The 57,671-nt window shown below is 39.7% G+C and carries 46 protein-coding genes (1 of these 46 cut by a window edge); 18 read left to right on the top strand and 28 right to left on the bottom strand.

The features are described from left to right. From B3317_RS08895 to B3317_RS08840, 12 genes are all read left to right on the top strand, one after another. Positions 1-1,639, top strand: partial view of a gamma-glutamyl-gamma-aminobutyrate hydrolase family protein gene (locus B3317_RS08895; protein WP_291110760.1) — the 3' portion only. The gene continues 203 nt to the left of window position 1, outside the view; the window shows 1,639 of its 1,842 coding nt (coding positions 204-1,842); its start codon lies off the left edge, out of view; its stop codon occupies positions 1,637-1,639. A 127-nt stretch (positions 1,640-1,766) separates the two neighbouring features. Continuing rightward, complete coding sequence (locus B3317_RS08890) at positions 1,767-2,561, top strand: thymidylate synthase (RefSeq protein WP_291110758.1); 795 nt, start codon at positions 1,767-1,769, stop codon at positions 2,559-2,561. 67 nt (positions 2,562-2,628) lie between these two features. Continuing rightward, positions 2,629-4,359, top strand: coding sequence for an LIC_10190 family membrane protein (locus B3317_RS08885; protein ID WP_291110757.1), 1,731 nt, complete (start codon positions 2,629-2,631; stop codon positions 4,357-4,359). A gap of 190 nt (positions 4,360-4,549) precedes the next feature. Beyond that, on the top strand, positions 4,550-6,274 hold the full coding sequence (locus tag B3317_RS18245) for an LIC_10190 family membrane protein (RefSeq protein ID WP_414647481.1): 1,725 nt from the start codon (positions 4,550-4,552) through the stop codon (positions 6,272-6,274). Between the two features lie 242 nt (positions 6,275-6,516). Beyond that, positions 6,517-6,972 (top strand): 50S ribosomal protein L13, encoded by a 456-nt coding sequence (rplM, locus tag B3317_RS08875; protein ID WP_291110755.1) that lies wholly within the window; start codon positions 6,517-6,519, stop codon positions 6,970-6,972. A 6-nt stretch (positions 6,973-6,978) separates the two neighbouring features. Continuing rightward, positions 6,979-7,365 carry a 30S ribosomal protein S9 gene (gene rpsI, locus B3317_RS08870; protein WP_006801469.1) on the top strand — a complete coding sequence of 129 codons (387 nt, stop codon included), beginning with the start codon at positions 6,979-6,981 and terminating at the stop codon, positions 7,363-7,365. 190 nt (positions 7,366-7,555) lie between these two features. Further along, positions 7,556-8,410, top strand: a complete 855-nt coding sequence (gene rpsB / locus B3317_RS08865) for a 30S ribosomal protein S2 (RefSeq protein ID WP_194225583.1) — start codon at positions 7,556-7,558, stop codon at positions 8,408-8,410. 201 nt (positions 8,411-8,611) lie between these two features. Then, positions 8,612-9,436, top strand: coding sequence for a translation elongation factor Ts (tsf, locus tag B3317_RS08860; protein WP_291110751.1), 825 nt, complete (start codon positions 8,612-8,614; stop codon positions 9,434-9,436). Between the two features lie 419 nt (positions 9,437-9,855). Then, positions 9,856-10,554, top strand: a complete 699-nt coding sequence (locus tag B3317_RS08855; protein ID WP_291110749.1) for a DNA alkylation repair protein — start codon at positions 9,856-9,858, stop codon at positions 10,552-10,554. Next, positions 10,551-11,774 carry a M16 family metallopeptidase gene (locus tag B3317_RS08850; protein ID WP_291110747.1) on the top strand — a complete coding sequence of 408 codons (1,224 nt, stop codon included), beginning with the start codon at positions 10,551-10,553 and terminating at the stop codon, positions 11,772-11,774. Before B3317_RS08855 ends, B3317_RS08850 begins: the two co-directional genes overlap by 4 nt. A gap of 32 nt (positions 11,775-11,806) precedes the next feature. After that, on the top strand, positions 11,807-12,511 hold the full coding sequence (locus tag B3317_RS08845) for a porin family protein (RefSeq protein WP_291110746.1): 705 nt from the start codon (positions 11,807-11,809) through the stop codon (positions 12,509-12,511). Positions 12,512-12,654: 143 nt separating this feature from the next. Further along, entirely contained in the window at positions 12,655-12,960 is a 306-nt protein-coding gene (locus B3317_RS08840) for a hypothetical protein (protein ID WP_291110745.1), read from the top strand. Between the two features lie 58 nt (positions 12,961-13,018). Here B3317_RS08840 and B3317_RS08835 read toward each other — a convergent pair whose 3' ends face one another. The 3 genes from B3317_RS08835 to B3317_RS08825 all read right to left on the bottom strand — a co-directional run bounded on the left by B3317_RS08835 (position 13,019) and on the right by B3317_RS08825 (position 17,975). Then, the gene (locus B3317_RS08835; RefSeq protein WP_291110743.1) at positions 13,019-14,797 is read right to left on the bottom strand and encodes a L,D-transpeptidase family protein; all 1,779 of its coding nucleotides are present in this window, start codon (positions 14,795-14,797) and stop codon (positions 13,019-13,021) included. A gap of 302 nt (positions 14,798-15,099) precedes the next feature. Further along, positions 15,100-17,193, bottom strand: a complete 2,094-nt coding sequence (locus B3317_RS08830) for a M3 family metallopeptidase (RefSeq protein ID WP_291110740.1) — start codon at positions 17,191-17,193, stop codon at positions 15,100-15,102. 143 nt (positions 17,194-17,336) lie between these two features. Further along, a complete protein-coding gene (locus tag B3317_RS08825; RefSeq protein WP_291110739.1) occupies positions 17,337-17,975 on the bottom strand; it encodes a nitroreductase family protein in 639 nt (212 codons plus the stop codon). 179 nt (positions 17,976-18,154) lie between these two features. Between B3317_RS08825 and ruvA the strand changes: the two genes are divergently transcribed. The 4 genes from ruvA to B3317_RS08805 all read left to right on the top strand — a co-directional run bounded on the left by ruvA (position 18,155) and on the right by B3317_RS08805 (position 28,776). Next, the gene (ruvA, locus tag B3317_RS08820; RefSeq protein ID WP_291110737.1) at positions 18,155-18,736 is read left to right on the top strand and encodes a Holliday junction branch migration protein RuvA; all 582 of its coding nucleotides are present in this window, start codon (positions 18,155-18,157) and stop codon (positions 18,734-18,736) included. Positions 18,737-18,807: 71 nt separating this feature from the next. After that, entirely contained in the window at positions 18,808-26,301 is a 7,494-nt protein-coding gene (sprA, locus tag B3317_RS08815; RefSeq protein WP_291110736.1) for a cell surface protein SprA, read from the top strand. A gap of 158 nt (positions 26,302-26,459) precedes the next feature. After that, a complete protein-coding gene (locus B3317_RS08810; RefSeq protein ID WP_291110733.1) occupies positions 26,460-28,040 on the top strand; it encodes a sensor histidine kinase in 1,581 nt (526 codons plus the stop codon). A 22-nt stretch (positions 28,041-28,062) separates the two neighbouring features. Further along, positions 28,063-28,776 carry a response regulator transcription factor gene (locus B3317_RS08805; RefSeq protein ID WP_006801484.1) on the top strand — a complete coding sequence of 238 codons (714 nt, stop codon included), beginning with the start codon at positions 28,063-28,065 and terminating at the stop codon, positions 28,774-28,776. Between the two features lie 46 nt (positions 28,777-28,822). Here B3317_RS08805 and B3317_RS08800 read toward each other — a convergent pair whose 3' ends face one another. The 7 genes from B3317_RS08800 to B3317_RS08770 form a co-directional block, all read right to left on the bottom strand. Continuing rightward, the gene (locus B3317_RS08800; RefSeq protein ID WP_291110730.1) at positions 28,823-29,728 is read right to left on the bottom strand and encodes a DMT family transporter; all 906 of its coding nucleotides are present in this window, start codon (positions 29,726-29,728) and stop codon (positions 28,823-28,825) included. Positions 29,729-29,730: 2 nt separating this feature from the next. Further along, positions 29,731-31,104, bottom strand: coding sequence for an aminopeptidase P family protein (locus B3317_RS08795; protein WP_291110728.1), 1,374 nt, complete (start codon positions 31,102-31,104; stop codon positions 29,731-29,733). A gap of 1,033 nt (positions 31,105-32,137) precedes the next feature. Continuing rightward, positions 32,138-32,722, bottom strand: a complete 585-nt coding sequence (locus tag B3317_RS08790) for a hypothetical protein (RefSeq protein WP_291110726.1) — start codon at positions 32,720-32,722, stop codon at positions 32,138-32,140. A 65-nt stretch (positions 32,723-32,787) separates the two neighbouring features. Further along, positions 32,788-34,086 carry a phenylacetate--CoA ligase family protein gene (locus B3317_RS08785; RefSeq protein WP_291110724.1) on the bottom strand — a complete coding sequence of 433 codons (1,299 nt, stop codon included), beginning with the start codon at positions 34,084-34,086 and terminating at the stop codon, positions 32,788-32,790. Between the two features lie 95 nt (positions 34,087-34,181). Continuing rightward, on the bottom strand, positions 34,182-35,846 hold the full coding sequence (locus B3317_RS08780) for a C45 family autoproteolytic acyltransferase/hydolase (protein WP_291110723.1): 1,665 nt from the start codon (positions 35,844-35,846) through the stop codon (positions 34,182-34,184). Then, the gene (locus B3317_RS08775) at positions 35,839-37,326 is read right to left on the bottom strand and encodes a phytoene desaturase family protein (protein ID WP_291110721.1); all 1,488 of its coding nucleotides are present in this window, start codon (positions 37,324-37,326) and stop codon (positions 35,839-35,841) included. The genes B3317_RS08780 and B3317_RS08775 overlap by 8 nt, the downstream gene beginning before the upstream one ends. Then, complete coding sequence (locus B3317_RS08770; protein WP_291110719.1) at positions 37,319-41,185, bottom strand: trifunctional MMPL family transporter/lysophospholipid acyltransferase/class I SAM-dependent methyltransferase; 3,867 nt, start codon at positions 41,183-41,185, stop codon at positions 37,319-37,321. Before B3317_RS08770 ends, B3317_RS08775 begins: the two co-directional genes overlap by 8 nt. A gap of 58 nt (positions 41,186-41,243) precedes the next feature. Here B3317_RS08770 and B3317_RS08765 point away from each other — a divergent pair, with 58 nt between their 5' ends. After that, the gene (locus B3317_RS08765) at positions 41,244-41,477 is read left to right on the top strand and encodes a hypothetical protein (protein ID WP_291110717.1); all 234 of its coding nucleotides are present in this window, start codon (positions 41,244-41,246) and stop codon (positions 41,475-41,477) included. A gap of 351 nt (positions 41,478-41,828) precedes the next feature. On the opposite strand, the gene B3317_RS08760 is transcribed toward B3317_RS08765, so the two are convergent. From B3317_RS08760 to B3317_RS08675, 18 genes are all read right to left on the bottom strand, one after another. After that, positions 41,829-43,028, bottom strand: a complete 1,200-nt coding sequence (locus B3317_RS08760; protein ID WP_291110715.1) for a DUF2062 domain-containing protein — start codon at positions 43,026-43,028, stop codon at positions 41,829-41,831. After that, a complete protein-coding gene (locus B3317_RS08755) occupies positions 43,021-43,404 on the bottom strand; it encodes a hydroxymyristoyl-ACP dehydratase (RefSeq protein ID WP_291110713.1) in 384 nt (127 codons plus the stop codon). The genes B3317_RS08760 and B3317_RS08755 overlap by 8 nt, the downstream gene beginning before the upstream one ends. After that, complete coding sequence (locus B3317_RS08750) at positions 43,391-43,939, bottom strand: hypothetical protein (protein ID WP_291110711.1); 549 nt, start codon at positions 43,937-43,939, stop codon at positions 43,391-43,393. Before B3317_RS08750 ends, B3317_RS08755 begins: the two co-directional genes overlap by 14 nt. Next, on the bottom strand, positions 43,914-44,543 hold the full coding sequence (locus tag B3317_RS08745) for an outer membrane lipoprotein carrier protein LolA (protein ID WP_291110709.1): 630 nt from the start codon (positions 44,541-44,543) through the stop codon (positions 43,914-43,916). Before B3317_RS08745 ends, B3317_RS08750 begins: the two co-directional genes overlap by 26 nt. Next, positions 44,540-45,232, bottom strand: coding sequence for a polysaccharide deacetylase family protein (locus B3317_RS08740; RefSeq protein WP_291110707.1), 693 nt, complete (start codon positions 45,230-45,232; stop codon positions 44,540-44,542). Before B3317_RS08740 ends, B3317_RS08745 begins: the two co-directional genes overlap by 4 nt. Next, on the bottom strand, positions 45,226-46,176 hold the full coding sequence (locus B3317_RS08735; protein WP_291110705.1) for a beta-ketoacyl synthase chain length factor: 951 nt from the start codon (positions 46,174-46,176) through the stop codon (positions 45,226-45,228). The genes B3317_RS08740 and B3317_RS08735 overlap by 7 nt, the downstream gene beginning before the upstream one ends. A gap of 10 nt (positions 46,177-46,186) precedes the next feature. After that, positions 46,187-47,371 carry a beta-ketoacyl-[acyl-carrier-protein] synthase family protein gene (locus B3317_RS08730; protein WP_291110702.1) on the bottom strand — a complete coding sequence of 395 codons (1,185 nt, stop codon included), beginning with the start codon at positions 47,369-47,371 and terminating at the stop codon, positions 46,187-46,189. Next, complete coding sequence (locus B3317_RS08725; protein ID WP_291110700.1) at positions 47,371-47,631, bottom strand: phosphopantetheine-binding protein; 261 nt, start codon at positions 47,629-47,631, stop codon at positions 47,371-47,373. The genes B3317_RS08730 and B3317_RS08725 overlap by 1 nt, the downstream gene beginning before the upstream one ends. Then, a complete protein-coding gene (locus B3317_RS08720) occupies positions 47,619-49,355 on the bottom strand; it encodes a beta-ketoacyl synthase N-terminal-like domain-containing protein (protein WP_291110860.1) in 1,737 nt (578 codons plus the stop codon). The genes B3317_RS08725 and B3317_RS08720 overlap by 13 nt, the downstream gene beginning before the upstream one ends. Then, positions 49,343-49,786: an acyl-CoA thioesterase gene (locus B3317_RS08715; protein ID WP_044216849.1), complete on the bottom strand. Its 444-nt coding sequence runs from the start codon at positions 49,784-49,786 to the stop codon at positions 49,343-49,345. The genes B3317_RS08720 and B3317_RS08715 overlap by 13 nt, the downstream gene beginning before the upstream one ends. Then, complete coding sequence (locus B3317_RS08710; RefSeq protein ID WP_291110696.1) at positions 49,783-50,217, bottom strand: hydroxymyristoyl-ACP dehydratase; 435 nt, start codon at positions 50,215-50,217, stop codon at positions 49,783-49,785. Before B3317_RS08710 ends, B3317_RS08715 begins: the two co-directional genes overlap by 4 nt. After that, on the bottom strand, positions 50,214-51,299 hold the full coding sequence (locus B3317_RS08705; protein ID WP_291110694.1) for a class I SAM-dependent methyltransferase: 1,086 nt from the start codon (positions 51,297-51,299) through the stop codon (positions 50,214-50,216). Before B3317_RS08705 ends, B3317_RS08710 begins: the two co-directional genes overlap by 4 nt. 32 nt (positions 51,300-51,331) lie before the next feature. Further along, positions 51,332-52,219, bottom strand: coding sequence for an acyltransferase (locus B3317_RS08700; RefSeq protein WP_291110692.1), 888 nt, complete (start codon positions 52,217-52,219; stop codon positions 51,332-51,334). Beyond that, a complete protein-coding gene (locus B3317_RS08695) occupies positions 52,200-52,466 on the bottom strand; it encodes an acyl carrier protein (protein WP_006801508.1) in 267 nt (88 codons plus the stop codon). Before B3317_RS08695 ends, B3317_RS08700 begins: the two co-directional genes overlap by 20 nt. 16 nt (positions 52,467-52,482) lie before the next feature. Then, positions 52,483-53,706: a beta-ketoacyl-[acyl-carrier-protein] synthase family protein gene (locus tag B3317_RS08690; RefSeq protein WP_291110690.1), complete on the bottom strand. Its 1,224-nt coding sequence runs from the start codon at positions 53,704-53,706 to the stop codon at positions 52,483-52,485. Between the two features lie 19 nt (positions 53,707-53,725). Next, complete coding sequence (gene fabG, locus B3317_RS08685; protein WP_291110688.1) at positions 53,726-54,454, bottom strand: 3-oxoacyl-ACP reductase FabG; 729 nt, start codon at positions 54,452-54,454, stop codon at positions 53,726-53,728. Further along, on the bottom strand, positions 54,451-55,983 hold the full coding sequence (locus tag B3317_RS08680; RefSeq protein ID WP_291110686.1) for an HAL/PAL/TAL family ammonia-lyase: 1,533 nt from the start codon (positions 55,981-55,983) through the stop codon (positions 54,451-54,453). The genes fabG and B3317_RS08680 overlap by 4 nt, the downstream gene beginning before the upstream one ends. A 121-nt stretch (positions 55,984-56,104) precedes the next feature. Then, positions 56,105-56,908 (bottom strand): inositol monophosphatase family protein, encoded by an 804-nt coding sequence (locus tag B3317_RS08675; protein ID WP_291110684.1) that lies wholly within the window; start codon positions 56,906-56,908, stop codon positions 56,105-56,107. A gap of 159 nt (positions 56,909-57,067) precedes the next feature. Between B3317_RS08675 and B3317_RS08670 the strand changes: the two genes are divergently transcribed. Next, positions 57,068-57,631 carry a helix-turn-helix domain-containing protein gene (locus B3317_RS08670; protein WP_291110683.1) on the top strand — a complete coding sequence of 188 codons (564 nt, stop codon included), beginning with the start codon at positions 57,068-57,070 and terminating at the stop codon, positions 57,629-57,631. Positions 57,632-57,671: the final 40 nt, after the last annotated feature.

Below are 57,671 nucleotides of genomic sequence, written 5' to 3'. Positions count from 1 at the left end.
ATATATCAATGCCATACTAAAGGCCGGAGGTAAGCCTGTAATTATTCCTGTAATAACAGATGGCGTAATTTTGAGGGGTATTGTAAAAGACCTCGATGGGCTGGTGATGACCGGAGGAGAAGATATTAATCCTCCCTATTACAAGGAAACAGCAATCCCGGATATGAACGATATAGATTCCCTCCGTGATATCTACGATTTGGTGTTACTGAAGCTGGCTACCGACCGGAATGTTCCTATACTTGGAATTTGCCGGGGAATGCAACTGATAAATGTAGCTTTCGGTGGAACACTCTATCAGGATATCCCTACGCAGGTAAAAGATAAGAGTATCAATCATAAGCAAACAGAGCCGAGAGAACAAGGGACGCATACGATAGCTATAGAAAAAGATTCCAAACTAGCACAAGTATTAGGAGTTGATGAGTTCTCGGTGAATACGTTCCATCACCAGGCTGTAAAAGATCCTGCTCCGAATTTCCGTACGGTAGCAACTACACAGGATGGCATTGTAGAAGCTATCGAAGCATATCCCAACCGTTCAGTTTTAGGAGTGCAATGGCATCCCGAAGGACATGTTTATGGCGGGGATACGACAATGCTTCGGATATTTAAATTTATTGTGAACGAAGCCAATACTTTCCGTAAGGCAAAAGAACTGCATAAGCATATTTTGTCGGTTGATACGCATTGCGATACACCGACCGAATTCAAAAAAGCAGGGTTCGACATAGGAAGAAGGGAAGAAAATCAGGTGAATATCCCTAAAATGGAAGAGGGGATGCTGGATGCTATTTTCTTCGCTGCTTATATAGCGCAAGGGCCTCGGGATAAAGAGTCGACACAGAAAGCCGTGGATAAGATAGAAAACTATATAAAAGAAACGCATCAACAGGTAGAAAGAAACAAAGATATCTGCGGCATAGCCTATACGGCCGATGATCTTATACGCCTCAAAAATGAAGGTAAAAAGGCTGTATTTATCGGTATCGAAAACGGATATGGCATAGGCAAGGATATCTCCAATATTGCCCGTTTTCAAAAAATGGGAGTGAATTATATAACCCTTTGCCATACTAAAGATAATGATATATGCGATACGTCGAGTGATACAAAACATGAATGGAACGGCCTTAGTCCTTATGGAAAAGAGGTGGTAAAGGAAATGAACCGGCTGGGGGTTATGGTGGATATTTCGCACGTGGGAGAAAAAACATTCTGGGATGTAATAGAACTATCTACCAAACCTGTCATCGCATCGCATTCGTCTGTGCAGGCGCTGTGTTATCACGACCGCAACCTGACCGACAAGCAGATGCAGGCAATTGCAAAAAACGGAGGGGTAGTACAGATATGTCTCGTAGACCTGTTTATCAATAAAGATAAAAGCAAAGCCAGCCTGACTGATGCTATAGACCATATTGATTATGCTGTGAAAGTAGCGGGTATCGACCATGTGGGTATCGCGTCCGATTTTGATGGTGGCGGAGGGCTGATAGGATGTCAGGGTAGTAATGACATGATAAATATCACGGTGAAATTATTAGAGCGAGGTTATTCGGATAAAGATATAGAAAAGATATGGGGCGGCAATTTCCTTCGGGTAATGTCGGAAGTGCAAAAAGGTGAGAGGATATAAGCGATACAAACAGGCCTGAGTTCTGAATTTAGAAATATTACAAAAGCATAACACGAGCCATTGTTTTTTTAGAGCGAAATATATCTTACTTTTGTATAATTTTCAAAGCAAAACAAAATATCCAAATATGAAACAATATCACGATTTACTGAAACGTGTTCTGGCAGAAGGCACACATAAAAGTGACCGCACCGGGACAGGTACGATCAGTGTATTCGGACATCAGAGCCGTTACAATCTGGCAGACGGTTTCCCCGTGCTCACTACGAAGAAATTACATCTCAAATCCATCATATACGAACTACTCTGGTTTCTGGCAGGGGATACCAACGCGAAATATCTGCAGGACCACGGTGTGCGTATATGGAACGAATGGGCTGATGAAAACGGTGATCTGGGGCATATTTACGGTTATCAGTGGCGTTCCTGGCCCGATTATAACGGAGGCTTTATAGATCAGATTTCCAATGTGGTAGATACGATAAAAAACAATCCGGATTCGCGCCGTATTATCGTGAGTGCATGGAATGTGGCCGATCTGCCGAATATGAACCTTCCTCCGTGTCATGCTTTCTTCCAGTTTTATGTGGCTGACGGGAAGTTGAGTCTGCAACTGTATCAGCGCAGTGCCGACATATTTCTGGGCGTACCTTTCAATATCGCTTCATATGCCCTTTTGTTGCAGATGATGGCGCAGGTAACAGGTCTCGAAGCCGGAGATTTTGTGCATACATTAGGAGATGCGCACATATATACAAATCATCTGGAGCAGGTGAAATTACAATTGACACGCGATTTTCGCCCGCTGCCGCGTATGATAATAAACCCTGAAGTAAAAAGTATTTTCGATTTTAAATTCGAGGATTTCCGCTTGGAAGGCTATGATCCGCATCCGCATATAAAAGGGGAAGTAGCAATATAATAATTAGCAAATTTGAAAATGATTTTCTATTAATTTGCTAATTTGCTAATCAGCTAATTGAAAAATAATGCTTGCAAACTTTATAACATGGACAGTCATATTCTTTATCCTCTTTAGTTTCGGGGATATGCTGCTCGCGTTATATAATAAGATTTGCAAACGTGACGAAGAATACAACCTTGTAGATAAATTGTTGCTCGGGTTGTGTTTTCTTATTATACCCTTGTCGGTGTGGTCGTTGTGGTTGCCATCCAATCAGGTGTTTTTATTTATCGTCTTTCTGGTTTCGCTCAACTATTGGGTTATCTGTCGTAAAAGGCTCTTCTGTGTGTATGATTATATTGTAAAGTCAGCGAAGGGAGTTTTCTCGCCTTTCCAATCGGTACTTATAATTTTATTTCTCCTGTTCTCGCTCTATTTCTTTACATGGCAACAGGAAGTGTATGATTCTGCATTTTACCATTTTCAAAATATCCGGTGGAATGAAGAATATGCAGTTGTGCCGGGAGTCGCAAATCTGGACGACAGGTTCGGTTTCAACTCCAATTACTTCCTGCTAAGTGCTATTTTCTCATTCCGTTCTTTTCTGGGTGAGGCGATGTATCCGCTACAACCGCTGATAGTAACAGTAGTTGGATGCTGGGTTTGTATCGAACTGTTTATCTCCAAATACGAGGCAAAGCGCCTTATTATATTATTATCGTACATCTTACTCTTTTGGGTTTCTATTTACTTTCTCGGAAATACCTCTACGGATATATTACCTAATTTTATTGTATTTTATATCGTTGCCCGGATTGTATTATACCCTAAACTGTTGAAAACGAATTACCTGATTGGCTTTGTACTCCCGGTTTTTTTGCTTACATGTAAATTATCATTTTTCCCGATCGGACTGATAAGTATTTATTTGTTGTATAATCTTTTCAGAGAGAAGAAATATAAGGTTGTTTCGTTTGTCATTATTGCCGGGCTTTTCATATTGATTCCGTGGCTGATAAGGAATGTTGTGGTTTCCGGCTATCTTATCTATCCGTTCTATCAGATAGATTTGTTCTCTTTCGATTGGAAAGTTCCACGCGAAGTGGCTATAAGAGAAACGAATTATATATTCGATATCGGTTATTATTTTTTCAGGATTGCCCTGCGCTATCCGGGGGAGAGTGTCCGGGACCCATTGTTCATAAATATACTTACCGATGTAATATATTTACTGACCCTTTGCTCATTTATTCTCGCTCTTTATCTGATGCCAAAAAAGAGAAAAGAAATAAAGAGCCATATTTATTTACTCTATATTGTTTTCTTTGTCTCTATTGCGGTCTGGGCTTTTGGCGGGCCTGATATACGATTCGTACCCGGTGTTTTGTGTGCTGTCGTTTTTACAGGAGGGGCGCTGTTGTATAGAAATGGAAACCAAAAATTATATTTCCCGGTATTCAGTAAAATGTTAGTTTGTGCTTTTGTCCTTAGTATTGGTTTGTGGACAAGTCGCTGTTATTGGTGTTTTTATCCGCAAATTAAAGAATATGACATCCATCCGTTTTCGCATGCAATGCTTAAGCCTTATTCCATTGCCGATCAGCAAAAAGCGCGAGGTATAGATATTACAGATGAATTCTCTTCATATGCTATTAATAATGACCAAATTATATGGGTTAGCGAGGGCCTGCCTCACGATATGAAGCTTCCCGCCAGTATTACGAGCCATTATGCCAAATTTATTCCTTTGCAATGCATTGAAGCCAGAGGATATAAAATACAGGATGGATATAGAGTGAAAGGTGGCTGCAAATGATTGCTTTTTCTCCAATATTCTCATTTATTGGTATATCTGCATATTAACTCATTTGTGTATCAAAAAATTCCCCGTTTATTTTTGTTAATTCACTGAAAAAATGTAATCTTGCGAGCCGATTATTACGAAATAAAATATTTTGGACGCGTAAAGAGAAGCACTCGTCGAAAGCTTTGTAAATAAATGGCTTATGATCGCAACTATATTTTCATGGATAATAATTTTTTTTACCCTTCTTTCTTTTGGAGATATATTATTAACATTTTATAATAAAGTATGTAAACGAAAAGAGGAATATAACCTGTTAGAGAAAATGCTATTGGGCTTGTGTTTTATATCCATACCGTTATCGATATGGTCTTTGATATTACCGTCAAATCATGTTTTCTTATTTGTATGCATCATTGTGTCTACAATATACTGGCTATTCAACAAAAGACGTTTTAGGGACTTAATAAAAGATATTTACAATTCCGTAAAAGAACTAACACTATCCGGAAAACTTATTATATTACTGTTTGTTCTCATATTACTCACTGCCAACTCTTGGGAAGAGGGTTCTTTCGACTCTTTATTCTATCATCATCAGAACATCCGCTGGAACGAAGAGTTCGCTATTGTTCCCGGTTTAGCAAACCTAGACCATCGCATGGGGTTTAATTCAAATTACCTTCTCCTGAGTTCAATTTTTTCTTTCAGGTTCCTATTCGGGGAAATGATCCATTCCTTGGATTCATTATTTATATTAGCTTTTTTTTGTTGGATAGTTAATGAACTTTTCAAATCTGGTTTTCAATTTAAAAGAATACTTGTATTATTCGGATTCATCCTGTTTTATCTGCTAAGTATAAAATTAATGTTGAATACGACAACAGATTTACTACCGAATCTCATTATTTTATACTTGGTATCAAAATACATTTTCTACCCTAATCTGGAAAAGAAAGATATTCTGTTATTAACTATTGTACTTATATATATAGTTACCCTCAAACTATCATTTGCGGCTTTTGCCATATTAGCTGTATTATCCCTAGTTTATCTGGTAAGAAACAAAGAATACAAGACAATTATATTCATAGGAACTTTATGCTTTCTGATCGGAACCTTATGGCTGATAAGAAATATTATTTTAACAGGTTACTTGATATTCCCCTTAGCAGGATCAGACCTGCTTGATTTAGACTGGAAACTGCCTCTGAGTGTTGTTGTCAACGAAAAGAAGCTTATTTTATCCGAAGGTATAGCAGCATTTCTGGATAATTGGGATATTATGAAAAACGGAATACCATCATGGGACAAAAGTATTACGATTTTCATTTTTATATCCACATGTATATCATTCATTTTTTCGATTGTGCCCATTATCCGTAAGAAAATTAGTCCTATACAAATCTCGCTTTACCTAAGTTTGTTATGCGCTCTGACTATTTGGGCAATCAACGGTCCATCCTTCCGGTTTGTAAGTGGTATGATGCCCGCATTCTTTATTCTTTGTGTGGCTCTTTCTATCAATAACAATAAAGAACGCCATTCCCGCTTCACTGGTATCCTTGTTCTAAGTATATTCTTAACTTGCTGTACAATTTGGACATCATGGAGGGTCTTTGATAGATATAGAATGATTACCAACATAGAATCGGAGAAAGAAAGGAAACCGTTTGTCAAAATGTTTATAAGTCCATATTCATACTACGACTTTTACGAATCATTCACATTAGAAGATATTAATTCCCATTTTACCCCATATAAATTAAATAATGGTATCACGATTTACGTAGCGATAGCCAACTTCAGCTACGATAAACTACCTGTTGTGAAAAGTGGATACTACCATTTTGTCAATTACGAATGTATTGAAGCCAGAGGATATTCTCTCCAAGATGGTTTCAGAGTAAAAGTAGGATGTGAATAATCGAGTATTTACGAATGAATTAATTGTTAATCAAAGTATAACTTTCAAATCGGCTTTAAAAACCCTTCAATTATTTTTGTCAATTCACTGATAATTTGTAATTTTGCGAGCCGATTATTACGAAATAAAACGTAAAAATTTGATTTGCAAACGATTATCGCTTATTATATCTTAGCTCGATAAGCGGATGAAAGTATTGTGAATTGAAGAAAAAGTAATTAACCAAATTAATTTTTAAGTAAGTGGATACTTTAAGTTATAAGACCATTTCAGCGAACAAAGCAACCGTACAAAAAGAATGGGTTGTGATTGACGCTACAGGCCAGACACTTGGACGCATGGCTTCCAAAGTGGCAAAACTTCTGAGAGGGAAGTATAAACCAAGTTTTACTCCGCATGTAGATTGTGGTGATAATGTAATTATTATCAATGCAGAAAAAGTGGTGTTGACGGGTAATAAATGGAACGACCGTGTATATTTAAGATATACAGGATATCCGGGAGGACAAAGAGAAGCTACTCCTGCCGTATTGATGGAAAAAGGAGCTGACCGCTTGGTACATAAGGTAGTAAAAGGTATGTTGCCTAAGAATCGTCTTGGTGCTGCTCTTTTGAAAAACCTTTATGTATATGCAGGTACTGAGCACAACCATGAAGCTCAACAACCGAAAACAATAGATATTAACGCTCTTAAATAATAATTAATGGAAGTAGTAAATGCAATAGGAAGACGTAAAGCTGCTATAGCTCGCGTATTCGTAAGCGAAGGAACCGGAAAAATAGTGATCAACAAACGTGAACTAGACAATTACTTCCCTTCAACTATTCTTCAATATGTTGTAAAACAACCGCTAAATAAACTGGCAGTTGCTGAAAAATACGACATCAAGATCAACCTGAACGGTGGAGGATACAAAGGACAGGCAGAAGCTGCACGTCTTGGTATCGCCCGCGCTTTGGTGAAGATCAACCCAGAAGATAAGTCTGCTCTCAGAGCTGAAGGATTTATGACTCGCGACCCACGTGTTGTAGAACGTAAAAAACCGGGACAACCAAAAGCAAGAAAAAGATTTCAGTTCTCAAAACGTTAATTTGGATATTATTTTACCCAATTACGCTTTCACGGCTTCGGCCGCTTAAAAGTTACAAGTTGGTTAATATATGATGAGTCGGCCTCATCTCTTAAATTACGTTTAGTATCTAAATTGCCGGGACTTCTGAAAATGAGCTACCCGACAATTCGCTAACAGAAAAAGAAAGTAAACGATCAAAAAACTAAAAATGGCAAAATTAGAATTCGACCAATTATTAGACGCTGGTGTACACTTCGGTCACTTGAAAAGAAAGTGGAACCCGGCAATGGCTCCTTATATTTTTATGGAGCGCAATGGTATCCACATCATTGACCTATATAAAACAATAGCTAAGACCGAAGATGCTGCTGCTGCTATGAAGCAAATAGCTAAATCGGGCAAGAAAATATTGTTTGTTGCTACAAAGAAACAAGCAAAACAAGTTGTTACAGACTTGGCCCTGTCAATAAACATGCCATATGTGGTAGAGCGTTGGCCGGGTGGTATGTTGACAAACTTCCCTACAATCCGTAAGGCTGTGAAGAAGATGTCGACTATCGACAAAATGGTGAAAGACGGAACTTTCGATACTCTATCGAAAAGAGAAAGACTTCAGGTTACACGTCAACGTGCAAAACTTGAAAAGACATTAGGTTCTATTCAGGATCTTACCCGTCTTCCATCTGCACTATTCGTAGTGGACGTGATGAAAGAACACATCGCCGTAAGAGAAGCAAACCGTCTCGGAATACCTGTATTTGCAATGGTAGATACAAACTCTAATCCGGATGATATCGACTTCGTAATCCCTGCAAACGATGATGCTGCCAAATCTATCGAACTTATCCTTGGAAGCCTTTGCGATGCAATCAAAGAAGGTCTTGAGGAAAGAAAGATTGAGAAAGCAGATAGCGCAGCTGCTGAAGCTCAGGATGAAGAAGGTGCTCCAAGAAGAGAGCGCAAAGCGAAAGCCGGCGCAAAGAAACCTGTGGTTGAAAAAGAAGACCAGGAGGCTATCAATGCAGCTGTAGCAAGTAAATTTGCTAAAGGAGACGAAGAGTAAATAAAGTTTAATAGACTAAGAATTAGCCTCTAAGAGCATTCTTAGAGCCTATTTCTTGGTCTTTTCTTATTAAAAAAGTAAACGAGTAGACAAGATACATGTTCACAAGTTAATTCATATAGCGAAAAACTCGTATCTCGTACCTTGTTTACTTGTCAACTACTCGAAATAATTATAAACCAAAAATAAAAGGAGAAAAACATGGCAATTTCTATGGCAGATATCCAACACTTGCGCAAAATGACAGGTGCAGGTATGATGGATTGTAAAAATGCTTTGACTGAAGCAGAAGGAGATTTTGATAAAGCAATCGAAATAATTCGTAAAAAGGGACAGGCTTTTGCTGCAAAACGTGAAGACCGTGATGCAACGGAAGGTTGTGTGTTGGCTGCAACAAACGGCGATTTCGCTGCAATAGTAGCAGTAAACTGCGAAACTGACTTTGTGGCAATGAACGGCGATTTCGTAGGCATGACTAAGTCGATACTTGATGCTGCATTGTCTGACAAACCTGCTGATATAGATACACTAAAAGGTATTAAGGTAGGAGACCGTACAATAGCAGAACTTGTAACTGACAGAATGGGTGTTACAGGTGAAAAAATGGAACTGAACGTATATAAGCAAATCACTGCTCCTACAGTAGTGGCATATGTTCACCCGGGCAATAAGCTGGCTGCTATCGTTGGTTTTAACAAACCTAATGTTGACGAGCAGGTAGCTAAAGATATAGCTATGCAAATCGCTGCGATGAGCCCTGTTGCTCTTGTAGCAGAAGAAGTTTCGGAAGAAATTAAAGAAAGAGAACTTAAGATTGCCAGAGAAAAAGCGATTGAAGCAGGCAAACCTGAGAATCTGATCGACAGAATTGCTGAAGGTGCATTGCAGAAATTCTATAAAGAATTTACACTTCTTCAACAGGAATTTGTAAAAAATCCTAAGCAAACAATTGCCCAATATCTTGCAGAACATGATAAAGAGCTTGCTGTTACAGGTTTCCAACGTTTTACGTTGAATGCTGAATAAGCAGGTTTAAGTAGTAGATATAAAAAAAGTGCAACCGGTAACGGTTGCACTTTTTTATTGAAAGATATTTATCTATATAAGTAGATTCAATCAATTATTACCGAAAGAGTTCTTTGAAAAATTTAGTAAAAGGAAACAATGAGATACACTGAAAAATGTGTTACATCTGTTACCTTTTTTAATAGTTACGAGTTACTGCACTCTGCGGGTAGTTACAAGTAAACGAGATACAAGATAGTTGTTAACTACTCATTGTTGACTGTTGACTGAAATAACTGTAACCTTTGTTACTTTTTAGCTGGTAGTAAGTTTTAAGTAATAAGCAGTAAGTCCTTGCTCTCTGTTAATTGATAAAGATTAATTTTTCATTCTTCATTATTCATTCTTTTCTGTTACCTTTGTTACCTTTTCTATAAACAATGACTGCAAAAGATATACAAAAAGAGCTTGAATCATATTCCACACCTGAGAAGAAAGAATTTCTCCCTTACTTTTTCAAGACAGGAAAAGGACAATACGGTGAAGGTGACAGATTTATCGGGGTTGTAGTACCTGATACCCGCAAAGCAGCAAAAAAATATAAGGATATTCCATTTGCAGAAGTTACCAAATTGCTGGAAAGCGAATACCATGAATGCCGTCTTTGTGCATTATTAATTCTTGTAGAACGGTTCAAGAAGGCCAAAGGAGCGGAACGCAAAGAAATTTGTGATTATTATCTGTCGAAAACCAAATATATCAATAATTGGGATTTGGTAGATTTAAGTGCAAAAGATATAGTAGGAGAGTATCTTGTGGACAAAGACCGTTCGGTGCTTTACTGCTTGGCGGAGAGTTCTTTACTCTGGGATCAGCGTATTTCTATCCTGGCTACTTTCGCTTTTATCAGGCGTGGTGATCTGGATGATATATTTGCTTTATCTGAAAAATTACTGTGCCATAAACATGATCTGATGCATAAAGCTATTGGCTGGATGCTGCGTGAAGCCGGAAAAAAAGACAAAGATAAATTGTGTTTATTTCTCGACCGTTATCATAAGGTAATGCCACGGACGATGTTACGCTATTCTATAGAGAAATTTTTGCCGGAAGAAAGGGCACATTATATGAAGAAATGATTAACTACCATTCGCATACATTATCTAACGGTCTCCGCATCGTACATAAACCAATGGAAGGAACCGTTTCTTATTGCGGTTTTATCGTGAATACGGGAACGCGGGACGAGAAGCCGGACGAGTACGGCATGGCTCATTTTGTGGAGCATATGTTGTTTAAGGGTACAGAGCGACGCCGTTCTCATCATATTATCAATCGTATGGAGCATGTGGGAGGAGAACTGAATGCTTATACAAATAAGGAAGAGACCGTAGTTTATGCCATATTTCTGGAACAGCATTTCGATCGTGCGTTTGAACTGTTATCCGATATGACTTTCCACTCCCGGTTTCCTCAGCAGGAGATCGATAAGGAGGTTGAAGTAATTATTGATGAAATACATTCATATGAAGATAATCCTTCGGAACTGATATTTGACGAGTTTGAGAATCTGGTTTTCAAGGGATCGCAAATGGGACATAATATTCTGGGAGAGCCGGATACGCTGCTAAATTTTGATACACAGAAAGCAAGGACCTTTGTTGACAGGTTTTATGTACCGTCCAATACGGTTTTCTTTTCGTTAGGCAACACAAACTTTAAGAAAGTGGTGTACCTTGCAGAAAAGTATTTGTCTGATCTATCCGGTCCTGTATGTCCCAATGGGCGTATTGTCCCTGCCGGAATAACGCTGGAAAACAGAACTGAAAATAAAGAGACGTCACAGGTGCATGCCCTGATAGGTTGTCGTTCGTATTCGTTGTTTGATCCCAAAAGGAAAGTATTGAGCCTGTTGAACAATATATTAGGAGGGCCGGGAATGAACAGCCGCCTGAATATTTCGCTTCGTGAGAAAAAAGGGTATGTATACAGTGTTGATTCTACTGCAACGGCTTATACCGATACGGGAATCCTATCTATTTACTTTGGATGCGATAAACGTAATGCCGGCAAATGTATAGATCTGGTGCATAAAGAACTGAAGAAGATAAAGGAAGAGAAGTTAAGTACATCGCAATTGTCGATAGCCCAGAAGCAGCTGATAGGACAGATCGGTGTAATGAGCGACAATCATGAAAATATGGCGCTGTCGCTGGGGAAGAGCTTTTTTCATTACAATCATTATAATACACTTGAAGAAACATTTCGTAAGATTGAATCTATAACAGCGGAGCAGATACAGGCTGTGGCAAATGAAATTTTTGAGGAAAATAGGCTCTTTAGTTTATTATATAATTAATTCTTTTAACTTTGTGGAACGATATAAGCTTTATGAAAACAGTATCTAGAATATTTTTACTTGTCGGTTTGTTAGTTTTGGTATCTTCCGTTGCGAATGCTCAGACTATAAGAAAACGTTTGACCACGGATCTTATGTTTGGTTTCAACTTTGCTTCTATGGATATCAAAGGTGCTAACATGTACAAAGAACCTAAAGTTGGTTTCACAATCGGAACTAATGTGAATTTTAAGATATTGCATAATATTCAGATACAATCAGGCCTTTATGTAACAAAGAGGGGACTCAGGCAGCATATCCGGAGAAGTGAGTATAATATAGTCGCAGATGTTGAATATTATGGTGATACTCTTCGTAATACAGCTGCAGATTATCTGCAGGTACCCTTATGTCTTGGATATGAAGTGTATCTCACAAAACATTTTGCAGTAAATTTCAACGCCGGAGGTTATGCCGCATACGGCTTTAAAGGTAAGAATAGGGGGGAGGCTTATGCTACAACTATTAAGAATGGAGTTGTGCAAGGTACACAAATTACAATACCCTCATATGAAGAAGAAACATTTGCCTTGAGAAAGTGGAACCGATGGGATTATGGTGTCTTGGGCCGGGTCGGATTGATATATGATATATGGACTATAAACTTAACCTATGAATATGGGTTTCATAATGTTGCCGATGATGGGCGGGATTTGAAAAATCGTAATATGTCAGTGACACTGGGCTTCCGCTTTTAAAAAACTGATAGTATAGCTATACCGGAGGAACTGAGATCCGGTTCTTTCCTTGTTTTATCAGAACCTTATAATTCTGCAAATCAGAACTTTTGTCCGGCTATTTTGTTTTATATTTACAGAATAAACAATAAATAAGTTGCGGTATGGAAGATTTGGTAAAGAGGCTTCAGTATGAAGTCGGACTCACAGAGGATGAGGCTATTAAGTCTATATCTGTAGTAAAAGACTATATGGATAAAGAAGGTCTTGATATAGATTGGGAAAAATTCTTTAAGGGAAAGAGCGAAGATTTTATAGAGAAGGCGAGGGAGTTATTCACAAATGTATCAAAGCAAACTCAGAGCTATACGGATAAAATAGTGGATAAAGTAGATAGCTTTGCTGATAAAGCGAAAAAGAGTGCTCATGACCTGAGCCAGAAAGCCGCAGACTTTTTTGATGAAAAGTGAACCCTGATTTTCAATGAAATCTCGAAATGAGATTATATAAGGCAAGAGGAGAATCTATTTACTCTCCTTTTTTCTTTTCTGTGATTTGATTGGGGTTCAGAGCATCTAATATTAGCTTATCGTAATCATAAATATCATCGGCATAATACAGGGCCTCGTCGTCAGGATACATAAATACAGTATAATAATCAATGAATAAGGATATCTTATTGTCTTTATCGATATTGATAATGTCGGGTAGTTTCTTTAACTTCTGTTCTTTAAGCAGCTTTTTACCTTCATCGGATACTGGCGGCTTATTTATACTATAGTAGAACCGATCCTTATAAATATCAGTTACAGGTGATACACAGAAAAATGCAAGATCAAACGGTTTCTGTACTCTTACGCACCCATGACTAACCGCCCTGTTTTTTCTGTTGAATGCCTGTTTACTTGGTGTGTCGTGAAGATATACAGAGAATGCATTATTGAACATGAACTTCACTAAGCCAAGTGAATTACCCCCTCCCGGATCTTGTTTGATGGTATAAGAGAACTTATCAGGATTGACATCCTTCCAATTTATTGACGATACATCTACTTCTTTGCCGCCTTTATACAGTTTCATGTTATGCCGTTCAATATATGTAGGATCTTTCTTTTGCAATACCGCAACTTCTTTTTGAGCTATACTTGTTGGCACATTCCATATGGGATTTAGGTTCATATAGCTGATATCGCTCTGCAGAAGAGGTGTCTTGTTTATTACAGAGCCGACACATACTCTTGATATCAAAGGGAGACTGTCACTCTTTGTATTACTCGCAACTAACATGGCAGAAGCCACATTTACCTCTATGTGCTTGTTATGTTTTGCTTTGGTCCGTTTCCAACGATACCTTTCCATGTTTGCACGTATCTTAGCTTGGTAATACTCGAAAGGCCTGTTTAGTGCGCTGATTGTCAGTTTGCCAACTTCTGCTTCTTCCGGATATGAATTTCGTCGTCTGAAAGTATTTATTGCAGCAAGTAATTCCTTATCCAGCTTCATGAGAAGACTGTCGCTATTGATCGAATCCGGTTCATATTCCCCGGTCAGTATAAGCCTGTCTGCAATAGCTCTAATGTGCTTACTCTTATCACCTAGTTTATAAGTAGCATCACCTGATACTATCTCTTTAAATCCTGTTTCTTGCCTGTTTTTTAAAAATTTGTATTCATCTATCAATTTTAGATAGATATCTTCTGAGGGTTGTGAATTGAGTACAGCTAAAATAGGGTCCTTTTTTATTTCAGTATATAGGCTATTATAGAATAAAGAATCGGGAGTGGAGGTGACAATATCATAGTCTTTCTTGTATAGACTTTTGGGATCGACAAAGCCGTATTTCATCCCCGTAATATATTTAATCGCAGACTTTGTTGATGTTTCCTCCAAAGCGATCATTATCTTATACACAGTATCCAGATTACTAACAAACGCACCAGAGTCTATTGCATCTGTCAATATTTTTATTTTTGACGAAGAAAATAATTCGGGTGACAATCCGTGCTCTTCAGCCTGATTCAAAATATCAATGAATGTATATAATCTTTTTGTATCGAGCGTGTCATGTATCCATACGGGATTGAACTCTGTCACAGTATATATTGATTTTAGTACGGAATCATTCGTACTACGGGCTTTTAGCGATTCTTGTAATATGTTGAGATCGAACTCCGGATAATTTCTTGCAAATTTGGATTGGAGGACCTCTTTTTTGTCAGATTCGCTGACTTTTGTATGTTCTTTCTTTTTACAGCTAACTATAAAAAATGAGAATATGAGAAAAGAGAACCAAAGGAAATACTTCATGGAGTAATAATGTGTCAAGTATGTAATTCGCTCGATTATTTTGACACAAAAATAATAAAACTTTATAAAATGACAATATACAAAATCGGCTTAACAAAGCAAAGTTGTAATCAAATCTTGAAATATTTATCTATATGTAAACAATCAGTAAATAAGGGTTGTCGATCAGGAGTTCTTTGAAAAATTTATGTGATATCGTTTATAGTAAATAGTAATTAATTTTTATAAAATCCATTTAGTTGGATAAAAGTAAAAAGGCTATTCGACTGAAAGAGTAGCCTTTTTATAAAAGGTAATATTTGTTATTTTTTCACACCGTTGCGAATCAACAATGCATCCACAGACGGTTCTTGTCCCCTGAATTTGACATACAGGCCCATAGGTTCCTCTGTGTTTCCTCTTTCGAGGATATTTTTACGGAACGATTCTGCTGTTTCTTTGTTAAAAATTCCGGTTTCTTTGAATAGGGCAAAAGCATCTGCATCAAGTACTTCAGCCCATTTATAACCGTAATATCCGGCCGCGTATCCGCCCGAGAATATATGACCGAATGAAGGAGACATGGCACTGCCATCTACCAGAGGCAGGAGAGCGGTCTTAGCCATCGCTTTACGTTCAAAGCCGATCACATCGCCCGTATATGGCTGGGTAAGTGTATGCCAGGCCATATCCAGGTATCCGAACGATAATTGGCGATAGCAGAGGTAACCAGCATTATAGTTCGCTGCATCCACAAGTTTCTTTACCAGTTCGGCAGGAATTTTCTCCCCTGTTTTGTAATGTACGGCAAACTTATCCAGATATTCTTTTTCTGTCAGCCAGTTTTCCATTATCTGAGAAGGAAGTTCCACGAAGTCATGTAAGACATTAGTTCCGGATAAAGATTCGTAAGTACACTTTGTAAGCATACCGTGCAATGCGTGCCCGAATTCATGCAGGAATGTTTCCACTTCATCAAATGTAAGCAGAGCAGGGTCTGTACCCGCCGGACGGGTAAAGTTCATTACAATAAGCACCTGCGGGCGAGAATCTTTACCTTTCTCTATATATTGTCCTTTAAATTCTGTCATCCATGCACCCTGCCTTTTTCCTTCACGCGGATGGAAATCCGTATAAAGCACGGAAAGAAAGTTACCTTTTTCGTCCAATACATCAAACGCTTCTACTTCACGATGATAAACAGGAATTTTAGTATTCTTTCTGAAAGTGATGCCATACAAATCGGTAGCCAGTCCGAATACGCCTTTCTTTACATTTTCCAGTTCGAAGTATGGACGTACCAGTTCGTCACTTACACTATATTTTGCATCTTTCAGTTTTTCGGAATAGTACGACCAGTCCCAAGGCTGAAGATCGATATCCTTACCTTCCATGCCTACAGCGAAACCTTCGACCATTTTCACGTCTTCGCGGGCAGCTTTGGTATAGGCATCGAACAGGTTATCGAGCAGTTCATATACATGCTTCTTGTCCTTAGCCATTTTGTTGCGTAATACATAAGTTGCGTAATCGGAATAACCCAGCAGATTAGCTATTTCCATACGGGTTTTGGCTATCTCTCTGACATTTTCCTGATTGTCGAATTCTCCGCCTGCGGCACATTGGCTGGTGTAAGCCTTATATAGCTTCTCCCTAAGGTCGCGGCGAGAAGAATATTTCATGAATGCAATATAGCTTGGAGCCGACAGATCGAATAGCCATCCTTCCTTGTTTTTAGACTTGGCTTTGGCTTCAGCAGCATCCAAAGCTATTTTAGGAAGCCCGGCAAGATCGGCTTTGTCTGTCAGCAACATTTCAAATTTGTTATTCTCTTTCAAGGCATTTTGTCCGAAAGTCAGGGTTAATTGACTCAATTTAGAAGATAATTCCTTATAAGTATCCCTGTCTTTGCCTGTGAGTGTGGCTCCTCTGTTTTCGAATCCCTGATATGTTTTTTCCACCAGACGGATTTGTTCCGGATTAAGGTTGGATTCGAACCGTTTATCATATACGGCTTTCACTTTCTGAAACAGCCCTTCGTTCAGGTTAATTTCATTCGAGTGTGCCGAAAGCTTCGGTTGTACCCGTTGTGCTATTTGCAGCATTTCGTCATTGCTTTCTGCACTCAGCAGATTGAAGAACACTGATGTAACACGCGACAGAAGTTTTCCTGATTCATCCAGCGGTACTATTGTATTCTCAAACGTAGGGACAGCCCTGATCATTACTATCTTGTTTATCTCCGTAGTATGGTCTTTAATACCTTTCTCTATGGCAGGTTCGTAATGTTCGTTTTTTATCTTATCGAACGGGGGGGTATCGTAAGGCGTTTTATACGCCGAAAAGAACGGGTTTTGAGCTTGAATTGTTGTCATCGCTATTATTAATAATAAAATAGATAATATGAGTTTTTTCATATAAATCAGGGTTTTTAAAGTTAATAAGTAATAGATAGAATTTGATAATATATTTTCGGTACAATTTAAACTGTTACTAAACCGGTCTGTGACTTTAGCCGTGTTGTAAACTGTTGTACCTTATAGATTGTTCACAGCGCAAATTATTTCCATTGAGTAACTTCATCTACAGAGAAACGTACCGTGTCTTTACCTTCTTCGGCAGCTTTCCCTATAGATAAAAGTAATATGGGAATATATCGCTTGGAATCAAGATTTAGGGCTTCGGTCAGTTCTTTACGCATAAATCCACCTATAGGATTGGTGTCATATCCGTAATTTTTAGCGGCAAGCATCAGCTGCATTGTCACAAAGCCACAGTCGAGCAGAATGGAATTTCTTAGTCTTTCCTCTGTATAACCTGCACCATAACCGGTAATGATTTCCAGCATTTTATTTTTGTGTTCCTGTGTCATTAAGTCATATTCCACATCGCCCGACAGTATTTTATCGGCAGAGGAATAATTGTCCATGTCACCATAGATGGCTATAATGGCGGATGAGGTTTCCCATTGCAATTGGTTGAACATCATATATGGCTTTATTAACTCTTTGCCTTTTTCGCTGTCGAAAATGAAAAAACGCCATGGTTGCAGGTTGAATGACGAGGGTGCAGTCATTGCATCTTGCAGAATATCGGACATTTCCTCTTTGCTGATTTTTATCGACGGATCATATTTTCTGATTGAAGTGCGTTCTGTAAACAGATTGTTGGCCTGATTCTTAACTTTCTTTAATTGCATAGTTCTCTTTTGGGATTAATAGACTCAGACAAAGGTATAAAAACTAATCTAAAAACTTTATCTTTGCCCATTAAATAAGATATTTGCGGAGATAGAATAGTCTGAAAAAGTTCTCTTGAGGAATATACTTTTTTTAATGTTTTTTCGTTATTAATTAACCAGTGTAATATAATAGAGTTATGATTGACTATATAAAAGGTGAAATCACGGAATTAACCCCGGCCTCAGTCACCCTTGAAACCTATGGCGTAGGATATTTTATAAGTATATCGTTGAATACATATTCGAGCCTGACCGGCAGGAAAAGTGCACAACTTTTCATTTACGAAGCTATAAGAGAAGATGCTCACCAGTTATTTGGATTTTTTGATAAACAGGAACGCGAGTTGTTTATGCTGCTAATCAGTGTTTCGGGTATCGGAGCCAGTACCGGGCGTATGATATTATCTTCGATGAACACACAGGAACTTGCTAATGTTATTGCCTCGGGAAATTCAGATATGTTGAAGACAGTGAAAGGTATTGGATTAAAGACGGCTCAGCGTGTAATCGTAGACCTGAAAGATAAGATAAAAGTAAGCGGAATAGAACAGGTCGATATGTTTGCGTCGGGGCATCCGTCGGGAGAAGAAGCTGTAGCTGCATTGGTAATGCTCGGGTTTACCCAGCAGGCATCACAAAAAGTTGTGGCTAAAATATTAAAGGATAAGGCTGATAGCACAGTTGAGCAGATTATAAAGACAGCGTTGAAGATGCTCTAAGTATGTAGTGTATTTTAACTTAGCAAGGCAATAGATAGGTTTGTGACCTTATTATCGGTTATTTTTTAGAGTTGAAAAGATATATCAAATATTCATTTGTAGTTACGCTCCTCATAAGTTCTGTAAGCCTGTTTTCCGGTATCACCGGTAAAGCAGATTCCTTTTTTGCTTATGCTGAAGAACTACAATCTCAGGATACAGTACCCCGTTATCCTGTAAAGAAAACACAGATAACTACATATGAGGATTTGAGAAATAACCCTCCTGCCGATCTGAAAACACCGTCTAATATTGAGACGTCGGTAGAATATGACCCCAATACAAAACTATACATCTTTCGCACCAAAGTAGGAGATCAGGAAATATCAACACCTTTTTCGCTTACCCCTAAAGAATATATGGACTATACGCTGAAACGTTCTATGTCCGACTACTTTAAGGGAAAGAATGTGGAAACCTACAACAATAAGGACGAAAAAGATGAATTCTCATTGAAGGATATAAAGCTGGATATAGGTCCGGCCGAGAAGCTCTTTGGTGCCGGAGGGGTAAAGGTGAGAACGCAGGGATATGTAGAGGCTACGATGGGAGTCAAGCATACAAGTACGGATAATCCGACTCTATCGGAGCGCAACAGAAGTAAAACAGCCTTTGAGTTTAATGAAGATATACAGATGAATGTAACGGCATCTGTCGGCGATAAGATTAATTTTGATATGAATTATGACACAAAGGCATTATTCGATTTTGATTCTAAAAAACTAAAATTGGCATATGAGGGAAAAGAAGATGAGATAATAAAACATATCGAAGCCGGAAATGTAAGCATGGCAACGACTAACTCCCTCATCAACGGAGGAACATCTCTTTTCGGGATCAATACAGAATTACAGTTTGGCAAATTACGTGTCAATATGGTTGTATCGCAACAAGAGTCCGAATCTCAAACTACAAGTTCGAAGGGAGGTATCCAAACCAATGAGTACGAATTCAAAGCCGACCAATACGATGCCAACAGGCATTTCTTCATATCCAACTATTTCAGGGACAACTATGATAAGGCGATGTCTAAACTGCCTTTTATTCAGTCGCCTGTCAATATTACAAATATTGAAGTATGGGTGACGAACAAGAGGGGGGATTACACGCAATCCCGTAATATAGTCGCATTTGCCGATATAGGAGAACATACAAAAATCAAGAATAGTAAGTGGACTGCCGCCATAGGTAAACCGGACAATCCTGATAATGATGCAAATAATCTATACGCTACCATTAAATCGGAAAAACCCGGAGCCAGGGATATATCCCAGATCACGGGCCTGTTTAGCGGATATATAGAAAGCGGCCTCGATTATGAAAAAATAGAGAGCGCCCGGTTGCTGACTCAGGCTGAATATACTTTTAATCCTCAATTGGGTTATATATCGTTAACTTCGGCTCTGCAAGCCGATGAAGTGCTTGCAGTAGCCTATACTTATACGGCTAATGGCAAGGACTATCAGGTGGGTGAATTGGCGACTGATATTGTAGATAAATATGATCCCGGCAATCCAAAATCCGGAGCTTTGTTTATAAAGCTGATAAAGCCCGTCTCTCTTTCTCCTCGTTCCTACACTTGGGATATGATGATGAAGAACGTATATAAGGTAAGTGATAATGCTGTTCAACAAGACCATTTCAGGTTGAATATATCTTATCAGTCAGACACTATAGGCACGTATATAAATTACATTCCGGAAGGTAATATCAGGAATGAATTGCTGTTGAGAGTCATGAATCTCGACAGGCTCGATTCCCGTAACAATGAAGTAACGAATAAAGAAGGTACTAAGGGTGACGGTATCTTTGACTTCGTTGAAGGATATACCGTTAAGTCACAGAACGGACGTGTTTTCTTTCCTGTGGTCGAGCCTTTTGGCTCTCATTTGAGGCAGAAGATAGGGAACAATACCATTGCGGATAAATATGTCTATCAGGAGTTATATGATTCCACGTTGACTGTTGCCCAGCAAATAGCAGAGAAGAATAAATTCAAAATATCAGGTTCATATCGCGGGTCAGGTTCCAGTAATGCCGAGATAGACCTTAACGCCACCAATATACCTCAGGGTTCCGTGAAATTAACAGCCGCCGGAGCTACATTGGTCGAAGGTGTGGACTATATAGTCGATTATATAGCGGGAAGAGTTACGATTATCAATCAGAATTTGCTGGATTCCAATACACCGATACAGGTTTCTTCAGAGGGGAGGACATTCAATATGCAGCGAAAAACCTTATTGGGGCTTAATCTGAGTTACGATATTTCAAAAAATTTCAATATTGGCGGTACTATTATGCACTACTATGAGAAGCCGCTGACGATGAAAACACAGATTGGTGACGAGTCTGTGAAAAATACTTTGTGGGGACTGAACACATCCTACAAAACAGAATCGATGTGGCTGACAAATCTTGTAGATAAATTGCCATTTGTAGAAGCGACCCAGCCATCTCAGATTTCGTTCAATGCCGAGTTTGCCCAGATGATACCCGGACATTATCAGAGTAAAGAAGCGGGAGGATATTCTTATCTGGATGATTTCGAATCATCACAATCGCGGATAGATGTGAAAAATCCTTATGCGTGGACTTTGGCTTCAACACCTTTTGGTGCTAAAGGTAAGGATAATAAGATATTATTCGAAGAAGCTAAATTGAGTAATCAAATTGAGTACGGTATGAACCGGGCCATGCTCTCATGGTTCATGATAGACAATCTTTTTACCCGTAAAGGTTCGTCTCTGACACCGAATCATATAAAGAATGATCCGGACCAATTATCCAATCACTTTGTACGGGAAATTAATATGTATGAGATTTATCCGAATAAGGATGTTCCCTATAATGAATCAGCGACTCTCCCGGCTTTGAATCTTTCCTTCTATCCCAATGAGAGAGGCCCTTACAACCTGGATGCAACAAATATAGATTCGGATGGAAAACTGAAGAATCCTGAAGCCCGTTGGGGAGGAATTACCCGCCGGATGGATGTACGTGATTTTGAAGCGTCGAATGTAGAGTATATAGAATTCTGGCTGATGGACCCGTTTGTTTATGACCGGACAGTTAAAGGGGGAGAGTTATATATAAATCTGGGGGAAATATCGGAAGATATTCTCAAAGACGGTAAGAAATTCTTTGAAAACGGGCTTCCTGTCAATGATGATCCCGATGCTGTAGAAACCACGGTATGGGGTAAAGTGCCAAAACGTCAGTCGACTGTCTATGCTTTTGACGATAATGCCGGAAGCGATGCCCGGAGAAAGCAGGATGTGGGGCTGAACGGGTTGAGCACAGAAGAAGAATTTATATTTGGTACATATAGTAAATATTTACAGGATTATGATGCCAAACTATCGGCGGCAGCAAGAGAAAAATTAAAAGCTGATCCGTTTTCACCATTGAACGACCCTGCCGGAGATACATATCATTTCTATCGTGGTGCCGATTATGACCGCGATGAGGTAAGTATTCTCGACCGCTATAAATACTATAACAATACCGAAGGAAATTCCCCTGATACGAAACAGACTTCTGAGAGTTACTCAACGGCTGCCCGGCCTGTGCCCGATGTGGAGGATATAGATCAGGATAATACACTGAATGAGACGGAAGCCTACTTTCAGTACAGGATAGAGCTTGATCCGAAAAAAATGAATGTCGGCGAAAATTACATAGCCGATAGCCGTAAAGTGGAAGTTCCGCTTCGTAACGGCACGCCTGGAGAAGTGACGTGGTATCAGTTTAAAGTACCTGTACGCCAAGGCGAAAAAATCGGGAATATTTCAGACTTTAAGAGCATCCGCTTTATGCGTATGTTCCTGACCGGTTTTAATCAGACAACATTTCTGCGTTTTGGTACATTACAACTAGTCCGTGGCGACTGGCGTACATACGAACAAACACTAAATAAAAATAACGAGCCGTCAGGAAATGGTACTCTTGATGTTGCAACAGTAAACATAGAAGAAAATTCGGATCGTAAGCCTGTAAATTATGTACTTCCTCCGGGACTTAGCCGCGTCACCGATCCCGATCAGGCGCAGATGACAAAGGAGAATGAACAATCGTTGTCTATGCGTATACACGACCTGAGTGCAGGGGATGCGCGCGCGATTTATAAAAATACATATTACGACCTCAGACGGTATAAACGCCTGCAAATGTTTACTCATGCCGAAGAACTTATTGATGGAGAGAAATTGGTTAGGGGCGACTTCTCTATATTTATTCGTCTGGGTTCTGATTATAAGAATAACTATTATGAATACGAGATACCATTAGTAATAACGCCGGAGGGTTCAACCGACAGGAATGTAGTATGGCCTAACGAGAATATGTTCGACTTTCCGTTAGAATTATTGAAAGATGTGAAACTGCACCGTAACAGGGAAAAGCGAAAAGCAGGTTCTACAGTTTCATATACAACACTCTATTACGAGTATGACCCTGATAAGCAAAACAACAGGGTAAGTGTAATTGGTAATCCTTCCTTATCCGAGATTAATGTGATAATGGTTGGCGTAAGGAATAACAGTACGGTGGTCAAATCGGGAGAAGTGTGGATAAATGAACTTCGCCTTACCGATTTTGATGAAGAAGGCGGGTGGGCTGCACAGGGAAATCTGAATGTGGCACTATCCGATTTAGGGACAATTAATTTATCGGGCCGGAAGGAAACAGTAGGATTCGGAGCCTTAGATCAGAAATTGATGGAAAGACGTTCCGATGATTATCATACATATAGTATTGCTGCTAACATAGAATTAGGTAAGTTCTTCCCGGAGAAAGCGAAAGTAAGTCTGCCTTTATATTATTCATATTCTAATCAGACGACTACGCCTAAATATGATCCGTTCGATCAGGATGTTACGCTAAAGGAAGCTTTGAGCATAGTGGAAACTAAAGCCGAAAAAGATTCGATAAAGAGTCTGGCTCAGGAGAAAACTACAACAAAGAGTGTGAGTGTAAATAATGTCAAAGTGAATATTCAGAGTAAGACCCCGATGCCCTACGACCCGGCAAACTTTAGTTTCGGCTATTCATTTAGCCAGAGTGAGACAAAGAATCCAACCACGGTATATGATGTTAGTAAAAATTATCGGGCGACATTCAATTATACATATAGTCCGATGGTAAAGACCTGGGAACCATTCAAAAATGCTAAAAGTAAGTCCGGGGCTGCGAAGTTTGCCCGGTCTTTAGGCTTTAATTATCTGCCGTCCAATATTGCCTTTAATTCAAATATTGTAAGGTACTATACCGAAACAGCCTTACGAGATATAGAAAGTTACAGGCTTGGAGGGGAAACTGCCAGCCAGTTCTTATCATGGAGCCAGTCTTTCTTATGGGACAGAGACTTTAATATCGATTGGGATTTTACCCGCAATCTGAAATTTTCTTTTCAGTCGGGAACCAGAGCCGAAATAGAAGAACCATATCTGCAAGTGAATAAAAAACTGAACAGGGATGACTATGACACATGGAAAGATGCCGTTATCCGTAGTCTGAAAAGTCTCGGGGACCCGCTTTCGTATCGCCAGACAGTAAAAGTTACCTATCAGCTTCCGTTCAAGAATATACCGGCTATGGACTGGGTTACATCTAATGCCGGTTATACGAGTGGTTATCAGTGGGAGCGTGGAGCGAAGATAGATAGTGTGGAGATTGGTAATACCATAAGTAATACAATGACGTTGGATCTGACAAACAGATTCAGTATGACCGCACTATATAATAAATCATCGTTTTTGAAAAGAATAAACGACCGTTTTGATGCAAAGAGGAGGCCGCAATCGCCCGGCCAGCGTCAACGGGAAAAGCGTGAACCTGAAAGACGTCGGTTTACTCAGGATATAATGCTGCACAGGGATACCACTACTACGGTTACTCATGGCCTCAATACAAAGAATATACAGGTAATTGCAAGAAAAGAAGGGAAGGTATATGCAGTGAAATTTAAGAAAATAGATGAGAATACAATACTGATAAACAATAAAGATTCTACTAATATACAACTGAGCATTGAGGGCAGATACAAGGAAGCCGGAACATCGAAACTATTACAGGATATAGTAGAATATTCAGCGCGTGGACTAATGTCGGTGCGCACATTAGGATTTAATTACTCAAGGCATAATGAAACGTATATTTCAGGCTTCAAACCGGGTATAGGTGATGCATTCGGTCAGAAAGGTTCCGATTATGGAATGGTTCCCGGACTTGGTTTTGCTTTTGGTTTTGAGGGAGGTGATGACTTTATACAAAAGTCGATAGACAGGGACTGGCTTGTCGGAAATACCATGAATGTATCGCCATCAGTATTTAACACGGCCGAAACATTCGAGTTCAGAGCGCAGATAGAACCTTTTAAGGACTTCAAGATAGAGCTGAATGCCAAGCATGAGAATAATAAGCGGACAGAAGTTCAGTATACTGTTTTAGAAGATGGGACCCCGAATACATCGAGAACATTCGGCGGGAACTTCTCTATGACTACTGTGGCTTTGTCTTCAGCCCTTAAAAGCAGTAATGCCGGAAATGGCTATTATTCAGCAGCTTTCGAAAAATTCCTTGTAAACAGGTATCGTATAAAAAACAGACTGGAGGCTAAATATAGGAATACATCTTATCCCGGTGGTGGCTTTATTAGCGAAAATACTCCGGGACTTATTGGTCAGCCTTATTCACCTGCCACTGGCGAGGTTGATATCAATTCTGCAGACGTGCTTATTCCGGCATTTATATCTGCTTATACAGGGCGTAGTGCAAATAATATTGCGCTTACAGCATTTCCGTCCTTATTATCTATATTACCTAACTGGACAGTGGCGTATGACGGACTAACCAGCATTCCCCTTATAAAAGAGAAATTTAAGAATTTACGGCTGAATCACGCGTATACCTGTTACTATCAGGTGAGTAATTATAATTCTTTCTCAAATTGGGTGCAGGCAGATGACGAACTGGGATATATACGTGATATACTCAGCGGGAATCCGGTGCCATCCTCACCATACAATATATCATCGGTTGGCATATCCGAAGTGTTTAATCCTCTGTTTGGAGTTGAAGGTACACTGAATAATAATATGACTATCAATACACGTTATAATAATGCACGTACTTTAACCTTAAATATGTCATCCTATCAGATCATAGAGTCGTTACAGAAAGAATTTGTAGTCGGATTCGGATATCGCATCAATGAGTTTAACCGCCTGATAGGATTAAGTCAGAAATCGACAGGACAATTCAATAACGATTTGAATATAAAAGCTGATTTATCTCATAAAACAGTTGAAGCCTTGCTTCGTAAGATACAGGAAGATTTTACTCAGGCAACAAGTGGCACGACTATTGTAACGTTAAAAATATCGGCGGATTATGCAATGAGCAGGTCTTTGACTTTGAGGGCTTTCTATGATCGTATTCTCAACAGACCATTAATTTCATCGTCGTCATATCCGACAACAAATAGTAATTTTGGAATAAGCTTAAAATTTATTTTGCTACAATAAAAAATATTTATAAGCTTGCATAGAAAAAATATTTCCTTTATGTTTATTTTTTCAAATGTTAAACAATATCTTTGTCTTAATTGTTAAATAGTAAAATCGAGACCTATAAAATTTATTTAATTAAAGTAAGCAAGTCTTGGTAGAATAGAGAGGCTAAAATGAAAAAATCGACAATATGGATACTCGCCGGAATAATGGCATTTGCGTTCTTTGGCCTATTGTACTTACAAATAACCTACCTTAGAGAATCAATAAGGATAAGGAGTGATCAGTTTAATGAAATTATTAACAGAAGCCTTTTGCAGGTCTCTCGCAGTTTGGAACTCGATCAGACACAAAAGTATCTGAATGAGGCTTTTCTTGAGAATCAGAAAAAACAGGCGGCCGCTTATAACAGATCATTATCTTTGCAGAATCAGATGCAGGAAGAAACTGTAACGCATCAGCAAAGAGTGAAGATGACAGCTCCCGATATGGAGATAAATATGGAGTTGAATATGTCGACCACTACCCAAACTCCGAAGAGTCAGATTTTCCAGTCGCCGAGCAAAGGTGGAACGAATGCCATATCGAAAACTATATTCGGTATGCAGGATGAACAAAAAAAGAAATATCTTTACGAGAGCGATATAATGAACGAGGTGCTGAACCGTATTATAAATACGGCAAGTAGTATACCTATAGCCGAACGGGTGAATCTGAAATCGCTTGAAGTTCTTATCAGAAACGAGATAAAAGGGAATGGGATAGAGTTGCCGTTCCAGTACGAAGTGGTGGACAAAAACGACAAGCCAATATATCAGCAGCCGTTTTTTACGATGCAAAACAGAAAGGACTATTACCTGCAATCGTTGTTTCCCAACGATCCGCAGGATAAGGTTACATACCTGAAAGTATATTTCCCTGATAAGGATAAATACTTGTTTAGTGAAGTAAAATTTCTATATCCGTCAATTTTGTTTACCTTTATATTGTTGGTAACATTTATTATAATCATTTATATCACGTTCCGCCAAAAGCGTTTGTCGGAAATGAAGAGTGATTTCATGAATAATATGACACATGAACTGAAGACGCCTGTGTCAACAATCTCATTAGCAGCACAAATGCTTAAAGATGGCTCCATTACAAAGTCTCCGGAAGTTTTCAAACATATATCAGGGGTGATAAATGATGAAACCGAACGGCTAAGTTTTCAGGTAGAAAAAGTTTTGCAGATATCTCTTTTCGAGAAACAAAAGGCAACACTGAAAATGAAAGAACTGGATGCCAATGATGTGGTTGTAAGTGTAGCTAACACTTTCCAGATAAAAGTTGAAAAATTCGGAGGTAATCTGGATATCGATTTAGAAGCCACAGAATCAGCTATTGAAGCAGATAAAATGCATTTTACCAATGTGTTATTTAACTTATTGGATAATGCGGTGAAGTACAGAAGAGAGGATGTACCTCTGGAATTGATGATACGCACCTGGAATAGCAATAATAAACTATATATCTCAGTAGAAGATAATGGCATAGGTATAAAGAAAGAATTTGTAAAGAAGATATTTGAACGTTTCTATCGCGTATCTACAGGCAATCGGCACGATGTAAAAGGTTTTGGTCTGGGATTGGCATATGTGAGGAAAATAGTTGAAGATCATAAAGGAACTATAAAAGCTGAGAGTGAATTAGGTAAAGGCACTAAATTTATAATTTGTCTGCCTATAATGAAGAATAATGAACAACTCAAATAAATTGTATGTAAATAAGTAAGTTATGGAAGAAAAATTGAAATTATTTTTATGTGAAGATGATGAGAATCTTGGTATGCTGCTAAGAGAGTATCTTCAGGCAAAAGGTTACGACACTGACCTTTACATTGATGGAGAAGTTGGATACAAAGGATTTGTAAAAGAAAAGTACGATCTGTGTATTCTGGATGTGATGATGCCTAAAAAAGACGGTATCACTCTGGTAAAAGAAATCAGAGCAATCAATACAGAAATTCCGATCATATTCTTAACAGCTAAGAATATGAAGGATGATATCCTTGAAGGCTTTAAGGCCGGAGCTGACGACTATATTACAAAACCGTTCAGCATGGAAGAACTTGTTCTTCGTATCGAGGCTATCTTCCGTCGTGTAAAAGGAAAGAGGAGCAAAGAACAACAGGTTTACCAATTCGGTAATATGAACTTTGATACTCAAAAGCAAATTCTGACTATCAATGGTGAAAGTACTAAACTGACCACTAAAGAAGCAGAACTATTAGCTCTGTTGTGTGCTCATGCTAACGACATATTGGAAAGAAATCATGCCCTGAAACAAATCTGGGTTGATGATAACTATTTCAATGCCCGTAGCATGGACGTGTATATCACAAAGTTGCGTAAACTGTTGAAACCTGATCCAAGTATTGAGATTATCAATATCCACGGTAAAGGTTATAAACTGATTGCCCCGGTGAATGAAGAAGAAGGTGCTGAATAATATCAGTCCGAATATAGTGTAAAAAGCCGGTTGATTCCGGCTTTTTTTATTTAGTCAATAGCCTTTTACGTAAATACTTTGTCAGGTATTCATTGAATATGATACCAAATACAATCAGAAATAATCCCAGATATGTAGTCACGTATATTTGCTCCCCTAATATCAGATGAATCAGGAAAAGGGAAATAAACGGCGATAAATAGCACATCTGATTCACCAGAGCCGGGTTATTCGTTTTCCTGATAGCCAGCCCGAAAAAGATGAACGGTATCCCCATCTCAAAAGCACCTACATAAATGCTGGATAATATTCCGGGCACAGAATTCAGACTGACTCCTGCAAACAAAGCTCCTATCAGTAAATATAACGAGCCAAACAGGAAGCTGAGGAATAATGCAACTATTCCATCCACTTTTTTGTTCTGATTGTTTACTATCCAATAAGTTGCCCATAAAAATGCACTAAGAAAGGCAAGTAGCAATCCTGTAATAGGTAAACTCTGCCCGCTTATACCACCCGAACCTAACGATATAAGAGCTACTCCTCCGAGAGATAGTGCCATACCGATATACTTCATCTTAGGTATTGGCTGGCGGGCAATTATAGCCAGCAAAACGAGTAATACAATCGGCCAGGCATAGTTTATCGGTTGTGCTACCTGCGCTGGCAATAAGGCATACGATTTGAAAAGAACCAGATAGTATGCTACAGGATTCAATAAGCCGACCAATGCAAACCATCCCCACTGTCTGGCAGGGAGAGTTTGCAGGTCTGTCCATTTTTTCAGAATAGTCATTGCTATGCTGAATATAAGTAGCGCGGTAAAACTGGCAACCAAAAGCATCTCGAAATGAGAGAAATACTTCAGCGCCATTTTAAACATCGTAGCTACTGTAGACCAGCTTAATACGGCAATGCCGCCATAAATAAGCGCTTTATTGCTGTCCTGCATCGTTATCTTAAAGCTTCTACTTCTTCGGTAGTCAATGGTATCTTTTTACCTAATCTGCGGGAACCTGTTTCTGTAATAAGAAAGTCTTCTTCGTTACGCAATCCGCCAAAATCGCGGTATGCCTCCAGCTTGTCGTAATTGATGAATTCTTCGAATTTCTTTTCACCTTTCCATAAATCTATAAGTTCGGGAATAAAATAGATACCCGGCTCGATAGTAAGAACAAAACCAGGTTCCAGTTTCCGTCCCAAACGTAACGATTTCCGTCCGAATTGCGTACTTTTGGGCTCTCCGTTGTATCCGACCCAAACTTCACCCAGATTCTCCATATCATGTACATCCAGTCCCATCATATGTCCCAGTCCGCACTGGAAAAACATCGCATGAGCACCGGCCTGTACAGCTTCGTCCATATCGCCTTTCATCAGGCCCAGCGATTTCATCCCTTCGCATATGACCTTCGCCGAAAGTTCATATACTTCCCTGAACGGGATACCCGGCCGTAATGCTTCTACCGATGCAATATGTGAAGCTACCTGAATATCATATACATCTTTCTGGCGGGATGAGAATTTCTTTCCGGCAGGTATAGTAGACGACATATCGCCTGCATAGCCCATTTCGGTCTCCGCACCGGCATCAATGAGGAACATATCTCCTTCTTTTACCGTATTTCCGTGATAATGATTGTGTAATGTTTGCCCGTTTACTGTGGCGATAGTAGGGAAGGAGAGTCTTCCTCCGGCAGCATAGGCTACTTCTTCCAGAGCAGCCATTACCTCATATTCTTTCATCCCTACACGGACTTTCTTTATCGCGGTAATGTGCATATCGGCTGTAATATCACAGGCTTTTTCTATTTCAGCGATTTCTTCTTCCGATTTATAGATGCGTTGATTTACTACACCCTGAATAAATGGGAGAGAGGCCTCTTGTTGTGCAGGTTTAAGACCCGTCCAGTCCATTAGCCTGAGTTTATGTTCTGCTCTGTAAGTTGGCAGGTAATGCACTTTCTGTCCTTTAGTTGCCGCTTTTGACAGATAATCGCCTAGAGAAGAATAAGGCCGGGTATTAGCAACCCCGACTCTCTCGCTCTTTTCCTTTAAGGTAGGCTGTGTACCCATCCATACTATCTGGTCGATAGTAAGCTCATCTCCGAAGATAATCTCCTTATCTTCATCTATATTGATAACTGCGGCCAATCCGGCATATGGAAGCCCGAAGAAATAGAGGAATGTGGAATCCTGACGGAAAGGGTAGGTGTTATCTTCATAATTCATTCCGGACTCGTCGTTTCCGAGAAATAATAGAATACCGGAACCTATTGTTTTTTTCAATTGGTTGCGGCGGTTGATGTAGGTTTCTTTTGAAAACATAGTATTATTATTTTATATTGATATACCAACTTATCATTTTCTCACCGTGTTTTACAAGGTGTGAGTTAATAAAAACTTGACAAACTTTACACATTTTACACTATTTTTTTATTGTCATTATTTCCTGCTATTAGCCAATCGCTTTTAGCCTTTAGCAATGCGGGCTGATAAAAATTTGTAGCTCGTTGCTGCTTGCAGGGAGAAGTAACACATAATTCTTTACTTATTTACTTAAAACTTATACTTGTTAAAATCTGACAAACTTGACACTTTTTTCATGTTTTTTATTCTTATGTACTTAGGGGATAAATTTTTCTTTACCACAAGTGTACAAAAATTTACAGAAGGACACTATATAAAAACTTGACAAACTTGACACATTTTGCACTATTTTTATTCCTTTATTTTTTATCCTCTGATAAACCAGGATACTAAAAACTTATACATTAAAGTCGTCAGGACTTTTTATTTTAGTATTATTTTGTCATTGGCTCCGCTTCGCTCTGCCGAACGTTGTTTCTGAGGTACGAAGAATCTCGTTTCAGGGGATGTTTGCCTTGTCTCGCTTCAACGATTTTGACTCCGTCGATTTTCAATTCACTACCGTTCAACATGACAAAGAGAATAAAAACAGATAAAAAGAAACTTTTTTTGAAAAGTCTGGACGGCTTCATTTAAAAGTATCAAAGAACTATCAACTATCAGCTAAATATATAGATAAAGTTTTCAAATACTGATCGGCATAATACATGGAATTTATATTTTCTTCTCTTGGTTCGGCATAGGCGCTGCCTGCATTGTGTTCAAACAAAAGTTCCTACTTTTGATGTTCTCGTACATGCCGGTTCCAGCAATGATTTTATATTTATCTATACTGTGAAACAAAGTTTTACTTTTAACTATGAGCCTATGCCAAACGATTATTCTATAAACGATTTAAATCTTTCAGGACTATTGTCTGAAAGATTTAAATCGTTATTAATTAGGTTGTTATTTGAATAAACAAAAAGGCTCTGGTACGAATACAGGACTCTTATTTCAATGCAGATTCGCTGAATTTCAGTACTTCGCGTACCGAGTGAGCCCAGAAATTGCGAAGGCCGAATCCCTGCGCCTTACCATCAGATTTCCAGCTATCAATGATATTACGGGTTTTTATATCAAAAAATACGACATCGAAGTATCCTCTGTTTTTTGCCTTACTTAATCTTTCTGCTATGATGATTACCCCCGTGCCATCAGTCTCTTTTATCGAAAGGGATTTTATGATGTCTTTTATTGTGTTGTCCTCTAGCTGATATGCAGCGTCAGTAGTAAATATATTGTCCGCTTTAAGATCTGATATACGTGCTTTAACATCATCAACATAAATACCCAGAACCCTTTTTCTCAAATACTTAGCAATGTCATATTTTTTTGCTTCTGTAATGAATAGATTGTTTATATCCTGAAAAGCATATTTAAAATGTTCACCGGATTCTTTTGCACCATATACCTTCGCATGCGAAAAATCAACTCCGTAGAAATTAATAGCTTCAATGTCTTTTAAAACCTCTTTTTTTTGTGCAAAACCGCATACGCTGGCCAATAGGGCGATAAGTAAAACTAATTTTTTCATATAAATAAGATTTTATTAGTGATTTTATACCAAATGTAAGAAAAAGCCTCTTCTTATCAAAAGAATTACCGTAAATCTATAAATTTAACAGCTTTCCGGCTCATAGGCGGAGTCTGAATCTGCGCAATATATTCAGGGGATTCGAAAGTTATGTTTGGAGCAACTCTAACCTTTGATCTGAACAAGTCCTTGATTTCTTTTATAAAAGCTTCGCTCCTGTTTTCATCACAGCCTACCCGCACTAGTATTTCGTCTGTTCCCAGATCGTTGGTAAATACTTCAACTACATAGTTCTTGATATGAGGTATATTGTCCAGTATATCGAATAAGGCCGGTGGATAAAGTGTGGTTCCCTTATATTTTATCATTTGGCCTCTGCGTCCCAATACGCTGCTCAGGCGTGTGGTATTCCTGCCACAGCTGCAAGGTTCGGTATAGTGATAGCATACATCCCCTGTCTTGAAACGCAGGAGGGGCATACCTTCCACTCCCAGAGTAGTAATCGTGACTTCTCCGGACTCGCCTTCTCCGACAGGATTGTCGTTATCGTCCAGAAATTCCACTATAATCAGTTCCGGCTGTAGGTGGCCGCCGCAAAAGCCGTCGCATTCCGTGAATGATGCCTGCATTTCGGTAGAGGCATACGTGGAGTATAATTGCATGGAACTCCATTTTTCCTGGATGCGTCTACCCAAAGTATTTAGTTCGAAGTTCTCTTTGCGTAAAGATTCTCCTATGCAAAGGCATTTCTTTACAGAGCTGTTGTTATAATCGATCTTATTTTTTTCGGCAAAATCTATCAGCTTTATAAGGAATGAGGGGACTGCTATCCCGCATGTGGGCTGTATCCGTTCTATTGTATCCCATTGAAGTTCGGGTATTCCGTTTCCCACACGGGCAACACCCATGCCCAGTTCGCGCGCTCCGAGGAAATAAGCCAGCCCGGCCATGAAACGGCGGTCTATAGTTGTCATCAATTGCATGATGTCATCTTTGGTAAATCCTGCGGTGGTAAAAGACAGGTATTCGTTATAGGCGAGGCGGTCGAGATCTTTGCTGGTGAGAACAAATGTGATGGGATCGCCCAGAGTCCCCGATGTAGTTACATAATCGATAATCCGGGACTTCTCTACACAAATAAAATCTTCACTGTATTTTTGCAGGTCATTCTTCGTGGTGACGGGCAATTGCCGTAGATCTTCAATTGTCTTGATCCCGTTTATGTCAATATTCTGTTCTTCGAACATCCTTTGATAAAAAGCAGAGTGTTCTTTTAGGTATTGCAGAGCAGCTTGTAATTTCGTTTCCTGATATTCTTTGATTTTGATAGCAGGCTGAAATTGTATGTCGGGGTGCTTTTTCATTGGGTTGTCATTTTAAGCAAAAGAAAGTATTTAATGATATATAACTTCAATCTAAGTGCTTGTTGTATTTAATCTAAACAAAGTAATAAATAGGTCTATGACCTGATTTTTTTCAATATCCGTTCCTTTTCGGAGACTTTCGGTATCTCTTTTGTCAATGCTTTTTGCCAGTAATCCTTCGCCTTCTTTATTTCTCCTTGCGACAGGTAATAATCCCCGATTATTTCGTACATATGATAATATTCGGGATTAGAAGCCTCATATTTATTTAATATTCCGGAAGATACGGAACTCTTCTCTTTTGTCTTAGCTTTTATATCTTTCGTCAGCTCCTTATATACCATAAGGTTATTGAACATATCGCCATATAGTAATGAATCTTCGGGAATAGTGTATTCCGGGGAATATACCTCTCTCCTGAAATCCGTATCTTCCCCGAATATCTTATTCAGGTCATAGGCTACATATTTACCCATTTGCCAGGGGTGGGTAGATACCCATATTATTCGCTGTTCGGGCTTAAATATGACCGAGTGGTGTGCGATAAACTGATTGATTGCCATTTCGTTTGTCAGGCCTATTTCCTTATCTCCCGATCCTTTTGTGTTGCGAAGGATAGAGGCCGCTTTTTTCGCATCTAAAGGTTTGTTTTTATCAAGGAGCTCTGTCAATCGCCGGAAACGGTATTGGCTGTCTGTTGTACGGATATTTTCGAGATTTCGCTCGTCCTTAGCGAATATTTCGGATTGGAAATGATTGGTACATATAATTTGTTCTTCATCGGTAGTGAATAAACCTATTTTATCAGGCGATTTTTCTATAATGGCCGCTTTCTTGTCTTTCGCTGAACCTATAAGGATGGATTCGGATACAAAAGTCTCTCTTTTTTTCGCAATCTCATACGCTTCCTCAATTGTTGACGCATATTGCAATATCTCTCTTGTAAGGATGGATATTGGCGTTTTAGCGGACGCAGGCATGGTTGATTTTGCGGCATTAATTGTTACAGTCAGCCCTTCCTCATTCATTCCCGATAATACGCCGGTCATCCCCGGCCAGGCTACAGATACGAATTTATAACCTTTTTCGGGCGCATAGAACTGTACTTCTTTATTTTTTGCAAAATCATCCCCTGCATAAAAATCGAAATTGCGGCCGATTACCAATGTTGAATCGGCGCTTGCCGTACCCCATGTAGCAAAGGAACTGCATCCTACGAGCATATAGTCTTGCATGGCATGTCCTAAATCATGTGCGGCGTGGTAGTTTAACTGTCTTTCGTAGGGAGTGCCGATATAATGGAATTCATCGGAACAGGAATGGGATATCCCGTAAATTTCGCGTCTGTATTCTTCAGGTATATTCTTTCCCAGATTACGGTTGTATAGGATGGTAAAGAAGCCAAGGAACCGCAGGTAATTTTCGGATGGGACAAGTATCTTTATCTGGTCTACAAATACTTTTTCCTGGTAATATAGCAGGTCTTTCGACATCTCTCCTATGGCGATGCCCCGTTCATAATCGCTACCGGAGACTTTCAGTTCCCACAATCCGCTTTCACTCTTGCGGAGATAATTATCACCCCATTGACGGTAATCAGGTTCTTCTGTCAGTTTGTAGCGGGGGACTTCTTCCTCTATTTCTGGTACACACATATCCGCTGAAAAATACATGTAGCCGATAATTCCGCCAAAAGCGAGAATGAATATCAGCAGCACATATAATCCGGTCTTCAGGCCTTTTTTCAACAATTTATGCATTTCCTACTTTTTTAGCTAAATATTCCTGACCTACAAAGTCGGCGCAAGTGAACATGGATGTGAGCGTTACCCCCAGAGCACCATGTACATTCATATTCTGGCCTGTAAAGTAAAGGTTTTTCAGTTTCGTTTTTGTGGAAATAAAACCTAATTCGGGAAACTTACAATCTTTTACTATACCGTATGCCGAGCCATAAGGCGTTCCCGTATAGTCACGGTAACTTAACGGTGTGGTGCTATATATACTTTCTATCTTACCGGAGAAATCGAATCCTTTGCCTTTCAGAAACTCAAGTACTTTGTTTGAATAGGCTTTCTTGAAAGCGATGTAATCATCCCCCCGCTTGCCCACAGTGGTATTTTCCCATTCTTTCAGTTCCGACATATACATTGGCGTCAATATCGAGATTATATCCGTATAGTCACTATTGCTGTTGCATTGGAAGCAGAGCAGGGCGTTGTTGATCTTATCTCTGGACGAATCGTCATTATACCATACATTATCAGTTCCATGCACATAATAATTACTGTTGATATAAGGCTGAGAATCCGGCTTCATCACCAGATACGTTGTGAAGACTCCGAATGAATTAGGCAAAGCATTGATGCGGGATATATAAGCGTTTTTTATATAGCGGCTCTTTTCCAGTATCTCCAATGTGCGTTTGGGGTGGATATTGGAGATAAAATGATCGGCCTCGAATATTTCTTCATTGTTTACTTCTGCGGCCGTTACCTGATTGTCCGTTACTATCAGGCGGGTAACTTCCTTATTGTTCAATACGGTACCTCCATTCGCCCGGATAACGTCTATCAGCCGTTCGGCTATCTGCATGGTTCCGTCTACAAAACGGTACGGACTTTCGATATACGAGTTATTGGTCATCGCATGATGATAGAAAGTCGAACTATTCTTTATCCCTCCATACAGCATGGATGTAGCGGCTAAAACGCTTCTCAGTGTTTCATCCTTGACCGTATCAGCTATCATCTGAGTAGCCGAAGTATAAAAATATTTCATGCCGTTTTGTGCTATATTTCCTTTTTTCAGGTTATCCACATCTATGAGCCTGCTCACATCTTTAAGGATAGAGGTATATGTTTTCAGGTTTTCCCGTTCATGGGGAAAAGATTGGGCCAGCGTATCTGCAAAATGGTCGTGGCCAACAGCGTAATTATATATTTTGTCTTTATAGAATATGGTGTCGAAAGAATCGGTGTCGAGACGTTTTATGTTCAGCTTATCCATTATACCGAAGTATTTGAAATACTGGTTCATTATCTGTCCCTCATCCAGACTACCGATATAATGAATCCCTGTATCGAATTGATGTCCTTTCCGGATGTATGTTTGCAGGCATCCACCGAATAGCACGTTCTTTTCAAGCACGCATACATTGTATCCCTCCTTGCTCAGAATGGCAGCGCATTCGAGACCGCCCAATCCGCTTCCGGCTATAATGATATCGTATTTACCCATTTGTTTTCTCTTCTTTCTTCTTAAATATAAAAATAGTATTAGACGTATATTTATCGTTTTTGAAGCTCTCTATTGCCATATTACAGCTTTCTGCTATTTCATACAGCTTTTCAGCCGAAGTAAAACAAAGTTCTTCTTTTGTTTTATTAAAACCAAATATACGGGTAGAGAATATCTCCGATAACTTTGTCAGTTTTTGTTTTTGCTTATCCCGGCTATCTCCGTCACGAACGATAATCAAACCGTTGTCATTAAGATTCTGCACGCATCTTTTTAATAACGATTCCTGTTTCTGGTTATCCATATAGTGCAACATGTCATTCAGTATAAACACATCGCTTTCGGGTAGCGGATATTCCAATGCGTCGGCATGTACAAAAGCGGTATTCTCTTTATGTAAATATCCGTATCGGGCGACTCCGGCTTTATCTTCATCATAATCTATGCCTAATACCTGCCTGTCAGGTGATAGCATGGCAAGCATATATCCTAAAGTGCCATATCCGCAACCGATGTCTGTGATTTGCCCCCTCTCAGGTATCAGTTCATCGAATATTTTATAGCTTTTTTCCATTTTCACCTTTATGCGTACATACCATTCCATCACCGGCCCTTTATAGATGTAATTCTTTACCAGCATATGATAGAAATACGGATTGATGGCCGTATTATATTCTGTGCAAACTTTTGCATATTCGGATGCGAAGTAAGCCGCCGTGTTTTTTGTCCTTTCTTTATAAGTGTTTCCGAACGAGCGGTCTTCATAAGTAATGCGGGGCAGGATTTTAGTTGCTATTATTCCCCGTTTCAGATAGAATGGCTGTGATTTTGAAATAACCATCCCCGTGCCATATAATATGATGGGGATTATATCCAGTTTCAGTGCCTCAGATAGATAGAACGCACCTTTGTGGAAGCGCTTCAATCTTCCATCGTATGAACGTGTACCTTCAGGGAATATGACAACGGAGTATCCTTCATCGATACGTTCTTTGATATGCGATACCGAATTTTCATATCCTTCGCCTGTATAAAAATAGCCTGCATACCTGATTACTGCGCCAAAGAACGGAGATCTCCATACCCATTCGTTTGTAACCATTACCATTTTAGGATGGAGCGTAAGCAACAGGAGTATATCGAGGAAAGACTGATGGTTGGCTATGATAATGGCGGGTTTCTTAAATGTTTCGCCACCGGTATTTACTTTCTTTTTCTTCAGTATAAATCCTGCAAAGCAGATGAACCGGCAGTTGAGCATTATCAGGTAGCAAATGAATTGCCGCTTTTTACTTCTCTTTACAGGAACAAGATACAATAACAAAATGGTTATGCGGAGAAATAGACATCCGGCAAGGAATAGCCCGTATATAAAGGCGGTTATCAAAATAGAGGCCAGTGTATATGGCGGCAGCCCTTTTGTTGTCTGTGAAGACATAAAGATGCGGAAGATGACAGGAGGAATAGTATATGAAACCAGAACCACAACTATCATTCCGAGGATAGACATCAATGAAATAGATTGCAAAGCGGGGTGCTGTGCGAAAATCAAGGCTCCCATTCCTACAATAATGGTGAAAGCCGAAAAGAAGATGGCTGTTTTATGTCCGTTCAGCGCAGGCTTATTTGTCCGGTATTTATTCTGTAAACCGTCCATAATAAATATACTGAAATCGTCCCCGATACCAAATATGAAAGTGGACAGGATGATATTGATGATATTGAATTCCATCCCGGATATTCCCATGATACCGATAATGATAATCCAGCTGATAAACATTGGGGAGAAACTAATCAGTGTTAATTCGATACGTCCGTAAGATATAAGTAAAGTGATGAAAATGAGGAATGATGAAATGAATAAAATCAGATAAAAATCATCATTGATAGCAGATACCCACTTCTTTGTAAAGAAGGAACGGTCTAAAATCACAACTTCATTACCATTATTGAAATGTTGATATACTTCTTCCTTATTTTTATCATCGAGCTGCACTTGTGAAATGAGCAGGGTAAGGCCCGGCACATTAGTTTGCCAGTCGTTTAATATCCGGTTTGTCTCTGTAATATCTTTATGCAGGGTAAAGTCAGAATCTATCCATTTGTAGAATGGGGCAAAAGCGTCCTGACGAAAATTAAATGTTGCAGACTCGCTTTTCAGCGTTGTTTTCAAAAATTCTTTCTTCCCGGCAGTCCAGTAATTATTCCATTTTTGTAAACGTTCTTGCCGGATATCTTCGGGGATAAGGAAGTAATCGGCGGAAGCGAAGTTGTTAATCAGGCCTTGTCCTTTTAGTACTGATAATTTTTTATTGGTCGCATTATAGTTTTGTATTGCTTCATCTGTATTTTTACCTACACTTACAAACAGGATATTTTTCTTATCGTTATCTACGATTTCAGCCAATTTCTGTTCAGCTTCTTTCAAATGTTCCGGTTCATAATTCATATGCATCATGTCGGTATCGAAACCCACATTGCGTGAAGTAAATATACAGATGACCGTTAATATTAAGATACCGCCTACAAGCCATTTATTTTTATCGAAGCGGTAAGCATTGAAGCGCTCTATAAAGCGGAGCAATGCGCTTCTTTTCTGATGAACCCTCCCGTCGAGGAAGTGAGGCAGGTATATGAGGCAGAAGATAATTGTACCTATCAGCGTCATAGACGCAAAAAGCCCGAAGTCACGTAATAATTCCGAACTGGTGAAAAGTAATCCTAAGAATGCGCCGATTGTTGTAAAACTACCGACAGTGAGAGGGTAGGTGAGTTCCTTTATCAGTTGCGTCACAGACGCGACATGGCTCTGGTGTACGACCATGTGTATGGAATAACTCAGCGCGACGCCCATGATTATGGAGCCGGAACCGACGGCGATAGACGAAATACTACCTTTCAAGAGTGAAATCATAAAGAGGGCGAACAAGCCCCCGAAGATAGTCGGTGTGATGATCTGGAAGATAGTTCTCTTTTGTCTAAAGGCCAGCAGGATGAAAACAATGATTATAACCAGTGCCAGAGTGATTGTCAGTATGGAGTCTTCTTTTATCTGACGGGCATTATATACACCGACAGAAGGGCCTCCGTAGTATTCGGCTTTTACCGAAGGGTAGTCTTTGTTAATAGCGGCTATTTCCTTTTCGATAGCTGAAATCAGTTTATCGTTTTGCCCCGTACTTCCCATGCTGTATGTAGGAGTAATGAACAGCAGCAACATGGAGCCGTCTTTGGAGAAGATGTATCCGTCTTGTTGCTCGAAATTACTATCCAGTTGGAAGTCTTGCAGGCGTTTCAGTGCATTTCCTCCAAGACTGAGAGGGTCTCTCATAATGTATTCTTTGAGAAAGCCTCCGGCCGGAGACAACAGATTGGAATAATTTCGGTGCATAACTGATGCGACTTTTTCTTTTGAAAACAAGGAATCTATACGCTGATAATCGCTGTCGCTGAGTAAGATCGGAAGATTGTCATAGACGAAATTCTGCATCTCGGTTTTCAGACTGTCGTCTATGCGGAGGAGTATATTGTTTACATATGTTCCTTGTGTCCGGGCCAACAGGCTATCTGCGAATAAGGTCGCGCTTTCTGTCAATACTGCGGTATCGTTGTCCTGTTCCTTATCTGATGACGAGAACGAGAACATGACAATAATCTTGTCCTTGATACGCAGGTTGTCGAAAACAGTATTCAGGTTTTGTTCGTTTTTGGTATCAGGAAAGAACTGGGTGATATTTTCCTCGAATTTGAGTTGCAGGGCAAAATAACCCATAATGGCTATACTTGCAACCAGCGATAAATAGAGGATTATCTTATGCCGTGCGAAATAATTATATAGGTTGACGAAAAAGTTACTCATTTACACTCTATGTTAAGTATTGTACATTTATTTATACGTTTAAATGTTCTATTATTTAATGTATAGTCACCATCTTAATTTTAGATTGGAGGCTTTAGCTCATTACTGCCGCGCCCTCCCGGGCTTGTCCTTCCTTTTGGCATTGCCCAAAAGGAAGCAAAAAGCTAGCGCTTCGTTCCTCGGCGACCCACAATCGGTTTGCCTGCTGAAAGTGACGAACGGGCTATCGCCCCGTCTCTTTCTACGCCGCCTGTACCGTGTGGGTTTCCCCGCCTGCGTCACTAATGCGTAGAGGCTGACGCCATAGTGAGGGCAAAGTCCCTAAGCTCAATATGCGCTAGCCTTATCGTGCGTCAGCCTGCGCCGTTAGCTTCATGGACGGGATACCCGTAGGATGAAAAGACGAAAAAAACGGAAACGTGTTTGAGCTTAATCGCTGATTCGGATTATACAATCTTTAGAGCGAGTTTTTCCGTTTCGTCTTTTAGTCCGTTACGGGTCGGCCTTTGAAGCGGGCGCTAAAGAGTTTTTGGTTCCTTTTGGGGCTTTGGCCAAAAGGAACACAAGCAATCTCTGATTGTGCGTAGTAAAAATTACATTAAATAATAGAACGTTTAAATATGTCATTAATTTGTTTGATTACTTAAATATCTACTGCCTGTTTCCTTTTTCTGAATATCAGCAGTAAACTTGCCGATATAATACCTGCCAGCATGCTGCAAACCAAAGCGAAAACTATACTGCCGGTCAGATACTGGAACAAGACCGTTTTCATCCTTTCCAATGAAACATCGGTGATATCGAACGATACCGGGCTATTTGTAAGAAAGCAGCCTGTGGCATAGCTTCCATACAAAAGGAACGGCATTACCGGGGGAATACTGATATTGGAAGCAACCAGCGAAATTACTTTGTTCAGTTTCAGAAAATGGGCAAGGAAAACCGTCACAATCATCTGATAACCCCATATGGGAACAATCCCCATGAAAATCCCCAACATAATGGATAGTGTCATGGTTCTGTTCGAATCTTTCGACTTTAGTATTTCCTTATCTATAAAAGCGCGGATATTTGTCCATGTCAGTTTCCTGAAAAATTTCAAGGGTAATATCCACAAGAAGGTGACTATAACAAGTATTGTATTCAGTATGCTGATGCGTGTAAAATCCCTTAACGGTCGGAAGTGCGATATCCGTTCGCCCTGTGGCGGGTAATATACATTTACAGGGATATTTTTTACATTCACACCTTTCCATGCCAGAAATACGATCATTTCCAGTTCGAATTCGTATTTGGCTGTGCAATACTTCATTTTTCCTATATGATGGAGCGGATAAAGGCGATAGCCGGATTGTGTGTCTTCCAGTTTTATACCTGTTTCCAGCTGAAACCAGAAGTTCGAGAATTTATTGGCAAATGTATTTTTACCCGGCATATTATTAGCTGTCAGATTTCTTGCCCCCACAAGCATAGAATCAGGATGTATTTCTATTTCATTAGCGAAAGCAGGTATATCGGCTGGGTAATGCTGTCCGTCGGAGTCTATCGTTATCGCATATCTGAATCCCTGTTCTTTTGCTGCTGATAATCCATTTTTGAGAGCATAGCCTTTTCCTTTATTTTTTGTGTGGGTAATGATCTGAATGCCGCGGATGGATTTCAGTATTCCGGATGTTGTGTCTGTAGAGCCATCGTTGACCACTATAATATGTTTGCTGTATTGTTTTACCCCTTCGATAACGGATAGGAGAGTCCTGTCGTTATTGTATGTAGGGATAATAACAACGATACCGAGATTATTTAATTTCTCCTGCCATATTATAGTATCTACGGATTCATTCATTTTCAATCTCTTTCAAAGTTGCTTTTACTTTGATGAATACGGTATCTGTGTTTTGATATTTTCCTTCTGCGGACAGGGAGATACGGTTATCGTCTGTATCTTTTAACGAAATATTAAACTCTATCAGGCCGTTAACCATGGGGTCGACCAATGACAGGAACTTTGAGGAGGATATGTATGCGTACATATACTCTTTACCGGATAGTTTTTCGGCGCAGTCTTTTATGATTTGTAATGTGCATACTCCCGGAACTATCGGTTGTCCCGCGAAATGTCCTTCATATATGCGATGCGAAGGATTCAGCTTCACTCTTAAACGATGAGCGGGCTCACCTTTCATTACATCGGTTATTTCGTAAAAATCATTCAATAACATTGTTTTCTCCCATTTTCTCCAGTCCGATAGTTAATCGTAGCCAGGAGTGCTTTATTTGTATTTTCTCAGAATCGTTTTCTGTCTCAGGTGTGGCATAAATCACCCCCTTGGAGATACCTCCTCCTGTTACAAATTTAGTATATTCTTTTGTTTTTTCTATTTTTTTAACGTTCCTGCCGGATAAAAATAACAGTTTGAAGTCAGTTTCAAAGATTTTCAGTATACGGTCTTTCCGCATAGGCTCTATACAACTGTAAACATTCCAGTTTTCACCTTTCATTCCGAAATCGAACAGACTAAGCCCGAACATGGTAGATGCGACAATGCGTATTTCACCATCTTCCATTGTTTTTGCGATAAGCATACCGTTAAAATGTTTGCCTCCGAAATCCAGCGTCATATTATACTTCTGCGCTTTATTCCCAACGGATATAATAGGAGCAGGCCCTGTTTTCAGCGGATATGTATTCTTAGAACAGGAGACGAAAGTAAGGCATACCAACAGGATACTAATTAACTGAAAACTTTTTGTCATCTGTCAGTGTATTAAACTTTTTGTTCTGAAACAGGTAATCGGTATAATCGGTGGCATTCTCCGATATACGCAATTTGGATACCGACATATCTTTTTTGTCCATATAAATATCGAAGCCTGAGATATATGCCTGTACAGATTTATTGGTTGGTTTTATTTTTATCAGATAGGAGTTGCTATCTTCAAAGTATTCCATGTTATAGCCTGATATTTGCGAAATATTGCCCGACATACACGCGGCGAGCATACTTCTCATTTCGCTCATGACTTTATTCGATTTCAGGTTCACAACATTTTTTTTACCATCCGAAACTATCTTTAGTTTATCGGCATTTATAACAATCAGGTATTTTGTAGGGGAACTATAATCGAGACTTATTTTATCATTGTGCCTGTAATAGAATTTACCTTTTGAAGTTATATCTTCATTAAACAGGTCGAGATGCTTTATTTGAGTAAAATCACTTTCTATACTTTTTACAGATACAGCCTCCCGGAGAACCCGTTCATTAAAGGCTTTCACATCTTCCATCTTTTTCATCTGCGCGTTTATCTGCGTTATACAAATGAAAATAAGTAAATAACAAATATATATGCGTTTCATTTCGTTGTTTTAGGTATATCAAATAATTTATCTATCCTCTCTATGATGTAATCGTTTTCTTTCAGAAGATCGAGCACTTTTCGTAACAGGCTGTCACTCTGCGGCAATGGATCGTGTAAGAGAATGACTGCTCCCGCCTTTAGTCCTCGCTTTATTCGCTTCAATACCGTGTTTTCTTTCTTACATGTATCTAAAGAGCGGATACTCCAGCCAATAGTCAGATAACCCATTGTCCTGACCACCTTTGCTATGGTCGGATTGGTGATTCCGAAAGGCGGACGAAACAATATCGTTCTTTCTCCTGTTACCTCCTCAATAGCCTTTTCGCAATCGCTTAGCTCCATTCTCATTCGTTGCGACGCATACAAAGGAAACGAAAAAAAGTGATTAAAAGTATGGTTACCGATTAAATGGCCTTCCTCTTTCATCCTTGACAGGATACTCTCATTACCTTTAATCTTGCTGCCTATACAAAAAAAAGTAGCTTTGACATCATATTCTTTCAGAATATCAAGCACTTTGGGCGTCTGCTCTTTGTCGGGCCCGTCGTCAAATGTGAGTGCTACTACTTTTCCTTTCTTTTCATTCCGGCATAATGCTTTTAAGTATATTCCCGACCGGATGCTGTAAGAGGCATAGATGAGGAATATAAGCAGTATAGCGGCTATGGATGAAATGAAAATCAGCATTTTTTCAATAATATCAATGAATGATTTACAGTGTAATAATGGTTGTAGATAAGCAGGTATTGTATATCACCGGATTCTTTCAATCGACTTAATCCTTTCCACATACCGAAAGCCGAAGCGGTCGGGTATTCCCCGCAAATGTCTTTGAATGTCGAGTATGAGGTGGATGGGAATAATTGCTCCACAACATTATATACCAGGTCATCGGTTGTGTTTCCATTTTTACCTGTGATAAGATGTTGTATATCAATCGATTCTATATTGTTTTCTGTCAGGAATATCTTTATCCTGTGCAGCATCTCCTCCGAAGACAGCTTTCCTGTAAATGTCCTGACAGCTGCCAGTTCTGCAACAGTATATAATTCTTTTTCAGCCGCTAATGTAAAAAACTGGGAGCCTTCGCCCAATATAATATTATCGAGCATACCCAGCCTTTTCAAGATAGTATGCCCGGCGGGTAACACTTCATCGGCAGCACCGATCAGGACCTGATTGTCACCTTCCCATATCCTCATCATGCCGTCGATCAGGGCGCTTTCGAAGCTGAGGCCGCGGTGCACATAGGTATTGTTATAAGAATGGCAGCCTGTAATCAGGGCGATCTGAGCGCCTATGACATTGAATGTAGATTGTATAAAAGCCGAAGGATTCAGCAATTGCTCCTCATTTTCTATGAGATTATCCAGAAATTTTTCTGTATCGGTCAGGCATCCAAGTCCGGTGGCTGTAATAATGGCATCTATATTTTTGTTTCCACTTTGTTCCAGACAAATCAATCCGCACGCAACACCCATCCTTACAATGTGGCTCATACGGCGGCGCATATTCGCGTTGGTTATGATGTGCTTGTAATCAGGCTCCACCGCATGCAGCATCCCGCTTTCTCCGGTAATACCATCGGGGTGGATAGATGCGAATGAGTTTATATAACAAGGTCTTTTCATAACTAAGAGTCTATTCTATTGCCGAAAAAAGTAAAGAAGAATCATTCCCTCCGAATCCGAAAGAGTTGGATAAGACATGTTTGATCGGTAAGCCTTCGTCACATTCTGTAACAGGAATAAGATTCGTATCTTCTATCGGTTTTTTAAAGTTGAGGTTCGGATAAACGATTCCTTCAGATATGGATAATACGGATAAGGCCGCCTCTATCCCTTCCGAAGCTCCTAATGTATGCCCTATAAACGGTTTCAATGAACTGAATTTAGGTGTACCCTCACCGAAAAGATGTATGATCGCTTTCCCTTCCGACAGGTCGTTGTTAGGCGTTCCCGTACCATGCACGTTGATATAGTCCACATCACCGGGAAGTACATTTGCCATTTCAACAGCTTCTTTCATACACAGGTACGGCCCGTCTCCATCGGGAGAAGTGGCTGTCTGGTGATAAGCGTCATTTGCATTGGAATAGCCGGAGAGGATACAATATGGTTTTCTTTTTAATGTTTTTTCTAATTGTAATACTAGATAACCAGCACCTTCGCCCAGATTCAGGCCCTCACGGGATTTGTCAAATGGTTTGCATAGTTCTTTATCCAGAATCATCAGCGAGTTAAAGCCATTCAAGGTAAACTTACATAAAGCATCGGTTCCTCCGACGATAACAGCATCCAGCAATCCGTTTTTAATCATCCTTGCCCCCAGCATTATCGCGTTTCCTGCGGAAGAACAGGCTGTACTTATTGTTGTTACATAATCGGTTATACCCAGATAGGACGCAATTTTTTGAGTGCTGTCGCCGCAATCATGCGAAACAATATCCCTTAAACGGCCCTTTTCCTCATCTTTCCGGAAATCGACGTAAAAGTTTTCACTTAAATCCATACCGCCCACCGAGGTGGAAGATATAAGTCCGGTACGTTGAGCCTTTACATCTATATTTGAATCCGATAAGGCCTCCTTCGCCGCCAGTATTCCAAGCAAAGCAGTTCGGGAGTATGTTTTACCGGAAGGTAGAGCTAATAACTCTTTAAGCTGCTCATTTGTATATTTCACCTCACTTACAGGAACATCGAGGCTGGTAGGGAAAAGAGTGACTTTGCCCATACCATGACTTTTGTGCCGGATAGCATACAGGTTTTCTTCTGTATTTATGCCTATACCCGATACAATACCTGTTCCTGTAATGTAAATCTTCATTATTTCTGATGTGTAGAAATAAATTCGGCTAATGATCTTACCGACCTGAATATTTCGCGTCCTTCGCCTTCTCCAGGCTTTTTGATTTTGATACCGTAATTACGTTCGAGGATAAGGATAATTTCGAGAGCGTCGATGGAATCCAGACCCAAGCCGTCTCCGAATAACGGGGCATCGGCATCTATATCTTCGGGAGTCATTTCTTCAAGATTTAATTCCTGTATCAGTTCTTTTTTCAGTTTTTCTATCAATTCTTCCATATTTTATCTTTCTTTATGAGTCTGAATTCAGCTTTGTATTTATTTGCAAAATATTCGCACCGACCGGTGATGCAAAATTGTAATTTACTCTTGTTCATGGCGAGTTTTACATATTTTTCCTGTCTTTCCGAACTATCGGGATATTCGATAAAGAAGGTATTTTCACCTTGTATTTTATGACGGATACATATTTCACCGGCAACAATGTTGGGCAGTGTATAAACGAATACAGCCGGACTGGCAGCATCGTCTCCACCTTCATCTATTATCCGCTGATGCTTTAAATCCGTATCTGATGACGAAGAGTAATTGGATAAGATAATTCCCATTTCATCGGAATTAAAAGTGATTCCATCTAGTAAATGCAGCGCTGCTATATATCCCAGTTTGCAGAGGTCATCCATCTTATAGAACTTCTGGTTGCTGTCGCCTGCATTTTTGTATGCTTCGCGGATGAAAACAGCAAAATTACCGGATGTGGACTTAAATATGACTTCATCATTTACTTTTATAGAACTATTCTCTATAATACAGCTCTTTATTTCGTTGAATAAAAATGTTCCCTGCTCGATTGACTTATGCGAAGGTATTTTGGATAATATAATAGCAGCATTACAACCGCCAAAGCCGGAAGCCGTTTTAAAACAGGTGTTTATCGTCTTTCTACAGATGTGATTATTACTTACATTCAGGGATTGTGAAACACCATTTGTCTGATAACCTGATGTACCGTATATGACGTTCTCTTTTAATTGGTGTGCGCAAATAATTGTTTCAATAATTCCCGATGCGCCCAATGTATGCCCGAAATACGGCTTTAGGCTATTGACCGGGACTTTTTCCAATTGAGCCAGATGAACAGCTTTCGCCTCCATTTCATCGTTGAAAACGGTTGCAGTGCCATGCAGGTTTATGCAGTCGATGTCATTGGCTGTTACCCCGGCTTCATCCATTGCGTCCCTCATTGCATAGTACAGGCCGTCACCAGTGCGTGAAGGGCCTGATATATGATTGGCGTCGTTGCTTATTGCCCCGCCTCTGATAATTATATTGTTCGTTTCGGATTCTGCGGACAGGAGGATGCTTCCACAGGCTTCTCCCAGATTTAACCCGTCCCTTTCACTATCGTAAGGTCTGCAACGATTTTCACTCAGGGAACGAAACGACCGGAAACCACTGGTAATAAAATGAGAAAGGACATCTACCCCCGTAACGATTATATGCTTATAGTCACCATTCAGGAGTAAGCGACGGGCGATAATAAGAGCTGATACTCCCGATATGCAGGCATTGGAGACAACCATAGCCTTATCGTCCATTCCGAAGTAATCTGTAATCTTAGACGCACTTTCCCTGAGAAAAACGTTCCTGTCAATGTTTTCTGTATGATGTTGCAGTAAGTCTACATTCCCTTTTGTTGTAGAAAGAATGAAACCACACTGCTTCAGATCTATATCTTTTTGCGATAATAAGTCCTTAATTGATAATATGGAGAGTTGTTCGGCCTTGCTGAATTCTTGCAGGCTATGCTTTTCTGTCAGTTCGTTCAGGATATCGGAATTAATTAACCCGGCAAGAATTGGTGCATCGGAGATTTTTCCTGCTTTGACAGGGGCAATCCCGGATTTATTCAGGCTAATGGCACGGACATTTTCTTTAGTCGTAAATCCTAAAGAACTGATAATGTTATCGGCGGTAATGTATATGTCATTCAGATATTCCATTTCTTCTTCCATTCCTGATAAAAATCGGGATTTGTCCACTCCAGTTCATTATTAGAATTTAAGAATACCTGAACTGTACTTCCTGTGGCGACAACTGTCTCACCATCACTTTTATAAACAGTATATTCAAATATTATTTTCGCAGCGTCCGAAGCTATATAGTTTGTTTCCACAATAGCCTCTTCCCCGAATGATAAGGATTGCTTATACTGACAGGTGAGGTCGACAATGGGTGCAGTGTATCCGTTTTCGTAAATGTCGCAATAACCGATTCCATATCGTTTGCCAAAGGTTTCCCGGCCATCCTCAAAATACTTGATGTACTGGCCATGCCATACAATACGCATGGAATCTACTTCACTGAAACGGACTTTTATAGTAGTTCTGTCTGTTAGCGCGGGTTCTTTAGCTCTGTATTTATGTTTTTTCATTCCTTTTTCAAAAATATTTTCATACGGCATTCGGCGACAAGGTTATCTCCGATTTTTACTGTCGCACCTATCAGGGTGATTTCGGCGACTTCCTGTATTATTTTTATCTCGGTATGCAGTTCATTACCTACCTTTGGTAAGATGTGAATTGTCATCTTGTCTACAGATCCGATAAAGCCGAGTGGTACGGCGACATTATTTTGCCTACAGATATATCCCACACGTGCTGCGGCCGATTGCGCGATATGTTCTATAATACCGGGTTCCTTGAAATAATTGTTTTCAATGAAAATATTACCGGGGCTGATTGTCAGTCCCGTATATGAACAGTCACCTTCAATTCCGTAAAACTTATCGACCATCACTATTGGCGGACGTTGCGGAATTAAGTCCAATATACCTCCTTCTTCTGTTATTACCAGCTTACTCATATTCGTTTGCAAACCATAATGCTATGCCCCAATCCCAATCCGTCGTGTATTTCGTTAACTTCCAGTCCGGCTGCTTTTACACAGCGTATCATATCATCCGAATGATACATCTTGCTGTTGCCGTTTGCCAGTGCCGTAAAATACAGGCTGGTCAGAGTGAGGCAATAAGCTGCTGTTTCAAATTTCTGACGGTCCCAGAATGTTTCCATAATGTAAAGGAACGAAGATTTTTCCATAGATGCTGCGGCACGGGACAAAATACTTGTAGCTTCTTCTTCCGAAAAACAATCGAGGAACTGACTCATCCATATAGCATCGAAGCCTTTTGGAAAGGGCACTTCTTTATCCAGCAGATTACAGCCATGCCCGTGTATGCGGTCGGAGCCTGTCCGGCCGGAAGTTTGTTCCTTCATCAGTTCTAGTTGCTGGGGTAAATCCATGATAGTAACATCTACTCCGGTGTCGAATTCAACGCACTTCATGGCCCAGCGGCCTGTATTACCTCCCACATCGAGCAATGTACGGGGACTGTTTGCAAAGACGATTTCCAATGCTTGTGAAAAAGAATTATCGGAATAGAAATGGTCGAAATCGAACCAGCTTTTTTGTACATTCTCAGGCAACTTTGACAGGCCTTCATATATTGTCGGCCATTCGCCAAAAACTTTCAGTCCTTCAGGTTTTCCATTCAGAAGTGCTTCTTCCAGATTGAATAGCCCTGAATAGTTTACATCATGATTAAAGTTCATATTGATACGTGCCATTTCATCGTTCAATAAGAACCACCCGACCTTAGACAGAGTATATTTATCATCCTTTATCAATACAGTACCAATCGAAAGCGAAGCCTCCAGCAATACTTGTGCTGCATAACGGGATAGCTTTTTATGTTCCGATATTTCATTTAGTGTTAGTCCCTCCCGGCTCTCTGATAATAATTCGAAAATACCAAACTTGAGCATAAGCCGTGATACCTGAAAAACAATAGGGCCAAAGGCTATTTCCTGCGCCATCCGTTGTGCTTTGGCCGCTGAAAACTGCTCTTCGGAATATCTTTTTTGTAAGGAAGGAAACAAGTTCATGATTGATTATATGTTAGTCGGATTGTAATGCTTTATTTTTCGTTCCAGAAATTGTAGTAGTTGAACCACTGTTCCGGATATTTTTTCAGAATATTTTCGAGTGCCGGAATGTATTGGTCGAGTAATTGTTGTTCAGGCTTTGCTTTTTCATTTTTAGAAACAGGTACAGCCACGATGAAATGGAACCGGTACGATTTTTTAGGTTCGCGCATGGCAAAATAAAATACTACGGGGACCTTCATCTTTGCCGCTAATAGAAAAGGCCCGGATGGAAAGCTGGTTTCTTTTCCCATGAATATACCCTTCAGGCGTCTCTCTTCATTGATATACCGGTCGCCCTGAAAACAGATATACTCTTTATTATCCAAAGCTTCCTTTATAGCAAATACATGGTTCAGATCAGTGTCATTTACAGGAATTACTTTAAAACCGGCCGGAACGGAATTTTTTTGAAGTAATTCTTTTATCCTCTTATATTCAGCGTCATATAAAAGGATGTTGATTTTTTTACCATATTCCTCAAAGAACGGTGTACCCATTTCCCAATTGCCGACATGTGCCCCGATTATAATTGCTCCCGTGTCGGCATTCAGTATATCAAGGAAACTTTTATAATTTTCGAAACAGAAATTATATTTATTTTTCATTCCGTTGCCGATAGCAACTTTATCTATCAGCGTTTGCCCAAACCTGTAATAGCTACAAAAGAGCATTCCGATAGAGGAAAAAATGCTTTTGTTTAGTACCTTACGGGAATAGTACCAGATACTTCCGGTAGCTTTTGGCGCGAAGGGGATAAAGTATAAGACGATAGTGCTTAAAAATATATAAGCCGCAGTAATTCCGATTTTCTTTATCAGGAAGATAAAGAAAAGGTATCCGAATACTCCTCCTCTGGTTTTACCCTTCCATTCCGTCATTTGGCTTGTCGAGATGTTCTATGATAAAATCATAGAAATCCTGAAAAGTTTTTATATTTACAAAGTCATTACCATTTACGGTGAATCCGAAATTCTGTTCTATCAGTACGACCATATCTACAAAGTCGAGGCTATCCATTTCCAATGTCTCGATCAAAGGCGCATCCGGTTGGATAGTTTCTACATCTACTTCGAATTCTTCGGCTAAAGTAGTTCTTATTTTCTCTATTATCTCCTCGTTCGTCATTTCCATAAAAGACTAGTTACTCTTTGAATTTTTTAATTATCAGGGTTGAATTTGTCCCTCCAAAACCGAATGAGTTGGAAAGGAACATGTCAAATGATGTATCGATACGTTTATTAGGTATATTAAGCAAAGCCGAGGCTTCGTCTGCTTCTTCAAAATTAAGATTCGGGGCTATGAAATTATTATTCATCATCAATATCGAATAGATTGCTTCGCTGGCTCCCGCCATCCACATTTCGTGTCCTGTCATCGACTTTGTGGATGTTACAAACGGTTTATGCTCCCCGAGTACTATGCTGATCGCTTTAGCCTCATTCATGTCGCCGATAGGAGTAGATGTGGCATGCGCATTTATATATCCGATTTTCTCTGGTTTTACATTCGCGTCTTTCAGGCACATTTCCAAAGAACGGATGGGCCCGTCTATATTCGGAGTAGATATATGGTCCCCGTTTGAAGAGAATCCATATCCGATTACTTCTGCCAGAATATTAGCTCCGCGTCTCACCGCAGATTCGTAGCTTTCCACTACCAGACTGGCGGCACCGCCACTGGGAATAAGCCCGTCCCTGTTCTTGTCGAATGGGCGGGATGCTCTGGCAGGTTCATTTGTCAATTTGGAAAATGTTCCCAATCCATCGAAGCTACCTACCGAATATGGGTTTACTTCTTGTGCGCCTCCGCAAAGGATACAATCCTGTAAACCGTTTTTGATGAGGAAGTATGCTAATCCGATAGCATGTGAACCACTGGCACATGCGCCTGAAACAGTGAGATTGATTCCTCTCAGCTTGAAAATAACCGAGAGATTCATTGTTACGGTCGAGTTCATCGACTGGAAGATTGATCCTGAGCCAACGAGCACCGTATTCTTCTTGTTACGGATAATATCGGCAGCTTCTATAACAGGGAGTGCACTGCTATCATTTCCATAAAGTACACCTACTTCATTCGCCTCGAGGAATGCATCGTCTATTCCTGCATTCCGGAAGGCTTCGAGAGTAGCAACATATGCATATTCGCCTTGTTCGGCTAAGAAGTTACGCTTTTTACGATCGAGAAGTTTTTTCATGTCAGGCCTTTCTATTATGCCTGTCAGCGGGGAAAGGAAACCGAAGTCCAGCCTTTCGGGGTCGATGCCTATACCCGATTTGCCATGATATAGCGAGTCTTTTACCTCATCAAGATTTTTTCCGATGCAGGAATAAATTCCCATGCCTGTTATAACAACTCTCCTCATTTATGTATTTATAGTATTATCAGGTATATATACCGCCATTAATGGAAATCACTTCGCCTGTAATGTAAGACGCCTCTTTCGAAGCCAGAAAACCGACTAACGACGCTACTTCTTCCGCTGTACCGAAACGCCCTGCGGGTATCAGCTTTTTCAACTCTTCTTCCGGCAGGTCTTTTACCATATCCGTTTGTATGAATCCCGGAGCTACGGCATTTACGGTTACATTTCTGGGGCCGACTTCAGCTGCAAGCGCTTTGGTTGCCGCTATAAGGCCGCCTTTGGCTGCCGAATAGTTCGCCTGTCCCTTCATTCCTTTAATGCCGGACAAAGATACAATATTTATAATTCGGCCGAATCTCTTTACCAGCATATTTTTCAACATATACTGGGTCACATGGAAGAATCCGTTGAGGCTGGTGTTTAATACACTTGTCCAGTCTTCTTCGGGCATCCATATCATCAGGTTATCTTTTCTGATACCTGCGTTATTTACCAGAACTTCTATATATTCGTTTTTATGTTGCGCTGTCCAGGTATCAAGTACCGACTTTGTTTCGGCGGCATCCGATACATCAAATTTCAACAGTTCCCCGTCAGAGCCTTTTTCCTTAACCAACTCTAATGTCTTTTCCGCGTCTTCACGGCTCGAATTATAGTTGATAAGGATAAAATATCCCATTTCGGCAAGTTTGAGGCTCGTTGCTCTGCCGATTCCTTTGCTGGCTCCTGTTACTAAAGCATATTTCATAATGAAATTTTTTCTATCTCTTTATTCGTTAGGTAATTCGTCAGCTTACCGATCTCTTTGTATTTCGGTGCATCTTCTACAAATTTAGGGAAGATATCCCTTATTTCATCATAGATTACTTTTGTATTCTTTGATAAATCATTTTGTATAGCCAGGCAGTCTATCGCCTGTGTTATTGCCATAAACAAAACAGACATAACCTGATATCCGTTGTCTATAACCGTTCTGGCAAGTAGGGCTGAATTTGTTCCCATACTTACAATGTCCTGATTATCATTGTTGTTCGGTATGCTGTGTACATACATAGGATAAGAGAGTGTCTGGCACTCTGCCGTGGTAGAGGTTGCTGTAAATTGCGCAGCCTGTAACCCGTAGTTCAATCCCAGTACACCCATATTTACAAAGGGAGGAAGTATATCGTTTATCCGGTCGTGAAACAGGTAATTGAGCTGCCTCTCGGAAAGCATAACCATTTTTGTTACAGCGATTTTCAGTTTATCCATTTCAAAGGACACATAATCGCCGTGGAAATTTCCGCCATGATATACATTTCCGCTTTCTTTGTCTACAATTGGGTTATCGCAGGCCGAATTGGTTTCGTTAACCAATACCTCCTCGGTATTTACCAAAGTATCGTGTACAGGGCCTAATATCTGAGGAACACAGCGTAATGAATAATATGGCTGGACTTTATGTTTAAGTATTTTTTCTTTATTCTCTTTGTTATACAGGTAATTCTCACGCTTGCGTAAACTGGCGCTTCCGTTGCTCCATTTACGCATCATTCCGGCTATCTCTTTCTGACCTTTATGGTGTTTTGTTGCATTCAGTTCTTCGGACATAAAGTCATCATACGAAGAGGCTATCTCATTTATCATCACTGATGCCGCAACAGCCCAGTGTAGCAATCTCTTTGCATATATGAGGTTTACAATGCCGATTCCTGTCATAACTGAAGTTCCGTTGGTAACCGAAAGGCCCTCACGTATATGCATGGAGATTGGCTTCAATCGGTTTTCTTTCAATACCCCGGCCGTATCTCTCAATTCATCCTTGTAAAACACTTCACCCTCACCTATTAAAGCTAATGCGATGTGTGCCAATTGTACAAGGTCGCCACTTGCTCCTACGCTGCCATGCTCGGGTACAAACGGACAGATGCCGCGGTTGATAAATTCCGCTAATAAATGAATTAATTCGGGATGAATCCCTGATTTTCCCTGCAACAGATTATTCAGGCGTACTATCATCGCCGATTTCACATAGAGGGCGTCCAGAGGTTTGCCCGCTCCTGTGGAATGGCTACGGATAATATTGTATTGAAGATTGTTCAGGAAGTCATCATCGACACGGTATTGGGCCATAGGGCCAAATCCGGTATTGATGCCATATATGATTTTATCCTCCGAAAATTTTTTCAGAAAGTCGTAGCCTTGTTGTACTTGGTCAATGTTATCTTTATCAACAACCAGTTTCTTTTCCTTAAATAAAAGTGTGTATATAGAATCAATGTCAAGGGCTTTTCCCATTTTTCTTTATAATCAGATTAAAGATTTGCAAAAGTATTACTTTTTGACATCTCCTGCAATGCGCTAAAGAAAAAAAAGTTAATATATAAATATAAAAGACTGAGATTAAAATCAGGACATTTTATTTGATAAAGCTAAAAAAAGGTTGTATCAACACAAGTATTTCATCATGTATCACAGTATTGTTTGATGCTACAATATGGTGGTTATTAAAAAGGAGTTCCTTTCCTTCAAAGTTTGTTATCCGTCCGCCGGCTTCTTCTACTATGAGTGCGCCTGCCATAAAGTCCCAGGGTTTGATGAAGGCTTCACACCAGATATCGAACCGTCCGGCAGCTACATAACACAAGGACATGGCGGCGGAACCATTGACGCGGATACTCGATGCTTTGCCGTATAACTGATCCATAAAGCGGTTCATCAGTGGTTTGTACTCTTTGTCGTTATATGGTAAATCAAGCCCGACCAAAGCCTTGTTTATATCGTTTGTGGCAGATACCGATATCTGTTTTCCATTCAGGTACGCGTTACCGCCTTTCCATGCATAAAAGCATTCATCACGGCATACTTCATATACAACGCCTACTAATGGCTTCGATTTGTAGGTAAGGGCTATGCTTACGCAGTACGGAGCGTTGTCGTGAATAAAGTTGGTTGTTCCGTCGAGTGGATCGATAACCCAGCAATAGTCTTTTTCTTCGGTTTTTATAGTTTCTTCTTCGGTGACAAATCCGGCTTCCGGTAACAAGGCCGATAATTTTTTTACCAGAAGTTTTTCGGTTTCCTTGTCTACATACGATACATAGTCGTGTGCGTTCTTTTCTTCTACTCTGTTTCTTTGAAAAACTTTTCTCTCCTTTGCGAGAAAGTGCCCGCCTTCGGTAGCTATTTTGCAGACTTCGGATGTGATATGCTCTAAATTCATAAGTTTATATTAAAAACGATTCAAATTTAATGAAATAAAAAAGAGTTGTAACTTTATATCGCTATTATTGTTTAATATTATCTGTTAAAGTATCCGTTGCTCACTATTCTGTGATTACATGGTATACTTTTTGCGGGTTTATAATATATAGATAAATTTATGGAAGTATTATATATAAAAAATATGGTTTGCAACCGTTGCATTATGGTTGTGGAAGCGGAACTCGAAAAACTGAATATACAAACGCTTTCAGTTGAGTTGGGAGAAGTCCGTCTCGATAAAAAATTAACCACAGAGCAAAAAAATAAGTTGAGCGGGAGACTCGAATCTCTGGGCTTTTCATTGATAGACGATAAAAAAGGCCGTTTGATAGAACAGGTAAAGAACCTTATTATAGAGTTAGTACATTATAATAACAATAATCTGAAAATCAATCTGTCCGATTATATCAGTGATAAACTTCGTCACGATTATAATTATATCAGCAATCTGTTTTCGGAAGTAGAGGGCACTACGATAGAAAAGTATTTTATCGCCCAGAAGATAGAAAAGGTAAAGGAATTGCTGGTATATGACGAGTTAACGCTGAATGAAATAGCTTTCAATCTGAATTATTCCAGTGTTGCTCATCTTAGCGCCCAGTTTAAAAAAGTAACGGGACTGACCCCGAGCCACTTCAGGCAAATAAGAACAAACAAGCGAAAACCATTGGATGAGGTGTAAATCTCATAAACTTTCCAAAGAATAGTATAACAACTTCCGG

This window comes from Dysgonomonas sp. UBA7710 (assembly GCF_002482385.1).
In the GTDB taxonomy this organism is placed as follows: Bacteria; Bacteroidota; Bacteroidia; order Bacteroidales; family Dysgonomonadaceae; genus Dysgonomonas.
Note: the sequence above shows the minus strand (reverse complement) of the source record. Positions and strands in the feature narration are given on the sequence as shown.

Bases quoted from the DNA above. Each gene is read 5' to 3' on its own strand.
- B3317_RS08825 (WP_291110739.1), bottom strand. From the start codon at position 17,975: ATGCAATTAAAGAAAGTTAAGAATCAGGCCAACAATCTGTTTACAGAA.
- B3317_RS08810 (WP_291110733.1), top strand. From the start codon at position 26,460: ATGAAAAAATCGACAATATGGATACTCGCCGGAATAATGGCATTTGCG.
- fabG (WP_291110688.1), bottom strand. From the start codon at position 54,454: ATGAAATATGCTTTAGTAACAGGAGCCAGCAAAGGAATCGGCAGAGCA.
- B3317_RS08735 (WP_291110705.1), bottom strand. From the start codon at position 46,176: ATGAAAAGACCTTGTTATATAAACTCATTCGCATCTATCCACCCCGAT.
- B3317_RS08855 (WP_291110749.1), top strand. From the start codon at position 9,856: ATGACTGCAAAAGATATACAAAAAGAGCTTGAATCATATTCCACACCT.
- B3317_RS08800 (WP_291110730.1), bottom strand. From the start codon at position 29,728: ATGCAGGACAGCAATAAAGCGCTTATTTATGGCGGCATTGCCGTATTA.
- B3317_RS08730 (WP_291110702.1), bottom strand. From the start codon at position 47,371: ATGAAGATTTACATTACAGGAACAGGTATTGTATCGGGTATAGGCATA.
- B3317_RS08710 (WP_291110696.1), bottom strand. From the start codon at position 50,217: ATGAGTAAGCTGGTAATAACAGAAGAAGGAGGTATATTGGACTTAATT.
- B3317_RS08840 (WP_291110745.1), top strand. From the start codon at position 12,655: ATGGAAGATTTGGTAAAGAGGCTTCAGTATGAAGTCGGACTCACAGAG.
- rpsB (WP_194225583.1), top strand. From the start codon at position 7,556: ATGGCAAAATTAGAATTCGACCAATTATTAGACGCTGGTGTACACTTC.
- B3317_RS08680 (WP_291110686.1), bottom strand. From the start codon at position 55,983: ATGGGAAAAGCCCTTGACATTGATTCTATATACACACTTTTATTTAAG.
- B3317_RS08690 (WP_291110690.1), bottom strand. From the start codon at position 53,706: ATGAGGAGAGTTGTTATAACAGGCATGGGAATTTATTCCTGCATCGGA.
- B3317_RS08835 (WP_291110743.1), bottom strand. From the start codon at position 14,797: ATGAAGTATTTCCTTTGGTTCTCTTTTCTCATATTCTCATTTTTTATA.
- B3317_RS08740 (WP_291110707.1), bottom strand. From the start codon at position 45,232: ATGCTGATTTTCATTTCATCCATAGCCGCTATACTGCTTATATTCCTC.
- B3317_RS08785 (WP_291110724.1), bottom strand. From the start codon at position 34,086: ATGAAAAAGCACCCCGACATACAATTTCAGCCTGCTATCAAAATCAAA.
- B3317_RS08780 (WP_291110723.1), bottom strand. From the start codon at position 35,846: ATGCATAAATTGTTGAAAAAAGGCCTGAAGACCGGATTATATGTGCTG.
- B3317_RS08720 (WP_291110860.1), bottom strand. From the start codon at position 49,355: ATGGAATATCTGAATGACATATACATTACCGCCGATAACATTATCAGT.
- B3317_RS08830 (WP_291110740.1), bottom strand. From the start codon at position 17,193: ATGAAAAAACTCATATTATCTATTTTATTATTAATAATAGCGATGACA.
- B3317_RS08775 (WP_291110721.1), bottom strand. From the start codon at position 37,326: ATGGGTAAATACGATATCATTATAGCCGGAAGCGGATTGGGCGGTCTC.
- B3317_RS08700 (WP_291110692.1), bottom strand. From the start codon at position 52,219: ATGACGGAATGGAAGGGTAAAACCAGAGGAGGAGTATTCGGATACCTT.
- B3317_RS08790 (WP_291110726.1), bottom strand. From the start codon at position 32,722: ATGAAAAAATTAGTTTTACTTATCGCCCTATTGGCCAGCGTATGCGGT.
- B3317_RS08760 (WP_291110715.1), bottom strand. From the start codon at position 43,028: ATGAATGAATCCGTAGATACTATAATATGGCAGGAGAAATTAAATAAT.
- B3317_RS08715 (WP_044216849.1), bottom strand. From the start codon at position 49,786: ATGAAAAAACATAAATACAGAGCTAAAGAACCCGCGCTAACAGACAGA.
- B3317_RS08745 (WP_291110709.1), bottom strand. From the start codon at position 44,543: ATGAAACGCATATATATTTGTTATTTACTTATTTTCATTTGTATAACG.
- rpsI (WP_006801469.1), top strand. From the start codon at position 6,979: ATGGAAGTAGTAAATGCAATAGGAAGACGTAAAGCTGCTATAGCTCGC.
- B3317_RS08705 (WP_291110694.1), bottom strand. From the start codon at position 51,299: ATGAACTTGTTTCCTTCCTTACAAAAAAGATATTCCGAAGAGCAGTTT.
- B3317_RS08890 (WP_291110758.1), top strand. From the start codon at position 1,767: ATGAAACAATATCACGATTTACTGAAACGTGTTCTGGCAGAAGGCACA.
- B3317_RS18245 (WP_414647481.1), top strand. From the start codon at position 4,550: ATGATCGCAACTATATTTTCATGGATAATAATTTTTTTTACCCTTCTT.
- B3317_RS08765 (WP_291110717.1), top strand. From the start codon at position 41,244: ATGTATAGTCACCATCTTAATTTTAGATTGGAGGCTTTAGCTCATTAC.
- B3317_RS08845 (WP_291110746.1), top strand. From the start codon at position 11,807: ATGAAAACAGTATCTAGAATATTTTTACTTGTCGGTTTGTTAGTTTTG.
- B3317_RS08755 (WP_291110713.1), bottom strand. From the start codon at position 43,404: ATGTTATTGAATGATTTTTACGAAATAACCGATGTAATGAAAGGTGAG.
- B3317_RS08725 (WP_291110700.1), bottom strand. From the start codon at position 47,631: ATGGAAGAATTGATAGAAAAACTGAAAAAAGAACTGATACAGGAATTA.
- B3317_RS08850 (WP_291110747.1), top strand. From the start codon at position 10,551: ATGATTAACTACCATTCGCATACATTATCTAACGGTCTCCGCATCGTA.
- tsf (WP_291110751.1), top strand. From the start codon at position 8,612: ATGGCAATTTCTATGGCAGATATCCAACACTTGCGCAAAATGACAGGT.
- B3317_RS08675 (WP_291110684.1), bottom strand. From the start codon at position 56,908: ATGAATTTAGAGCATATCACATCCGAAGTCTGCAAAATAGCTACCGAA.
- ruvA (WP_291110737.1), top strand. From the start codon at position 18,155: ATGATTGACTATATAAAAGGTGAAATCACGGAATTAACCCCGGCCTCA.
- B3317_RS08695 (WP_006801508.1), bottom strand. From the start codon at position 52,466: ATGACGAACGAGGAGATAATAGAGAAAATAAGAACTACTTTAGCCGAA.
- B3317_RS08885 (WP_291110757.1), top strand. From the start codon at position 2,629: ATGCTTGCAAACTTTATAACATGGACAGTCATATTCTTTATCCTCTTT.
- B3317_RS08750 (WP_291110711.1), bottom strand. From the start codon at position 43,939: ATGACAAAAAGTTTTCAGTTAATTAGTATCCTGTTGGTATGCCTTACT.
- B3317_RS08795 (WP_291110728.1), bottom strand. From the start codon at position 31,104: ATGTTTTCAAAAGAAACCTACATCAACCGCCGCAACCAATTGAAAAAA.
- B3317_RS08770 (WP_291110719.1), bottom strand. From the start codon at position 41,185: ATGAGTAACTTTTTCGTCAACCTATATAATTATTTCGCACGGCATAAG.
- B3317_RS08670 (WP_291110683.1), top strand. From the start codon at position 57,068: ATGGAAGTATTATATATAAAAAATATGGTTTGCAACCGTTGCATTATG.
- B3317_RS08805 (WP_006801484.1), top strand. From the start codon at position 28,063: ATGGAAGAAAAATTGAAATTATTTTTATGTGAAGATGATGAGAATCTT.